At 43.1% G+C, this 57,671-nt stretch carries 36 protein-coding genes and 1 pseudogene (1 of these 37 running past the window's edge); 27 read left to right on the forward strand and 10 right to left on the reverse strand.

Annotated features, from left to right (window positions below; all coding sequences use genetic code 11):
* Positions 1-94: 94 nt before the first annotated feature.
* A pseudogene (locus V7K67_RS34425) lies at positions 95-187 on the forward strand (IS200/IS605 family transposase); the annotation flags it as partial.
* 285 nt (positions 188-472) lie between these two features.
* Positions 473-2,512, forward strand: coding sequence for a DNA sulfur modification protein DndD (gene dndD / locus V7K67_RS16280; protein ID WP_334731202.1), 2,040 nt, complete (start codon positions 473-475; stop codon positions 2,510-2,512).
* Positions 2,513-2,615: 103 nt separating this feature from the next.
* On the opposite strand, the gene V7K67_RS16285 is transcribed toward dndD, so the two are convergent.
* The gene (locus V7K67_RS16285) at positions 2,616-3,338 is read right to left on the reverse strand and encodes a Uma2 family endonuclease (protein ID WP_335167473.1); all 723 of its coding nucleotides are present in this window, start codon (positions 3,336-3,338) and stop codon (positions 2,616-2,618) included.
* A 134-nt stretch (positions 3,339-3,472) separates the two neighbouring features.
* On the opposite strand from V7K67_RS16285, the gene V7K67_RS16290 reads away from it, so the two are divergent.
* Complete coding sequence (locus V7K67_RS16290; protein ID WP_335167439.1) at positions 3,473-4,486, forward strand: DUF4351 domain-containing protein; 1,014 nt, start codon at positions 3,473-3,475, stop codon at positions 4,484-4,486.
* A gap of 300 nt (positions 4,487-4,786) precedes the next feature.
* Here V7K67_RS16290 and V7K67_RS16295 read toward each other — a convergent pair whose 3' ends face one another.
* Positions 4,787-6,364 carry an NAD(P)H-quinone oxidoreductase subunit 4 gene (locus V7K67_RS16295; protein ID WP_335167441.1) on the reverse strand — a complete coding sequence of 526 codons (1,578 nt, stop codon included), beginning with the start codon at positions 6,362-6,364 and terminating at the stop codon, positions 4,787-4,789.
* A gap of 354 nt (positions 6,365-6,718) precedes the next feature.
* On the opposite strand from V7K67_RS16295, the gene V7K67_RS16300 reads away from it, so the two are divergent.
* The 3 genes from V7K67_RS16300 to V7K67_RS16310 are packed head-to-tail and all read left to right on the forward strand — an operon-like array spanning position 6,719 to position 8,045.
* The gene (locus V7K67_RS16300) at positions 6,719-6,970 is read left to right on the forward strand and encodes a hypothetical protein (RefSeq protein WP_335167444.1); all 252 of its coding nucleotides are present in this window, start codon (positions 6,719-6,721) and stop codon (positions 6,968-6,970) included.
* 4 nt (positions 6,971-6,974) lie between these two features.
* A complete protein-coding gene (locus V7K67_RS16305; RefSeq protein ID WP_335167446.1) occupies positions 6,975-7,301 on the forward strand; it encodes a type II toxin-antitoxin system RelE/ParE family toxin in 327 nt (108 codons plus the stop codon).
* Between the two features lie 60 nt (positions 7,302-7,361).
* Complete coding sequence (locus V7K67_RS16310; RefSeq protein WP_334730062.1) at positions 7,362-8,045, forward strand: hypothetical protein; 684 nt, start codon at positions 7,362-7,364, stop codon at positions 8,043-8,045.
* Positions 8,046-8,121: 76 nt separating this feature from the next.
* Here V7K67_RS16310 and V7K67_RS16315 read toward each other — a convergent pair whose 3' ends face one another.
* The 3 genes from V7K67_RS16315 to V7K67_RS16325 form a co-directional block, all read right to left on the reverse strand.
* Positions 8,122-10,224 (reverse strand): NAD(P)H-quinone oxidoreductase subunit 5, encoded by a 2,103-nt coding sequence (locus V7K67_RS16315; RefSeq protein WP_334730061.1) that lies wholly within the window; start codon positions 10,222-10,224, stop codon positions 8,122-8,124.
* Between the two features lie 386 nt (positions 10,225-10,610).
* Positions 10,611-10,997 carry a thioredoxin family protein gene (locus V7K67_RS16320; RefSeq protein WP_334708022.1) on the reverse strand — a complete coding sequence of 129 codons (387 nt, stop codon included), beginning with the start codon at positions 10,995-10,997 and terminating at the stop codon, positions 10,611-10,613.
* Positions 10,998-11,606: 609 nt separating this feature from the next.
* Positions 11,607-12,323: an NnrU family protein gene (locus tag V7K67_RS16325; RefSeq protein WP_335167448.1), complete on the reverse strand. Its 717-nt coding sequence runs from the start codon at positions 12,321-12,323 to the stop codon at positions 11,607-11,609.
* A gap of 212 nt (positions 12,324-12,535) precedes the next feature.
* Here V7K67_RS16325 and V7K67_RS16330 point away from each other — a divergent pair, with 212 nt between their 5' ends.
* The 5 genes from V7K67_RS16330 (at position 12,536) to V7K67_RS16350 (ending at position 18,939) form a co-directional block, all read left to right on the forward strand.
* Entirely contained in the window at positions 12,536-13,549 is a 1,014-nt protein-coding gene (locus V7K67_RS16330) for a LysR family transcriptional regulator (protein WP_334708020.1), read from the forward strand.
* A gap of 358 nt (positions 13,550-13,907) precedes the next feature.
* Positions 13,908-15,302: a protein kinase domain-containing protein gene (locus V7K67_RS16335; RefSeq protein WP_335167450.1), complete on the forward strand. Its 1,395-nt coding sequence runs from the start codon at positions 13,908-13,910 to the stop codon at positions 15,300-15,302.
* A 27-nt stretch (positions 15,303-15,329) separates the two neighbouring features.
* Positions 15,330-16,376 carry a phosphate ABC transporter substrate-binding protein gene (locus tag V7K67_RS16340; RefSeq protein ID WP_334730057.1) on the forward strand — a complete coding sequence of 349 codons (1,047 nt, stop codon included), beginning with the start codon at positions 15,330-15,332 and terminating at the stop codon, positions 16,374-16,376.
* A gap of 99 nt (positions 16,377-16,475) precedes the next feature.
* Positions 16,476-17,876, forward strand: a complete 1,401-nt coding sequence (locus V7K67_RS16345) for an ABC transporter substrate-binding protein (protein ID WP_334730056.1) — start codon at positions 16,476-16,478, stop codon at positions 17,874-17,876.
* Between the two features lie 415 nt (positions 17,877-18,291).
* Entirely contained in the window at positions 18,292-18,939 is a 648-nt protein-coding gene (locus tag V7K67_RS16350; protein ID WP_334730055.1) for a PEP-CTERM sorting domain-containing protein, read from the forward strand.
* A 191-nt stretch (positions 18,940-19,130) separates the two neighbouring features.
* On the opposite strand, the gene V7K67_RS16355 is transcribed toward V7K67_RS16350, so the two are convergent.
* Positions 19,131-19,316, reverse strand: coding sequence for a hypothetical protein (locus V7K67_RS16355; protein ID WP_334730067.1), 186 nt, complete (start codon positions 19,314-19,316; stop codon positions 19,131-19,133).
* On the opposite strand from V7K67_RS16355, the gene V7K67_RS16360 reads away from it, so the two are divergent.
* The 3 genes from V7K67_RS16360 (at position 19,258) to V7K67_RS16370 (ending at position 23,501) form a co-directional block, all read left to right on the forward strand.
* Positions 19,258-21,165 (forward strand): phospholipase C, encoded by a 1,908-nt coding sequence (locus V7K67_RS16360; protein WP_335167475.1) that lies wholly within the window; start codon positions 19,258-19,260, stop codon positions 21,163-21,165. The genes V7K67_RS16355 and V7K67_RS16360 overlap by 59 nt on opposite strands.
* Before the next feature lie 191 nt (positions 21,166-21,356).
* Entirely contained in the window at positions 21,357-22,334 is a 978-nt protein-coding gene (locus V7K67_RS16365) for a hypothetical protein (protein ID WP_334730054.1), read from the forward strand.
* Positions 22,335-22,454: 120 nt separating this feature from the next.
* The gene (locus V7K67_RS16370; protein ID WP_334730053.1) at positions 22,455-23,501 is read left to right on the forward strand and encodes a PstS family phosphate ABC transporter substrate-binding protein; all 1,047 of its coding nucleotides are present in this window, start codon (positions 22,455-22,457) and stop codon (positions 23,499-23,501) included.
* Positions 23,502-23,580: 79 nt separating this feature from the next.
* Here the strand turns inward: V7K67_RS16370 and V7K67_RS16375 are convergent, their stop codons facing one another.
* Complete coding sequence (locus V7K67_RS16375) at positions 23,581-24,300, reverse strand: Crp/Fnr family transcriptional regulator (RefSeq protein ID WP_012412419.1); 720 nt, start codon at positions 24,298-24,300, stop codon at positions 23,581-23,583.
* Positions 24,301-24,786: 486 nt separating this feature from the next.
* Between V7K67_RS16375 and V7K67_RS16380 the strand changes: the two genes are divergently transcribed.
* Positions 24,787-25,551: a DALR anticodon-binding domain-containing protein gene (locus V7K67_RS16380; protein WP_335167454.1), complete on the forward strand. Its 765-nt coding sequence runs from the start codon at positions 24,787-24,789 to the stop codon at positions 25,549-25,551.
* 179 nt (positions 25,552-25,730) lie between these two features.
* Here V7K67_RS16380 and V7K67_RS16385 read toward each other — a convergent pair whose 3' ends face one another.
* Both V7K67_RS16385 and V7K67_RS16390 read right to left on the reverse strand, forming a co-directional pair.
* Positions 25,731-26,600, reverse strand: a complete 870-nt coding sequence (locus V7K67_RS16385) for a Cof-type HAD-IIB family hydrolase (RefSeq protein ID WP_334730051.1) — start codon at positions 26,598-26,600, stop codon at positions 25,731-25,733.
* A 262-nt stretch (positions 26,601-26,862) separates the two neighbouring features.
* Positions 26,863-27,567, reverse strand: a complete 705-nt coding sequence (locus tag V7K67_RS16390; protein ID WP_334708009.1) for a PEP-CTERM sorting domain-containing protein — start codon at positions 27,565-27,567, stop codon at positions 26,863-26,865.
* 554 nt (positions 27,568-28,121) lie between these two features.
* On the opposite strand from V7K67_RS16390, the gene polA reads away from it, so the two are divergent.
* The 6 genes from polA to V7K67_RS16420 all read left to right on the forward strand — a co-directional run bounded on the left by polA (position 28,122) and on the right by V7K67_RS16420 (position 42,282).
* Positions 28,122-31,067: a DNA polymerase I gene (gene polA, locus V7K67_RS16395; protein ID WP_335167456.1), complete on the forward strand. Its 2,946-nt coding sequence runs from the start codon at positions 28,122-28,124 to the stop codon at positions 31,065-31,067.
* A gap of 391 nt (positions 31,068-31,458) precedes the next feature.
* Positions 31,459-32,382 carry an ABC transporter substrate-binding protein gene (locus V7K67_RS16400; protein WP_334730049.1) on the forward strand — a complete coding sequence of 308 codons (924 nt, stop codon included), beginning with the start codon at positions 31,459-31,461 and terminating at the stop codon, positions 32,380-32,382.
* Between the two features lie 418 nt (positions 32,383-32,800).
* Complete coding sequence (locus V7K67_RS16405) at positions 32,801-37,051, forward strand: DEAD/DEAH box helicase (protein ID WP_335167476.1); 4,251 nt, start codon at positions 32,801-32,803, stop codon at positions 37,049-37,051.
* A gap of 302 nt (positions 37,052-37,353) precedes the next feature.
* Positions 37,354-38,472: a DNA-processing protein DprA gene (dprA, locus tag V7K67_RS16410; protein WP_334730047.1), complete on the forward strand. Its 1,119-nt coding sequence runs from the start codon at positions 37,354-37,356 to the stop codon at positions 38,470-38,472.
* A 253-nt stretch (positions 38,473-38,725) separates the two neighbouring features.
* Positions 38,726-39,985, forward strand: coding sequence for an FAD-dependent hydroxylase (locus V7K67_RS16415; protein ID WP_335167459.1), 1,260 nt, complete (start codon positions 38,726-38,728; stop codon positions 39,983-39,985).
* A 422-nt stretch (positions 39,986-40,407) separates the two neighbouring features.
* A complete protein-coding gene (locus V7K67_RS16420; RefSeq protein ID WP_335167461.1) occupies positions 40,408-42,282 on the forward strand; it encodes an iron uptake porin in 1,875 nt (624 codons plus the stop codon).
* Positions 42,283-42,336: 54 nt separating this feature from the next.
* Here the strand turns inward: V7K67_RS16420 and V7K67_RS16425 are convergent, their stop codons facing one another.
* A complete protein-coding gene (locus V7K67_RS16425) occupies positions 42,337-43,857 on the reverse strand; it encodes a site-2 protease family protein (RefSeq protein WP_334730044.1) in 1,521 nt (506 codons plus the stop codon).
* 129 nt (positions 43,858-43,986) lie between these two features.
* Between V7K67_RS16425 and V7K67_RS16430 the strand changes: the two genes are divergently transcribed.
* From V7K67_RS16430 to V7K67_RS16455, 6 genes are all read left to right on the forward strand, one after another.
* A complete protein-coding gene (locus V7K67_RS16430; RefSeq protein WP_335167463.1) occupies positions 43,987-44,121 on the forward strand; it encodes a hypothetical protein in 135 nt (44 codons plus the stop codon).
* Between the two features lie 146 nt (positions 44,122-44,267).
* On the forward strand, positions 44,268-45,002 hold the full coding sequence (locus V7K67_RS16435) for an MBL fold metallo-hydrolase (protein ID WP_334730042.1): 735 nt from the start codon (positions 44,268-44,270) through the stop codon (positions 45,000-45,002).
* 525 nt (positions 45,003-45,527) lie between these two features.
* Positions 45,528-45,902: a hypothetical protein gene (locus V7K67_RS16440; RefSeq protein WP_335167465.1), complete on the forward strand. Its 375-nt coding sequence runs from the start codon at positions 45,528-45,530 to the stop codon at positions 45,900-45,902.
* Entirely contained in the window at positions 45,903-51,446 is a 5,544-nt protein-coding gene (locus V7K67_RS16445) for a trifunctional serine/threonine-protein kinase/ATP-binding protein/sensor histidine kinase (protein WP_335167467.1), read from the forward strand.
* Positions 51,447-51,561: 115 nt separating this feature from the next.
* Positions 51,562-57,489 (forward strand): AAA family ATPase, encoded by a 5,928-nt coding sequence (locus V7K67_RS16450; RefSeq protein ID WP_335167469.1) that lies wholly within the window; start codon positions 51,562-51,564, stop codon positions 57,487-57,489.
* 74 nt (positions 57,490-57,563) lie between these two features.
* The coding region annotated (locus tag V7K67_RS16455; RefSeq protein ID WP_335167471.1) for a hypothetical protein crosses the window boundary (this coding region is incomplete at its 3' end): on the forward strand, positions 57,564-57,671 show 108 of its 239 nt. 131 nt of the annotated region lie beyond the right edge of the window.

Below are 57,671 nucleotides of genomic sequence, written 5' to 3' on the forward strand. Positions count from 1 at the left end.
ATGCTTTTTTTCTGCTGATAACTATAAACAAAATTAATTATTCGTTTGTTCGCGTAAGATAAACGCGAACAATTTATTTTTGTCCAAAGTCCAAGCCATTGATAATATAGCCAATTACATCAGAAATCAAGCTACCCACCATAGTCAAAAATCAATCATTCCCACCTGGGAGCTAACTCCCAAGTAAACCAACGATTATATACGAATTTAGTCCACGAAGGTGGACTTCGCCTGCCTAACCGCGAATTCCATTCGCCCGATATCTTATCAACTTTGCCTGCCTAACCGCGAATTTCATTCGCCCGGTATCTTATAAACTCTGCCTGCTTAACCACGAATGACCTTCGCTCGGTATCTTATAAACTCTGCCTGCCTAACCGCGAATTTCATTCGCCCGGTATCTTATAAACTCTGCCTGCTTAACCGCGAATGACCTTCGCCCAGTATCTTACATAAACCCACAATCAGATAAATGATATTTCTTGAACTCGTATTACAAAACTTTGGCCCCTACAGTGGCAAACAGGTAATCAATCTTAACCCAAAAATTGATGAAGAAAACTCACACCCAATTATTTTATTAGGTGGTATGAATGGCGGCGGAAAAACTACCCTTATGGATGCCATTCGTCTCGCCCTTTATGGCCCCCGCGCCCAATGTTCTACCCGTGGTAATTTAAGTTATAGCGATTTTCTCAATCAATGTGTTAATAACAAAGCGGAAAGTGCGGTCTTGGGGTCTCCCCAAGAGGAGCAACTTTCCAAGAGAATAGATCCAGTTGCAGACACCCGGATTGAATTACTTTTTGAACATATTGAAAACGATAAACCAATAAAATACCGTGTTGTTCGTAGTTGGACAAAAAATCCTAAAGATGGTAAAGATACATTAGGTATTTTAGGCGACAGTGATACCTGGCCTGCTGCTTTAGTTAATATCTGGGATGAATATATTGAAAATCTCCTGCCATTAGGAATTTCTAACTTATTTCTCTTTGATGGTGAACAAGTTAAAGAACTTGCAGAACAGGAAACACCACCACCAGTTGTAGTAGATGCGATTCGCGGACTTTTAGGGCTAGAGTTAGCAGACCGTTTAGCAGTTGATTTAGATATCTTAGTTAACCGCAAACTGAAAGAAGTTGGTAATAGTAAAGATTTAGCAAACCTAGAGGAAATTGAAACTAGGTTAACCCAACAGCAAGAAGATTATCAAATAACAGGAGAAAAATTAGAAACTCTCAAAAATCAGGTAGAAGAATTAGAAAAAAAGCAGCAAGAAGCCTTTGATAAATTTATTTTTGAAGGTGGGAAGATTGCAGCCGAACGCAATCAACTAGAACTACAACAGGATACAAAAACTGCGGAAATTGAACAAGTACGTCAGTCGATGTGTGAATTAGCGGCTGATGTTTTACCTCTAGCATTGATTCCCAATTTGCTTAATCAGGCGCAAGCACAGGGAGAAAAGGAATTTCGCCATCAACAGGTACAAATTTCTAAAGATTTGTTAATTGAGAGAGATCAGCGCTTACTCACTTGGCTAAATCAAGTTGAAATTTCTCCGATACAAGTTGAAAAAATCCAATCTTTTTTAATCCAAGATGTAGATAGTTTATATGCAAAGACTATCCAGGTAGAAGCACCTTGGCTATTAGCCGATGATGAAACTTTAAGTCAGCTAGATAATCTCATATATCACTTACAAAATTCTCAACTTTCTGCGAAAGAGAAATTAGCTATTCTCAAAAATAAGGAAGAAGAAATTCATACTCTAGAAAGACAAGTGCAAACAGCAGCAGCACCAGAAGATTATACAAAGCTGCGTCAAGCACTAGAAGCGGCACAAAATCAAGTTGTTGAAGCTAAAGCAAATTACGAAACAATCCGCCGTCGGTTAGCTGAATTAGAAACTATTATTGCCAAATCCAAAAAGGAATTAAGTGATTATACTGTAGAAAATATTAAACATAAAAATAGCGAACATATTATTACCTCTGCGGCTAAAGTTCAAAACACACTCAAGATTTTTCGGGAAAAATTAACTCTGCGAAAACTCAATAAATTAGAGGAGGAAGTTAAAAACTGCTTCCTTTATCTCTTGCATAAATCAGACTTAGTGCATCGCATCACCATTGATACCAAGACTTTTAGCCTTTTGCTTTACGATTTAAATGGTAAACCTGTGCCTAAACATCGCCTCTCTGCTGGCGAAAAACAACTACTTGCGATCGCTTTCCTCTGGGGTTTAGCTAAAGTCTCTGGCCACCGCCTACCAGTAGCAATCGATACGCCACTAGGTAGGCTAGACTCCTCTCACCGCAGTAACTTAGTTGAACGTTACTTTCCATCCGCCAGCCATCAAGTGATTTTGTTATCTACGGATACCGAGATTGGAAAGAAAGAAGTTGAAACACTGCGAGAAAATGAAGCGATCGCGCGCGAATATCTCCTCAAATACGACTCCTCCACCCGCCAAACAACAGTGGTAGAAAATCAATATTTTTGGTGATTCTTTTGGTGAATCTAGTATTTACTTTGTCTCCACATAAATTTCTCTACCAAACTGCCTGAATTCATCATTAAGTCCGCAAAAATTACAAAATCTGGTTAATCTATGACAAAGTTTCTGGATCAACGCCAAGTGCATTCAACCTTTCCGTTAAGATTTTCACCTGTTGTTCTACTTCCACCCGTCGCTGTTCTTCAAAAGCTGTGCGTTCTTCTGCCTCTCTGATGCGTTCTTCTGGTGTCAGCAATTTTTGCCCTTCTTCGTCATACCAGTACAACCACTCCCGCACTATACCTTGATAAATTCCCCGTTCTCGCCCAATTCCTAAACCAATTTCTGGTAGCCAAACGGGATTTCCTGACATTAAAATATATTCCCCATCAACTAAGCGATACACTTCCAAAGGTGTCTTTTTACGCCGAAGAGGACTATATACAACGTAGTACAAAATTCCTAATTCTTTTGCATAAAATTCTTTCTTGGTACTATATTCTTCCCGATATATTTGGGAAACAACTTCTAGCGCTAAAATTGGCAGCTTCTTTTCTTCCCACAGCACATAACTTAGGCGTAAGTCCTCATCAATAAAGCGTTTCACTCCTAAGCTGAGAAACCCATCAGGGACAACGGCTAGTTTTTCTGGGTCATAATAAATACCCATGTCAACACCAAAGAACCAATCCCAGCGATCGCACCAAACCAAAGCTAGTATCGTTTTTAGCAAGCCGGGAATTAAATTTTGTAGTTCATTATCCACAGCGGTATCATCTGAGTCAGGTAGTTCTTCGGAAGATGGCAAACAATGCAGCGGATTGTAGTTTAACATTAGCGGTTTTACCACATATGATTCTACCTTGATTGTAGAAAATTTATCGATAATTAAGTAGGTATACGAGGGACAATTGATTGTGGATTACAATATTCACATAAATGTGACGAAAATCAGCTTCTTGGATGAATATGACCAATATTAGCGATGTCTACGACAGGCTACGCCTACGCGCTGATTTTGATAGCCCTTGGAAAGAAATTATAGAAGCTTATTTTCCCCAAGCAATGTATTTCTTTTTTCCAGAAACTTATGCATTAATTGATTGGGAACGTCCCTACGAATTTCTAGATAAAGAATTTCAACAAATAACTCGTGAAGCTGAACAGGGTAAGCGATATGCCGATCAATTAGTCAAAGTTTGGCAAACCCAGGGGGAAGAACTTTGGTTATTAATCCATGTTGAAATTCAGGCACAAAAAGAAGATAACTTTGCCAAGCGGATGTTTACCTACAACTTTCGCATATTTGACCGCTTTGATCGACCAGCGATTAGCCTTGCAATTCTCTGTGATTCAAACCGCGAATGGCGACCAAACAATTACAGTTACAATTATCCCAATACGCACTTATTTTTTGAATTTGGTAGTGTTAAACTTTTAGATTACGAAAATCACTTTCACGAGTTAGAAAATAGCGATAATCCATTTGCAACTGTCGTCATGGCGCATTTGAAAACGCAGCAGACACGCTCATCACCCGAACAGCGCAAAATATGGAAATTTAGCTTAATTCGCAGACTATATGATTTGGGCTTAGAAGAGCAGGATATTCGTAATCTGTATCGATTTATCGATTGGGTTATGATATTACCAAAGGCATTGGAAAATCAGTTTTGGGAAGAGTTTAAACAATTTGAGCAGGAGCGGACTATGAGATACGTAACTACAGGTGAGCGCATCGGCTACGAGCGCGGTAAACAAGAAGGAAAACAAGAAGGTAAAAAAGAAGGTGAACAACGGCTGATTTTAAGGTTACTACAAAGACGAGTGGGAGAATTATCACCAGAATTGCAAGAGCGCATCAAATCTCTTTCTTTAAATCAATTAGAAAACCTTGGCGAAGCTTTGTTAGATTTTACTGCTATGGAAGATTTACTTAACTGGTTGCAAACAAATCAATCAGCTGAAAATCTATTTTTATAAAAATTAGAAAAAACACCTCTACTCGCTTACCCCATACAGTATTTTTTTAACTTACAGCAGATTTCAAGTAAATGAGGTACAAAATTTAATAAAAAAGCCATATACCAAGAGACTTTCAACTCTATTCCCTATTCCCTATTCCCTATTCCCTATTCCCTATTCCCTATTCCCTATTCCCTATTCCCTATTCCCTATTCCCTATTCCCTATTCCCTGCTGTAGTTCAGTGAGTAACAAAAAGGGCAGGTACAAAACCCGCCCTCAAAATAATCAGTATTTAAACTAAACTAGCGATCGCAACTTAATTACCAATTTCCGGCGCACTCAAAGAAACCTTTAGCGTTTCGTCTTTTTGTTGTGCTAATGTCGGCACGGAATCACGCAATCTTGCTGTCAATTGTACAGTTGTAGCGTCATACATCTGAGTCAGCAATTTCGGATAGAAACCAATACCAATAATTGGAATTAACAAACAGGCAATGATAAATACTTCACGGGGTTCGGCATCTATCAAAGCTTGGTGAGAAACTAATTCCTCGTTCTCTTTACCGTAGAAAATTTCTCGCAACATCGACAGCAGATAAATCGGAGTTAAAATCACTCCCACTGCCATCAAGAACACGACGATAACTTTGAAGGTAGAGCTATAAGCATCGCTAGTAGCAAAACCCACAAACACCATTAATTCTGCCACAAAACCGCTCATCCCTGGCAATGCCAAAGAAGCCATTGAACAGGTGGTGAACATGGCGAAAATCTTCGGCATTCTCTTCGCGACACCGCCCATTTCATCCAACATCAGGGTGTGGGTGCGATCGTAAGTTGCCCCTACCAGGAAGAACAAACTCGCCCCAATTAACCCGTGGGAAACCATTTGCAATACTGCCCCACTCAATCCCAAATCGGTGAAGGAGGCAATACCAATCATCACAAAGCCCATGTGAGAAATTGAGGAGTAGGCAATTTTTCGCTTCAGGTTGCGCTGGGCAAAGGATGTTAAGGCAGCGTAGATGATATTAACTACCCCCAAAACTACCAACACTGGCGCAAAATAAGCGTGGGCATCGGGCAGCATTTGGGCATTCATCCGAACTAAGGCGTAACCGCCCATTTTCAGGAGAATACCTGCTAATAACATGTGTACGGGGGCTGTAGCTTCACCGTGGGCATCAGGTAGCCAGGTGTGCAAGGGAATAATCGGCAACTTGACGGCGTAGGCAATTAGGAAGCCAGCATAGAGGGCAAGTTGGAAATTGAGGGCGAAATCTTTGAAGGCGATCGCTCGCATGTCGAACGTCACCGTATCGCCGTAAAATCCCATTGTCAGGGCAGACAGCAAAATAAACAGCGAACCGCCGGCGGTGTATAAAATAAATTTAGTCGCTGCATACTGCCGCCTTTTACCTCCCCAAATCGACAGCAGAAAGTATATCGGTACTAGTTCCAGTTCCCACACCAGGAAAAATAACAGCATATCCTGGACAGCGAACACGGCAATCTGACCGCCATACATCGCCAAAATCAAGAAGTAAAATAGCTTGGGCTTGAAGGTAACAGGCCAAGCTGCTAGAATCGCCAGCGTGGTAATGAATCCAGTCAAAATAATTAGGGGCATGGACAAGCCATCAGCCCCTACTGACCAATTCAAACCCAATTGTGGTACCCAGGGGTAACTCTCCACCAATTGCAAATCTGGATTGGAGAAATCATACCCAGTATAAAAAGCGTAAACAATTAGTGCAAAATCTATCAGCCCTACGACGAGGGAGTACCAGCGCACTGTTTTGCCTTCTTTGTCAGGGATGATGGGAAGAAGTAGCGACGCCGCTATCGGAAACAGAATAATCGTCGTCAGCCAGGGGAAATTAGCTATATTCATCACAATCAATCTGCTATCAAAATCATGTTTGGCAAAAAGTCACTAGTTATTAACTAACAGCTTTTTAGCAATTTTTCCTTCATTGTTAGGTTGATTTAATTAAATTGGCAATCCCCCATTTGGTATCCGAGGAGTCTATTTTTACTTGAGGGAATGCAGAATATCAGTTTAAATACTGGTAGTCAAGTCAAAAATTTACCCTAACAAAAGCCGCTAAACTAGAATTTAAGGAATGTGCGATGTCTACTACGCGTAGCCCAACCTATCGCTAAAAAGACACGATGCTGTTTGGTGGTTGTTGAAAAAAGCAATTTGGTGCAAAAATGCATCAAAGAAGAAATAACCATAATGATAATGGCACAAATTAAAAGTCAAATTCGTTATCTCACTAACGTAGATGGAGAAACAACAGATGTACTCGTCCCTATAGAACTTTGGCAACAGCTTATAAGTTCCATAAATTCTGATAACGTCAGTGGTTTAGCTTGGATTGATGAACAAGAGCCAAAAGCACAAATATTAGCCGATCTGCAAGAGTCAGTGCGACAAGCAGCAGTAGGACAAACTTTTCCAGTTTCAGAGCTTTGGGACGATATCGAAGCCTAGATTTATGGCAGAAGTTCGCTTTACACCTCCCTTCAAACGTCGTTTCAAAACTCTGACTAAACGTTATCGCCAAATTCAAATTGACATTCAACCCATTATCGATCAGCTAGAGGCTGGGAATTTTATCGGCGATCAAATTTCTGGGATAGACTTGACTGTTTTTAAAGTTCGAGCAAAAAACAGTGATATCCCGACCGGTAAAAGTGGTGGATATCGGGTGATTTATCAGGTTGTCTCACCTGAATGCGTCTTACTTCTACTCATCTATGCAAAATCGGATCAGGCAGATGTGAGCTTAGAAGAGATTGAAGATGCAATTAAAAAGACATAGCCATATTGCCGAGATTGCGATCGCGTAGCCGAACCTATCGCTAAAAATACAAAAGGTAATTTGTATCCAGCCTTATTTGGATCACCATCAAAAGATACAGAATCAATTGATGAATATAAGGAAGAACTTAGAAAATATTATGAGTATTCAACTATTAAACAGAGACTTAATTTTCTAAGACAAATTTATTCTCTGGAGCCTCAAACTTATACAGTTATTTTCAAGATAACAGGTGTTGAATTCAAAAACAAAATTAATATAGGTAAAGTTGAACTATATCGTCCTAAAATAGATGGAAAATACATTAAAAAAAATGAGATTCTCAGCATAACTGTTGAAGATAATTCGGATTACTGTGTTGCAGTGGATATCCGAGGTGTAGATAGTAAATTCATGAAAATTAAAGCCCAACAAATGGCTGAAAGAACTATAGCTGTTCTTTCAACACGAAATAGAAAAGACCAGGCTATTATTTTATCAATTGATTGGGTTATTTGTGATTCTCAAGGAGAAATTCGAGCTTTTAACTTTAAAGGTAGGGATAAGCCGCAAACTATCAGATATAACTCTATTGACTCACAAAATAATCAACAAAGGCTTGGTCAGTGGATATCTTCTGAAGATATATGTCATCCAACTGTAGTGAAATGGCTTGCTTCTATCGACTGGTATAGACGAGCAACTGAAGCTTCACAAAGTTCTGAAGAAATATTAAATTCATGGTTTGCTTCTTTTCAGACCTAACTCTCAATTCCACTTTGCGCCTCTGCGTGAGACAAGAAATAATGTAGGGGTGGACGATCGCCCACCCCGATTAAAATCAGGTAACACCAAAGACAATCACTAAGCCCAAAACCGCCCCAAACACAATCAAGGCATAGAATTGAGCGCGACCGTTTTCTAGGTACTTCAGACCTTCACCGCTAACAAGGGTGAAAAAGCCTGTGAGGTTAACAGCACCATCGACAACGCGGAAGTCAACTTCCATAACTTGTCTAGCTAGGCGACGCAAGCCGAGGACAAAAACCCGATGGTAAATGTCATCAAAGTACCACTTGTTGAGAGATAACTCGTAAAGTGGTTTGATTTTAGCAGCGATCGCAGCCGGGTCAATTTTCCCTTGCAAATACATCAGCGAAGCTAAGGTAATCGCAACTAAGGAAATTCCCACTGAGGCACCCGCCATAATGTAGAATTCCGTCGGATTGAACTCAGCAGCCTTTTCTATAACTTCGGAGAGGGTTTCGCTAGGAGGAAAGATAAACTCTTCAAAATAATTGGCGTAAGGAGTTCCCACCAAACCAATCAAAATCGAAGGCACAGCCAAAAGTGCCAACGGCAGGGTCATCGTCCACGGCGATTCGTGGGGAGAGTCGCTGTGATGCCCGTGGGAGTCATGGGAATCATGATGCTCACCAGTGGCAGCCAATTCTCCTTTCTTCATCGCCCCAGGCCCAAAATTCGGCGCTAGTTCTTCTGACTCTAATTCCAGGACAATTGTCGCCGCCGCCTTCTTCAGTTTTTGCTTGATTTTCTCGTCATTACCCCGGAATTTGCCTTCAAATGTCGAGAAATACATTCTAAACATATAAAAAGCAGTAATCCCGGCAGTTAGCCAGCCGATGAACCAGAGAAGTGGATTAGCCTCAAAAGCCTTCCCTAGAATTTCATCTTTTGACCAGAAACCAGCGAAGGGAGGGATACCAGAAATTGCCAAGCAACCAATCAAAAAGGTAATTGATGTGACGGGCATATACTTTCGCAATCCGCCCATCAAGCGCATATCTTGAGCTAAGGCGGGGTCGTGTCCAACCACACCTTCCATACCATGAATTACTGAACCTGAACCCAGGAACAGCATCGCCTTGAAATAGGCGTGGGTCATCAGGTGGAATAATCCGGCACTGTAGGAACCTATGCCCATTGCCATCACCATGTAACCGAGTTGGGAAATGGTGGAGTAAGCCAAGCCCTTTTTGATGTCATTTTGGGTAATGGCAATGGTTGCCCCCAAAAACGCCGTAAACGCCCCAGTAAAGGCAATGACATTCATTGCGGCTGGAACGTCTTCAAATACTGGGTACATCCGGGCAATGAGGAAAACACCCGCCGCCACCATTGTTGCCGCGTGAATCAAGGCAGAAATGGGGGTGGGGCCTTCCATTGCATCTGGTAGCCAGACATGGAGGGGGAATTGGGCTGATTTTGCAACTGGCCCTAAGAAAACTAAAATCGCAAACAGGACAGCGAGAAAATTGCTGATAGAACCTGATTCTACGAGTTGGGCGAGGCGATCGCCCATGATATTAAAATCAAAGCTTCCTGTTGCCCAAAATAGCCCCAGAATGCCAAGTAACAAACCAAAGTCGCCGACGCGGTTAGTCACAAAAGCTTTTTGCGCCGCATCGGCTGCTGACTTGCGATCATACCAAAAACCGACTAGCAAGTAAGAACACATCCCGACCAGTTCCCAGAATATATAAATCTGTACTAGGTTGGGGCTGACCACCAGACCTAACATTGAGGAGCCAAACAAACTGAGATAGGCGTAAAACCTCACGTAACCGGGATCGTGAGCCATGTAGCCATCGGTGTAAAGCATGACTAAGCAGGCTACCGTTGTGACAATCACCAGCATTAGGGCTGTCAGGTGGTCAATAGTGTAGCCCATGCTCAGGTGAAAATTGCCGGCTGCCGCCCACTCAAAGGTACGGAGATAAGGCGCGTGTCCTTGAATTTGACTCCATAACAAGGCAAACGACAGCCCCATAGCTGCTGCCATCATGGAGATAATCACCACAGCGTTAAGCTGCCGTAGGCGGTTTGTCACCTGATTCAACGAGATTAACCCTAGACCGACCAGCATTGCCCCAAAAAGCGGGAACACTGGAATCAGCCAGGCATACTGATAGATTACTTCCATCACTGACGCCTACTTTTAGAATTCTTGATTAGCGTGTCGAAACTGTTAATAATTGTGACACACACCCTTTAGCATAAAATAACCCACTCAAAGGTCTTTGAGTGGGGTGTTAAGTATGGTTTTAGATTTGGTCATTAGTCATTGGTCATTGGTCATTGGTCATTTGCCCCATACCCCATGCCCCATGCCCTTCAGGAGTGCTGAGTGCTGAGTAAAGAAGTGAGATTCCCCACTTAGCACTCGGAACGGGCTAAACCTTAGCTATCCGCTAACGGAAAAGAGGAACTGTTTTGCCCAATGCCCCATACCCTTCAGGAGTGCTGAGTGCTGAATAAAGAAGTGAGATTCCCCACTCAGCACTCAGCACTCGGAACTCAGCACTCTCTTCAGGCTGATCGACGTTCTAAATCCACTGCTTTGGAACTAGTGTAGATTTTCGGGCAATTGCTGTAGCTGGCTTTAATCTCTTCTAAAGCTAGACGTAAATCTTCTCTGCTGCGAAAGCATTCCAAGCGATGGCGAACAGTGCCATTTTCAATCAATAGTAAAGTGGGTAGTGATTTTAGCCTATAAGTAGTAGACAATTTAAAATTTTGATCGGCGTTAACCCCAACTAATTTAATTTCTTCCCCGCATTGGGCTTGAAATTGTAACAACAGTGGGTGGATAATCCGACACAAGCCACACCAAGGTGCTTCAAAGTTAACTAAAACAGGAATAGGAGATTCTAAAACTTCTTGAGTAAATGTCCGCTCACTAACCGACAACACCATGACGCCTCTTGGATTATAAGGTTTTTATATCAAACTAGCTATTAACACTGAATTTTAGTAGTGCTGAGTTCCGAGTTCTATTAGCGGATAGCTAGGGTTGAGCCAGTGCTGAGTAGAAATCCGTAACTAAAGTTAGGGAGATTGAATGAAGAACTCGTTTCTTTTGCTTTGAGAGTAAAGGGCGGGCTTGGGACTAATTGCCAAGTAGTGAATACTAAGTTGCTTGATTTTACTCAGGACTCAGCACAGCTTTAGTGAAAGATTGGCAAGTCAGTAACTACCGATAGATGCTTTCAGGACACCAAATAATTAGATAAAAATTGAGCGCGTTAATGTGTCTCTGACAAAAAAGCCACCGGATTAAGTTGCGTTGGCTTTTTTGGATGTTAAACTCCCGATCGCCGTCGCCTCCTGGGGATTTGACTGAATCTGCGACTTTCTCCCAAGGAAAGGCAACTGACCAACGACTACCAATATAAAATCTCAAACTGACTCAATGCACCCCCATTTATAGATGTTTGAATTTATCCTACATTGATTTGGGGCAATTGATAAGCTGAAATTTTCATCTATTTCGGATTTTTTGCTGACACTGGGGATCATCTAGATTTACCATCCTATCCTACTAGTTGCTTCCTGTAACAGAGGGTGAGACCACCAAAGCAAAGCGATAAAAATGGTAACTCCCAAATAGGCAGGGCGGAGAAATTCCTGCCATTTGAGAGATTGACGCCCGTCAATAATTGCTTTACAGGGAATAATTGAAGTCCGCTGTTTGGTAACTTCAAAAGCTTCGCCATAGCGATCACTCAAACGGCGATCCCCATGCCAAACCCCAAACAAGTGATGCAACACCAATCCAATGGAAGTCACAAGAGTAAAGGTAGTTCCCAGCCAGAGAGTATGGGCAACACACCAAATTATTTGTCCCACCATCTGGGGATGACGGGTAATCCGAATAATTCCTGTTTCATAGAGATGAACTTGGGGCTTTTGAATGGCAGCAATTTCTAGTAGATTGAAGGTAGCAGGATATAAAAACAAAAACGAGATTGCTGACAGCAGCCAAACAAATTCTCGCACTCCTGGCACTCCTTGTACCTGCCAAAGTTGCAAACCATCATAACGGTGCCCAAAAAAGTAAATAATTAATATCACAGCCAACGGTAGGCTGACTAATGCAAAGAGAATGCGATAAAGCCTTGGGCCAATGTATTTTTCGGCCCTTGGACGCATAGCAGCGCCTCCACTGTGAGCGATCGCAAAAACTATTTGTAACCCCAGTATGACAAAATGACTGGGTGTCAACCAAGAAATCAACGGCATATAAACGAGTGAAGTAATTTAAAGAAAATTGAATTCAGTACAACCAATACCACAAAGTATTCAAAAGGGGACTTTAGTCAAGATGTTGTGCCACTGTCTTTTTCGAGTCAAGCCTTCAAGTTTAATATGCAACAAATCATACCCAGCTGATTGCTGCTAAACCTGATTTGTTGTGTGCATCCGCTCCTTTCAAAGTTTGTGGGTTGAGCCTTATGTCTGACCTTCCTTTCACTTTAGATCAGTTACGTATTTTAAAAGCGATCGCCCAAGAAGGAAGCTTCAAGCGTGCCGCTGATAGTCTTTACGTCTCCCAGCCCGCCGTCAGTTTGCAAGTGCAAAATCTCGAACGGCAACTCGATGTCCCTTTATTCGATCGCGGAGGACGACGCGCCCAATTAACCGAAGCCGGGCATTTACTCTTAAGCTACGGTGAAAAAATCCTCAGTCTGTGTCAGGAAACCTGCCGCGCCATCGAGGATTTACAAAATCTCCAAGGTGGGACTTTAATTGTCGGTGCTTCTCAAACCACCGGCACTTATCTCTTGCCCAGAATGATCGGCATGTTCCGACAAAAATATCCCGATGTGGCAGTGCAATTACACGTCCACTCTACCCGCCGGACTGCTTGGAGTGTCGCGAATGGACAAGTTGATCTGGCGATTATCGGTGGGGAAATTCCTGGTGAGCTCTCAGAATCTTTAGAAGTTATTCCTTACGCTGAAGACGAACTAGCCCTGATTCTACCTGTCTTTCATCCCTTTACCAAACTTGAAAAAATCCAAAAAGAAGACCTATATAAATTACAATTCATTGCCCTAGATTCCCAATCGACTATCCGCAAAGTAATTGACCAAGTGCTAGGACGCTGTGAAATTGATACCAGACGTTTTAAAGTTGAAATGGAATTGAATTCCATTGAAGCGATTAAAAATGCTGTGCAATCTGGTTTAGGGGCTGCTTTTGTTTCAACTAGTGCGATCGCTAAAGAGCTACAAATGGGCGTTTTGCACCGTACTCCCATTGAAGGTGTAGTCGTCAAACGGACACTGTGGCTGATTTTTAATCCCAATCGCTATAGATCCAAGGCCGCAGAAGCCTTTAGTCAAGAAATTTTGCCCCAGTTCGCTAACCCAGGATGGAATCAAGATGTGTTAAAATTAGCACAAAAAAACATAGTGTTAACTACATTGGAGGTAGCAACACCCACCTTATCCGGCGAAGACTAAAATCAGGTTATCAATCATTTGTCCTTTGTTTTTTTGTAAATGACCAAATAATTCGTAATGATGCTCCTCTGTCGCTCTAAGCGTTGGCGCAGCCTCTCGTAGAGAAGCCATACCGTCGGCTTTACACTACGCTAACGTAATTCGTAATTATTAACCCATCGATGTTTGTACAGGATGCCGTAGACAAGCCAAGGGTTTGATATCAGGAAAAAAGTTTCCTGTTCTCCAATTAATAAATTTAGCTGCTCTGTAACCTGAACTAATTACGAATTACGTAGCTTGCTTCTCGCTATTGGCGTAACATCTCGTAGAGAAGGTGAGTATTATCAATTACGAATTATTTTGACTAATCACAAAAATGGAAGTTTACTGCACTCGTCCACGTTGTCCACGCCCACAAAACTATTTTGTCGATTTAGACGATATTACGACACTGAAAACAACCCAGCAGAAGTATTGCACTACCTGTGGTATGCCACTGATGCTAGATGGTCGATACGTGCCAACAAAGCTACTGGGAAGGGGCGGTTTTGGAGCAGCCTTTTTGGCACGCGATCGCCGAATACCAGGAATGCGTCAATGCGTGGTTAAGCAGTTTCAACCAGCGGGAAATTTAACCTCAACTCAATTGCAACAAGCGCAGTTAATGTTTGAGAGAGAAGCAGAAGTTTTAGCACAGCTTGGTAACGACCACGAGCAAATTCCTGATTTATTTGCCTTCTTTCCAGTAATAGTTAATAGCTTGCAATCAGGACAAGAAGACCAATTTTTTTACTTGGTACAAGAATACATTGATGGGCAAAACCTAGAGGAAGAATTAGTTCAACAGGGCAAATTCTCTGAACAGCAAGTGTTACAAGTATTGCAAGAAATTCTGAAAGTACTAGAGTTTGTCCATGACAGAGGCATTATCCACAGAGATATCAAACCTTCAAACATCATGCGTCGTCGTGATGGTAAACTTTTCTTACTAGATTTTGGTGCAGTCAAGCAAGTAACAAACGCTGCTTCTGCGGCTTATTCCACAGGAATTTATTCTATGGGATTTGCACCGCCTGAGCAGATGACTGGAGGTCAAGTATTTCCATCTACGGACTTATACGCTTTAGCTGTCACTCTGATTACCTTGTTAACACATCAGGAAGCAATTCAACTATTTGATGCCTATAGCAACCAGTGGAAATGGCGATCGCAAGTAAATATCAACCCCCGTCTTGCTGACATTTTCGATAAAATGCTGCTACCTGCTGCTAATCAGCGCTTCCAGTCAGCCCAGGAAGTTCTACGTGCCCTTAACTCACAGGCTTTAGCACCGACACAACTTAATTCACCCTCTGCAACACTCCCACCACAAGCTTCCATTGCTTCTGGTCTTTTTGCCTCCCGCCGTTCATCAGCTCAACCAGCGTTTTCTACATTGGAATTATTGGGTGGGGCGGCGTTTAGTGGATTTGAGGGTGCATTAATCGCGATCGCCCTCTTCAGTCTAGTAAAATCACCAATAATTGTTTTTAGTACTTCCGCCCTGATTTTAGGTATACTAATTTTTGCCCAAACTAGGCGGTGGATTGAAAAGTTCGATTTATTAATTATTCCCACAATTACTTTTGCGATTATTTTTTTTCTCCCATTTTTACAAGGGGGGTTTGGGATTCAGGGAGTCGTGATTTCAGCAGTTGCAGCAGGCTTAGTAGCTATTTCACTGACAGCCATATTTCGACTTATTTATAAATTATTATCTCTCTTACTTTAAAAAACTCCTGGTGCTAACAGCCACATAATGTCTCAGAAAAACGAAACACTTAGTCTTTTTTTAGCCGTTGTCACCACCATTGGTTTGATCTTTGGTGGTCTATGGTTTCTTATGGAACGGTGGGCGCAATTAAACGGAACTGTTCCGAAAGCTTCAGGGAGTAGCAACACAGGTAATCCCATAAACCAGTTTGTCAACAATAGATGTAATGTGCCAAATCTCCCAGAGGGAACATTCAACTATGGTGGTAGTACAACCTGGGCACCCATCCGTAAAGATGTAGACTCAGTACTAGAAAGCCTGTGCCCTCAGTTTACTTTACGCTATACTCAACCTCCTTCAGTCCCAGCCGGATCTGGAACTGGGATTCGGATGTTGATAGATAATCAACTAGCTTTTTCTCAATCTTCTCGCTCAGTTAAAGCTGAAGAAAATACCGAAGCTAAACAAAAAGAATTTAGTTTGAAAGAAATTCCGGTGGCCATTGATGGGATTGCGATCGCAGTTAACCAAAATCTCAATATCCCAGGTTTAACTGTCGCCCAACTCAAAGACATCTACACGGGCAAAATTACTAATTGGCAACAGGTGGGTGGGCCAAATTTACCAATTACAGTCTACTCTCGCAATCAAGAAGCTGGGGGTACAGTAGAGTTTTTTGTGGAAAATGTTTTAAATAAAGAGAATTTTGCTACCAACATTAGTTACATTGGCACGACCACAGAAGCCGTGCGAAAAGTAGCGATGAATACTGGCGCAATTTACTATGCTTCTGCCTCAGAGATTGTACCCCAGTGTACGATTAAGTCTCTACCATTAGGACGGATAAGCGGTCAATTTGTGCCTCCCTACCAAGAGCCATTTATACCTCAATCTGAATGTCCTAGTAAGCGTAATCAGTTGAATACCAAAGTATTTCGGAGTGGAGACTACGCGATTACCCGCAATTTATTTGTAATTGTTAAACAGAATGGTCAAACAGATCAGCAAGCTGGGGAAGCTTATGCAAATTGGCTTCTGACACCCCAAGGTCAAGAACTGATCGAAAAAGCTGGATTTGTCAGAATTAAATGATCAAAATTTATTCGGGGTCTTAAAACCCTTGATTCAGACGCGACACTTGAATACTCACTATCGCTGCACTATCTGCTTTTTCTTCATTCAAACTTGTTCATGTCACAAAAGAATGAAATCAAAATTTTAGCCTTGAGTTTGCTGCTGACAGTTGGCATAGTTGGCGGTGGTTTTTGGTGGTTTACTAACAACTCTGGGGTCAAAATTAGTAATACCGCCATTCCAAATCAAGAACCAGGTAACAATACATCCTTACAAGACCGTATTAGTTTTGGGGAAAAATCCTTGACTCCGGGTGATATCTCTCCAGTGAAAAAAGAAGGAGTACAGACAATCGCTACTAAAAGTTATGATAAAGCGATCGCCAATTTCACCGCTGCTCTAAAACTCAACCGTAACGATCCAGAAGCATTAATTTTTCTTAACAATGCCCGCATCGGTTCTTCCAAGAGCTATACCATTGTGGCTTCTGTACCATTTGGCACTGACCCCAATACTTCTTTAGAAATTTTACGTGGCATCGCCCAAGCCCAAAATGAAGTTAATACCTCTGGAGGAGTCAAGGGAGTATTTTTGAGAGTAGGAATAGCTAACGATGACGATAATCCAGAAATAGCCAAGCAAATCGCTTCCAACCTAGTCAGTAATTCCGAAGTATTAGGTGTAGTTGGGCCGAGTACTAGCGATTCCACCTTAGCCGCAGGTACTATCTATAATTCTGGACAACTTGTAGCAATTTCTCCTACCAGCACATCTGTCAAAATTTCTAACTTTAGCCGCTACGTTTTTCGCACAGTTCCCAGTGATTTTATGGCTGCGAGAAGTTTAGCCAACTACATGGTGAAAACTTTGCAGAAAAAAAATGCAGTGGTTTTCTTTAATTCTCAGAGTAACTATAGCCAGTCTTTAAAGTCAGAGTTTGTCTCATCTGTTTCTCTAGAGGGTGGACAAGTATCCAGCGAATTTGATTTATCCAAGGCGGATTTTAGTGCAGCTAAAAGCGTCGAACAAGCAACTAAGCAAGGTGCAGAAGTGTTGATGTTAGCTGCTAACACTGAAACTCTGGATAAAGCGCTGCAAGTAATTCAGATTAACCAGAAAAAATTAACTCTGCTGGCGGGAGATGATGTTTACACCGCTAAAACTTTAGAAATTGGCAGAGAGCAAGCTGCGGGGATGGTAGTGGCAGTTCCCTGGCATATTGATAGCGATCCTAAGTCAGATTTTCCTCAGAAATCGCGGCAACTATGGGGTGCTGATGTGAGTTGGCGAAGCGCCCTCAGCTATGATGCCACTGTTGCTCTAATTAGGGCATTAAAAAGTAATCCTACGCGATTAGGAGTCCAAGAAGCATTGGCATCCTCTGACTTTTCTGCCAGCGGTGCTTCTGGTACAATTCGATTTTTACCATCAGGCGATCGCAATGCGCCAGTCCAACTTGTAAAAATCGTTCCTGGTTCTCGCTCTGGCACTGGTTATGACTTTGAACCAGTACGATAAAAATTTAATAAAGACATTTTACCTACGGCACTCTATGCAAACAGATGGGGATTTAAACTCCGTCTGAAAATGATACTACGTGTATGTAGACTTAGGTGGCTTAAACCCTTCAATTTACGATAAATTTTGCTTTCTCTTAACTTGTCATTAATTTTCAGGTAACAAAATACAAAAGTAGAGATTTTTAGCAACTGGTGAGGTGGGAGTAACTACCGAAGCTAGAAGGCTAATGGATAAGTGGTTTAATAGCTTGTCCCTTGTGGGGAAAATCAAGAATAATTTGATGTGATAAAAATTGTATCAAATTATAGATGCAGTCATTTCTGGATTTTTCTTTATACCTTCAAGCCTAGCCATAGGAGTCTCTTCACTTTGGCATTATTTTCGGTGTGTAAAAAGCACACTTACTTAAACTATGGGCAAAAATATTAAGACCCAACTTCTGCTGAGTGCAACACCTCTAAGAAGGTTATCGCAAGCAACTGCCATCATAGCAGTTGGTTTTGCTATGCTTGCAGCCATTGGCACAAATCCTGCCCAAGCTGTCAATTTGAAAACATTTAATATTTCAGGAGATTTTGCTCCTGCGCCTCTTGATGGTTCAGTAGGGCTACCTGTGAATTTAGCAAATGCTTCTTTTAATGGAACTTACACAGTAGATGTAGATCAATTACCCGCTTCTAATTCTTTTGTCGATTTAGCAAGTTGGACAGTGAACCTAGTCAAAGACAATACTGTTTTGCGAACATTATCCAACAGTTTGGCTGGTAATACAGCTTACATTCAAGAGAACATACTTGCTTTTTCAGACGCAGGCTTATTGACAGGGCAAAACAATAACTTGTACAGTTTAGAACTGGATTTTGACGGCAATTTAACAGGTACAGGTAGTACTAATAATGGCAAATTTTTGGACAATAGTGACCTTGGAAGTGTCCAAAGTTCGGGAATTACTGCCGTTAGTTTCGCTAAAATTGAGCCTGTTTCTGAACCTCAAACCCTTGCCGGAACAGTAGTTATTGCTGCTATCGGTTTGTCGCTAAAAAGAAAGCAAAAAGCTTAAATAGCAGCATGATTTTGCCGATCTTCAATAGTGCTAAATTTTGTAACCGATAAAGCACGGCGTAACCCAAATACCTATTCTAAATCAATCAAATTCTTGCGGTATATGAATACGAATTCTGAAGTCCGCATAGCGATATTAGCTCGATAGAAATTGCTAAGGAGATGTGCTTTGAGACGATTTACGAAGTTCTATTTTGCTTTAACATTCTTGCTACTTCCATCCTTCATCGTCCCAGCGATCGCGGAGGATTCCTCTCCACGGGAAGTTTCGCAACCAAAATCAACCATTACGACCCAGCCAGATGCAACGCCAGACGTGGCGCGATACTTAAACGATCCAGGTAGGGAACCCCAGCTACCACCGAAGTTACTCACAAGGCTGCTTCAGGAGCGGATCAAGTACGTCTTCGTAATTTTTAACGAGAACCACTCCTTCGACAACGAGTATGGCACATTACCCGGTGTGAACGGACTCTACTCAGATGGACAAAAGCCTCGTAACCCAGAGAAAACGCCGGGCTTCACCCAGACCTACACGGATGCTAGTGGCGCAACCGTCACAGTTCAGCCATTCCGGATCGGAGCTGAACAGAACGCCAGCGCCGTTGACAGCGTTGACCACTCACACACCGGACTGGCAACCAAGATCCATGTTGTGGACGGCAAACCACAGATGGATCAGTTCGCCTACGACGAGTATACGCGCTTCCTGTCGAAGGGTGGAGCCGCCAACATTGCTGAAGGTAAGCAGTTAGCGCGTCTTGTCATGTCGCATATCGACTGCGACACCATTCCGTTCTTCTGGAAGTGGGCTAGTCGCTTCACGGTCTTTGACAACATCTTTGCAACTGAAGACACACCCTCAACTCCGAATGCAGTGGCGATGCTCGCAGGGCAGGCGGGTGAAACGCAATGGGTCAAGCACGGTGCAAGTGGCCAATCCTACACCGTAGGTAGCCACACTGGCACCACACAGGGAGTGCCCGTAGTCAACGACCCACAGCCCTTTTATGGCTCTCAGTTCGACACAACGACAGATAACAAGCAACCTGCTGGTACGGGAGAGAACTACGCTGATAACAACATCTCCTCGAACCTGACCTTCGCCAGTCTGCCCCTCACCTTCCAGGGGCGTAATATTCGGTCAGTCTTGGCTGGTAACAGGAATCCTTTATTCGATCTAGCCGACATCCAGCAGGATATTCCCTATATCCACAAACTCCAGACTGAGCCAGTGAATTGGCGCTGGTATCAAGAAGGCTACGATCTCGAACCGACCGATACCAACGGCATCGCTTCCCACAATGCCTATGTCACCCATCACAACGGCGCACAATATTTCGGCTATATTGCCAACACGCCGCAGGTGAGCAAAAATCTTCGGGGGCTGAATGACTTCTTTAGCGACATAGCCAACAATACCCTACCTAAAAGTGGCGTGTTCTACATTCGTGGTGGCTACACGAACCAGCAAGGTTTAAAGCCGCCGATCACCAACCCCAACACGCCTGCGGATGAGATCGCCGCCATTAATGCCGCGAAGTCAGGTGATGACGACCACCCAGCCTACAGCGATCGCCAACTCAGTGAGGGGATGGCGGCTAGGGCAATTAATGCGATCGCATCAAATCCGAAAATCTGGCAGCAGAGTGCCATCATCATTACCTACGACGAGTCTGATGGCTTCTACGATCATGTTCCACCAAGGATCTTGTCCTATGGCCCTGATGGATTGCCGCTTTCCCGTGGTGTCCGTGTGCCGCTGATCCTCATCTCACCCTATGCCCGGACGCACGCCGTCTCCCACGTCGAGGGCGACCACAACTCGGTGATCGAGACAATCAACACGATCTTTGGTTTGCCTGCCCTTGCCAGCTTGCCTGATGAGGCACAGGCACTCGCTGCTGGCAACTCCCCAGAGTTCAACAAATTCGGCCCACCAGGATTCCACCAGAAGTACCTCGGCCCACGGGACATCAATTCGCCAATTACCGACAGCTTACTGTCGGGCTTCGATCCCAAACGCTTACTGGGTGTATCACCACCGCTGCCAGCTTCATTTGCAAAGATTCCAGATAGTGTTGTGAATACACTACCGCACTACGGCGGTGAAGGCTGTCGCGCCATCGGAATCACGCCGGAGGACAAGCGCCAGGGAATCGTCAACAACATCCCCAAGGGTTTCAACACTCTACCAAGCACTTATCCAGCCGCTAACCCTTAAAGACAAAAATGGATGGGGCACACCCCATCCATCTTTCAACCCAAGACACCTTTTGATTGCACTAAGTAAAGAAATGAATAAGATTTGGTTGGGGTTTAATCCCCAGTCCCCATTACCCCTTATCCCCAGAGGGGGCCCCACCTTCCCCAGTCCCCAGTTCCCCGTTTTTCGACATTCCTTGAGGATAATTCATGCGTTTTCTGTTAATCTTCCTGACTCTGTTTGGTGTCTGCTGCTCGATTTCCGACGCTCAGGCGGGTTCCGTGATCAAACGTGTGAAGGAACGCAATGTGGTTCGCTGTGGCAGCGTTGAGCGGATGGGTCTGGCAACTAAAGCCGAGGCAGGTGGCTGGAGTGGCCTCAACGTTGATATCTGCCGTGCGATCGCTGCCGCCGTGCTGGGATCTCCTGACCGTATCGAATATCATGAGTATGAGACACCAAAGGACTTCGACGCGGTGCGTAACCAACAGGATGACGTATTCTTCCTTACAGGATCGGAGATTGAGGAGCAAAAACTAGCTGGTAAGTTACTGCCTGGCCCGACTATCTTCGTAGAATCCAATGCGGTGATGGTGGCATCCACTTCGGCTGCACACCACGTCAGCGATCTGGCTGGAGAAAGCATCTGCTTTATGATTGGCAGTCCGGTTGAGCGGAGCCTCACGGCTTACTTCGGTGCGCTCCACAAAAACTGGTTCCGTCGCCCGTTCTCTGAGGATGGGGAAATGATTGATACATACAACGTGCAAAATTGCCACGCCATTGTTGGTGAGATTACGACCCTTGCAAATATCCGCCTCGACCCTGGGGTAAACCGATTATCGAGCCGCATCCTTCCAGAGCCGCTGACGACCTTTCCGGTGATTGCCGCGACTGGAACCGAGGATGGCCAGTGGTCAGCGATCGTTGCCTGGACTGTGCATACATTAATTAACGCAGAGAGAACGGAAACACACTGGTATGCGGGCGGTACTGGGGCGATGCCGATCTCCGCACCAGATTTAGGTCTGGATAAGGAGTGGCAGCGCCGGGTTCTTGGATCTGTAGGCAACTACGGCGATATCTTTGATCGCCATCTAGGGAAAGGCTCTCTACTCAAGCTTGATCGCGGATTGAATGCGAACCATTTCCAGGGAGGACTTCTTCTGAGTCCGTTCCTTGAGTAATTTCAACCAAGTTATAGAGGTGTCAGAATTCCTAAATAAAACACCCGTCTTCCAAATACAATCTCAAGTAGCAAGAACCTATCAAGCACTTATATTGAATGGATATGGGGGTAATTTACTATGTCTCAAAAAAATGAAATACCTATTCTTGTATTATCAATACTAATCACCGTCGGGCTAGTAGCTGGCGGCTATTGGTGGTTCAGCAGAAAGTCTGGTCTGGAGCTAAATGCAGTTAATTCTGGTAGCACCAATACGCCCCAAGCCACATCAGGAAAACCTAGCAGCGGGACTTTCTCTTTAGTAAAAGATGTTCCTACAGGATTATTCAATTACGGAGGTAGTACATCTTGGGCACCGATTCGACTAGTAGTTGATCCAGCAATTCAAGCCGCGCGGCCAGAGTTACGGCTGCGCTATGTCGAACCCAGCAATGCATCTCCTGGTTCTGGTACTGGCATTCAGTCCCTAATAGATGGCCAACTAGCTTTTGCCCAGTCCTCCCGACCAGTTCTAGATCAGGAATTAAGCCGTGCCCAGCAGCGTGGATTCAGTTTAAAACAAATTCCTGTAGCAATTGATGGTTTAGCGATCGCAGTTAATCCTAACTTGAATATCCCAGGACTAACGATAGAACAGCTAAAGTCAATTTACACCGGCAAAATCAATAATTGGAGCCAGGTGGGCGGCCCCAATATCCCGATTAAGCCCTATTCTCGCCGCATTACTGATGGTGGTACAGTCGAACTTTTTGTCCAAGACATCTTGGGTGGTCAAGCTTTCAGCTCCAATGTGGAATTTATCTCCACAACCACCCAAGCCTTGCAAAAATTGGCTGGTAGTCCTGGTAGCATCTACTACGCTTCTGCCCCAGAGGTGATTCCTCAATGCTCAATTAAAGCCTTGCCGTTGGGGCGGACGCAAGGACAATATATTGCTCCATACCAAGAACCTTCTGTCCTCCCGTCTGAATGTCCTGGTAAACGGAACAAATTGAACATTGATGCTTTCCAATCAGGAAAATATCCGATTACCCGCAATCTGTTTGTGGTGGTCAAACAGAATAATCAGAGTGAGCAGCAAGCAGGTGTCGCTTACGCCAACTTACTGCTAACTGAGCAGGGACAGGAATTGATTAGCCAAGCTGGGTTTGTCAAAATTCGCTGACTCTTGCGATCGCTTCGGTTGGGGCATGGCCCATCGCACTCAAGACAGAGTGGCGGAAATCGCCGCTCTGAACTGTACTTTAACCAGCTCTATTAATCGACTCTGCTGGCAAGCATATTAGATTATCGCCTTGAGTCAGAATTAAGCCACGTTGACGCAGCTTACCCATCAAGCGGGTGACGGTAACACGAGTGGAACCAATCGCACTACCAATTTGGGCATGGGTGAGGGGGAAGGGCAGACAATAACCGCGAATCACATCAGGATCAGTGTCGCTCATTGCTGGTTCTCCATATTCCTCAATTAACAATGTGAGAAATCCTAAGAGTCGGTCAATTGTGCGGCGTTGTCCCAAGGCACTCAGCCACAGCAGCTTACGCTGATGCTGATACCTAAAGGCATCCATAACTTCGCGACGGAAGTGAGGCCAATTGTCTAAATCGTGCCAGTACATCCACAGCACCGCAGTTTGGTCAACATGGGCGTAAGCCTGGAGTGTGAATGGTGATTGAGCAACAATTTCAAATGGCTGTCCCGCTCCCACAAAACCCAAGAACGCTTCTTCTGGAGTTCTGTTGATTCGTCGAGATGTTAGCTGACTAGCAGTCGCACTAACTTGTGCGGTTCCTACCATGCGGATCGCACCCCTTTGCACCAAATACAGCAATCCAGGCCGGGCTGGAATGCGCTCATCTTTGCTAAAGGTGCGGCAGCGGTAGTGTTCTTGAGCCCAGTCAAGAATGCGTTGCCAAGTCAGAAAAGGCCGTGATGCCTCAGAAAAGGAGGATGGAGATTGCATAGGTAACAAAGAGCGTTCGGCTGAAGACAAAGACGTAAATAAAAGGGTGCAAGGAGTGTCTTTGTGTTGACGAGGCAGGCTTAACGCCTAACAGCGCCAGCCAATCCAAAGAATAGAAAGCAAATTACTCTCTACTCTTTTGTTATACTTCCTACTGTACAATGATGGTAGTAAAGTTTACTTACTATTCATCGATTATTCATTAAATTTTATCCTCTTCTCATTTTTCTTCATCTAAATTAAATTTATACCGCAAGACAGATGACAGAAATGTAACAAATATATCTTACATGACTATTTAAATAATATTACGTGCATCATACATTACCAGTTAGCAAATATACGTCAATAAAACAGCTATTGTACAGTTATTTAATCAAATCAATAAGCATTGATACTTACAAAACAGAAAATGACTGCATAAAAAATGAAAAAATTCCTCTACATAAAGGTAGAGATGCAAATAGAGTTTTATACACCTCAAATGTGTCCTTGAGACTATCAAAATCTCAGAATCGAAAAGCAATTGAGCTTGCTAGTGCGATCGCCTCAGATATATCGGGGATTTGTGGCGACGTTTTTAGCATCCAAATAGTTCCTCCTGGTTTGATACATTTTGAATTAACTCACTCAACCTTAGCGACTTGGCTACAAAGTCTCGTGGTTGGGAGTTTGGGGGGATTGGGGGCTGGGGGCTGGGGACTGGGGACTGGGGGAGATGGGGGTGATGAGGGGACAAGGGGACAAGGGGGACTACTAAAGCCAATCCCCAATCCCCCCAAACTCCCAATCCCCAATCCCCAATTCGCCGTTCAATATGCCCATGCACGCTGCTGTTCGCTAGTGCTTCTGGCTCATCGAGAAGGATTGATTAAACTTAGAGAACCGGTTCCAAATACTAGTCCAGATTTTTGGGATGTTATCTTTCCCAACCCTATACCTTGGCTTAATTGTGACGGGACATTGCGGCTAAATCACCCAGATGAGCGTCGTCTAATTGACGAATTAATACAAGTGGTAGACAACATAGAGTGCCCTGATGTTAGCGGTTCTGTGAAATGGGAAAAAGTAGCACTGAATTTGAGCCAAGCTTTTGAAAAGTTCTGGTCTAATTGCCGGATTTGGGGTGAGGTGAAAATTACGTCACCAGAGCTAGCTCAAGCCAGACTGGGATTGCTCATGGCTACTCAGTCAGTATTAAGATATGTTCTAGAGGAAAACCTGGGGGTTGTTGCGCCCTTGGAGTTATAAATCGGTAATGTTGCTTAGGTAAAAATAAAAACTTTAATATAGCTATTGACTCAATGCACCACCTCGGCTAAATTAGCAGGTGTGTGAGGAGCGAACCAGCTAGGGCACCGAGACGAAACACGGCCAGTCGTCGGTGTCCTTTCTGATTTATATGGGTTAGGTTAGAAAAAATACCTTCACTACAGCAAAAACTTTTCAATTGCTACTGCTGCCCCATCTTCCTCTACACTAGGAGCTACCCACTGTGCGATCGCTTGCACTCCTGCTGGTGCGTTACCCATAGCAACACCAAGTCCAACATATTCCAGCATTTCCACATCATTGAAGTTATCGCCAATGGCCATAACGTTTGCTAACTCTAATCCCAACAACTCTTCGGCTAGATAACGTACAGCAGTTCCCTTATTTACAGAAGCGTTAGTTGCTTCAAAAAAGGTAGCTACAGATGTTGTTAAGTAAAGTTCGGCGGGTGTGTACTGGCGGCGCAAATTTCCTAATAGCTTGTCGATTAAGTCAGTGTCATCAGACAAAGCAAGAATTTTTGTCGGTTCATTCGTCAAGGCTTGGCGTAAATCACCTACGGGAATTGGGATCACACCAGAACGTTCTGCATAAATTTCGGTTTCTTTGGTTAATTCACGGACGTATAGCTGATCGTTGATATAGAAGTGGACAGATAGGAGCGATCGCAACTCAGGCTGTTCAAAATAGTCGATTAGCTGGTGGGCGATTTCCCTGGAAACAGCCCAATGACGATGAATTTTTTGAGCGATGGGGTCTTGAATCCAGGCTCCCTGATAGGCCATTAATGGTAAGGTAGAGCCGATGTCTTGGTGAAAGCGTAAAGCTGAACGATACATTCGACCTGTAGCGATCGCCACTTGAATTCCTCGTGCTTGGGCCGCAAAGATTGCTTGCTTTACAGGTTCGCGGATGGTGTTAGAGTGTCCGGCGATCGTGCCATCTATATCCAAAACTAGTAGTTTAATCTCTTTTGCAGCAGCCTGATGATCGGTAGATGCCAAATGGGTGGCAGATGCTTTCTGCATAATTTCCTAGATTTTAAGTTCCAGTAAGAGGTTAACAGGGTCTAGTGACCAGTGGGGAGTAATAGCAAAAATTGGGTTCTCTAGTCAACCTAATTTTTATAACATGAGGATGCTGAATCACACGATTGTAGTTTTAAATATTGTTCAAAATTTCTCAAAATTCTGGATAATAATCATCACAAAAAACCCCGATTCTCGAAAAGATTGGGGTTTTTAATTTATAGGATCGAAAAAACCACTTATTCAAGAAAGTCTATGAATTTTACCCTTTGATCCAGCTTTTTTTGCGTTGTGACAACAGACAAAGCCCAGCAATTAAACCAACTCCAAGGGTGGTGGAAGGTTCAGGTATCGATTTAACATCATCATAGTCATAAGTTACTTTGATATTTGCTTTGGCAAGCGTTTGAACATAAGATGCTATGTTGCCCGAACCTGAAACTACTGAATTTGCTGTAGCTGAGAACAAAAAGTCTATGTTGCTATTACCAATGAAAGACTGCAAGAATTGGGTATTAGTGAAAGACTGAGTACCAGATTGTGTGGCAGTTAGTCCGGAAACAGTCTTTCCAGATGTACCACCAAAATCAATGCTGTTGTCAAATTGACCAACTTTGTAACTGAAGCTATTTTGTGGATTGAGTGTAAATAGAGACTGATTATTTAGTTCTAAGCTGAGTTCACTGGCAAGGTTTACTGTTATATTGGTCGAGCTTTTACCTGTGTTTTCAAAACCTGCATTTCCGAGGATGTCGCCAGTAAATCCTATTGTTACACCCTTGAGTGTGCCTAGAGATGAGTCAAATTGTTGGACGCTCAGAGGTGCATCAGTGATATCTGTCAAATCGTAATCAATGGAACTAGTGTAAGAGAGAGAAGCTGCATTAGCTGTTCCAGATGTTGCAATAATTCCTGCCAACGTTGTGGCAGCAGCTAGAGTGTTAATGTTAAATAGTTTTGTTGTCATGAATAGAAGATGCTTTTCTAAAACGAATCATTACGGGATTGCTAACTTCTTTTTAACTCTGAAATTTTGATTATAGGCTTGATAAATACACGTAACTTTATGTAAAGCTTTTATATTCAAGCCCTTCGGAAAGTATAGTTCATGATTGGTACATATAAAGTTTTATTAAAGAAGAGAGGCTTTGTCATAGTGGTAGTCTTATGTCGAAATACTAAGTTAGTGTTTGTGGTTCCTGAGAAGTAAGCTAGGTCTATCTAATTAAACATAAAACGCTCAGGAGTATAGATCCCCAATTTCTGCTGAGAAGTTGGGGATCTGGTCAATATCTGGTTACTATGTTGATACTCACGTACTTAATTAGGGTAGTATCCCTGGCAAAAGTTGGTTCTACTGGGCTTCCGTACTAAAACTGCAAATGCTTAGAAATTACTATGTCTAAAATCATACATAAAATGATTTGCACTGAATAAAGTGCGTTATTATCGCCAAAGCCAAGCTGAACTAGCATTGCAAATTGCTAACTATGTGACAAAGCTTCTGGCTAAAATAGGGCTATGTCTGAAACTTTCACTTCTGTAACTGCAACACGCCCTACGTTCATCCTTGTAGATGGACATTCACTGGCCTATCGTTCATACTTTGCTTTCGCCAAAGGGCGAGATGGAGGACTGCGTACCAAAACGGGGATTCCCACGAGTATATGTTTTGGTTTTGTGAAGTGCCTGCTGGAGGTAATGGCAACACAACAGCCTCAAGCAATGGCGATCGCTTTTGATTTGGCTGAGGCAACTTTTCGCCATGAAGCTGACGAGACTTATAAAGCCGATCGCCCGGAAACGCCAGAAGACTTTATTCCCGACTTAGAAAATCTCCATGAGTTGCTGAATGGCTTCAATCTACCCTTTTTCACTGCCCCTGGTTTTGAGGCTGATGATGTTTTGGGAACCTTAGCACAACGAGTAACTGCTGCTGGATATAAGGTGAAGATTCTCACTGGCGATCGCGATTTATTTCAACTGATCGATTCTGACAAAGAAATCACTGTTCTGAATTTTAGTCCAGATGCGCTAAAGCGCTCTACAAATAGCATCACGGAATTTGAGGCAGAACAAGTCAAAGAGAAGATGGGCGTTTTACCTTCACAAATTGTTGATTTCAAAGCTCTTTGTGGTGATAAATCAGATAATATTCCTGGTGTCAAGGGAATTGGGGAAAAAACAGCAGTACAACTGCTAAATACCTATGGTTCACTTGAAAATGTTTATGCTGCCTTAGATGAAATTAAAGGTGCAACTCAGAAAAGACTGGCAGCAGGTAGAGAAGATGCCGAGAAGTCTCGCTATTTGGCAACCATAGTTTTAGATGTTCCTATAGAATTTGATTTAGAAGATTGCAAATTAAAAGGCTTTGATACAAGCGTCTTATCACCAATTTTAGAAAAATTAGAATTCAAGTCTTTTTTAGGCAGAATAAACGACCTTCAGCAACGTTTTGGTGGCAAAGTTGAAGAAAAGCAAGAAGCAAAAATAGATGCAAATAATACTAACTCTGCTAACTCAGAATTCAGCACTGATGAAGATAATGATTTGTGGTTTTTCAGTGCTAGTGATACGGCAGCAGTCCCCCAACAATCTACTTCCCCAATTAAACCAGGCATTATTAACACTGAAGCCAAATTAACTGAGTTAGTGAAACTTTTGCAAAAATTCACTAATCCAGAAACACCCGTTGCTTGGGATACTGAAACTACCGCTTTAGAACCAAGAGATGCTGAGTTAGTAGGAATTGGTTGCTGTTGGGGAACGCAACCAGATGAAGTAGCCTATATTCCTGTGGGGCACAAAACTGGAGAAAATTTGCATAAAGATTTGGTGTTAGAAGCATTACGCCCAATTCTTGAAAGTGCCGATTATCCCAAAGCTTTACAAAATGCCAAATTTGACCGATTAGTTCTCAGGTGTCAAGGAATTAATTTGGCGGGTGTAGTGTTTGATCCGATGCTGGCAAGTTACATTCTAAATCCAGATTCTAAACATAATTTGATGGATTTGTCGCAGCGATATTTGGGATTGACGGCTAAAAGTTATTTAGATTTAGTTCCTAAAGGCAAAACTATCGCTGATATAGATATTCCCGCCGTCGCAAATTACTGTGGGATGGATGCTTATTCCACCTTTGGTTTAGTAGCGAAATTGCGTGAGGATCTGGAGCAATTTCCAGCTTTGTCTAAGCTATTTGTGGAAGTCGAACAGCCACTAGAAGCAGTTTTAGCCGAAATGGAATACACAGGTATTCGCATTAATTCAGCTTACTTACAAGAACTTTCGCAGCATTTAGAAACAGAGTTAGCCAGGTTAAAAGAGGAAGCAACTGAAATAGCTGGGGAAAATTTTAACTTGGGTTCTCCTAAACAATTAAGTCAAATTTTGTTTGAAAAATTGGGGTTAAGTACTAGACATTCTCGTAAAATTCAAACAGGATTCTCTACAGACGCAGCAACTCTGGAAAGACTTCAAGAAGATGATAACACTGGGTTTGTTGAGGCGATCATTGAGTATCGCACCCTATCTAAATTAAAGTCTACTTATGTTGATGCCTTACCTGCATTGGTGCGTCCAGATACCCAGCGGGTGCATACTGATTTTAATCAAGCAGCAACATCAACTGGTAGGTTATCTTCTTCTAATCCGAATTTGCAAAATATCCCCATTCGTACAGCTTTTAGTCGCCAGATTCGGAAGGCGTTTTTGCCTGAAGCTGGTTGGTTAATGGTGGCTGCTGATTACTCACAAATTGAATTGCGGATTTTGGCCCATTTGAGTCAAGAGCCGATATTAGTGCAAGCATATCAGCAAAATGAAGATGTTCACACTGTTACGGCGCGATTAGTGTTTGAAAAAGAAAATATCACATCAGAAGAACGAGGGATGGCAAAAACTATCAATTTTGGCGTGATTTATGGAATGGGTTCTCTCAGATTTTCGCGCTCAACTGGGATAGATAAGACCATTGCCAACGAGTTCATTAAGCGGTTTAATGAACGATATCCCAAAGTTTTTGCATATTTGGAGCGAGTTAAAAAAGAAGCGATCGCTCTTGGTTATGTAGAAACTATTTTCGGTCGCCGTCGTTATTTTGACTTTACTAATAACAGTTTACGCAAATTAAAAGATAGTAACCCTGAAGATATAGATTTGAGTAAGTTGAAGAATTTGGGTGCTTACGATGCAGGTTTATTACGCTCTGCGGCTAATGCACCAATTCAAGGTTCTAATGCTGATATTATCAAAATTGCAATGGTGAGATTGTATGAGGTTTTAAAGAAATATCAGGCGCGTTTGTTATTGCAAGTTCACGATGAATTAGTGTTTGAAATTCCCCCTGATGAGTGGGGAGAATTACAACTGCAAATTAAGTCGGTGATGGAAAATGCAGTACAGTTGAGTGTGCCATTACTGGTAGAGGCGCGTGTCGGTGAAAATTGGATGGAGACAAAGTAAGTTTAACTGGGGATTGGGGATTGGAACAATTACATTCGGATGAGCGTACATCTGTTTTAGCAGTTACAACAGACCTAATCGATATCAATCTTATACCATTCCAGGACTTACGCAAAATCATGAAAAAACGAACCGCAAAGGACGCAAAGGACGCAAATAAACAAGAATTTCAGAGAGCTTTTGCGGGGAGCATCCCAATTTTTCAAAAATTCACGGGACTGAGGCACAAACCCTTTATAACTGTCTTCCCTTTGCGCTCTTTGCGTTCTTTGCGGTTCGTTTCTCCATTTTCTTGTTCCTATCCTAATCCAGCGCAATAGGAAATTTAAAAATCTGGGATGCTCCCGTTTTTGCGTAAGTCCTACATTCTTACCTCAGAAGGAATTTTAATATGCATCGTCGTTGGCTCTTATCTGCTTTAGCAATTTTGTTGAGTATAGTTTTAGTTGCTTGCACCACTGCAAATACTCAGCAACCACAAACCAAAGTGGAAAATAGCACTGAGGCGACTAACACGAACTCTCAACAATTTCCAAAAGAATCAGCAAAAAGAGTTGTTGCCCTTTCTTCTCTTTCTGCTGATATTATCTCTCGACTCGATCAAACAAAAGTTGTTGGAATCACTGGTAGTAAATTATTTAAGAATGATTCAAGATTCCAAGATATTCCCCGCGTTAGTGAAGGTCAAAGTCCGCCAAATTTAGAGAAAGTTGTAGCACTCAAACCAGATTTAGTTATTGGTGCTGAAGGTTTTTCTAACACTCCAATTCAAAAACTTCAGCAGCTAGGAATTGCTACTTTGCTCACTAAGGTGAATAGCTGGAAATCTCTAGAAGAACTTACTAAAAAACTGGCTGGGTTAATTAATGCCGATCCTCAGCCTTTGTTAAACCGTTATAAAACTTTTCTGCCAGATAAACCAACTCAGAGTCCTTCTACTCTAGCCCTGGTTAGTCGTCAACCAATTTTAGCGCCAAATAAAAATAGTTGGGCAGGGGATTTGCTGGCGAAGTTTCAGGCGAAAAATATAGCCGCAGATTTACAAGGAAAAAGCCCAGTTGGCGGCTATGTGACACTTTCGGCTGAGAAAGTTTTAGAAGCAAATCCAGAGGTGATAATTTTAGTTAATCCTCCACAAGGAGATTCGGAAGCAGCACTTTTAGATTCTTTGAGAAAGGAAGCTTTTTGGCAGCAATTGCAAGCAACTAAAAATAACCGAGTTTATGTGTTTGATTATTTTGGTTTGGTGAATCCAGGTAGTATAGATGCAATTGAAAAGGCTTGTCAGCAGCTTAAGCAAGCTTTGTTTGCATAACACGTTCGTCCGCCTCAACTTTTGGAGCAGGCGCTCCCGTGCTGTAGAAGTTGCAACAGAAGTCGCAGTTCCCTTTCTTCCAATCGTTGAGTAGCGATCGCCGAAGGCGGGGCTTCGCCCAATACGGTTCGGATAAGGTTTTTTGATGACAAGCCTGATTATTAGACATCTCCAGAAATTAAATATGCTTTACCCATAACCCTTGTAGAGACGTAGCAGTGCTACGTCTCTACATTGTTTTTCGGAGATGTCTATTGTAGAGACGGCGATTTATCGCGTCTCTTGCCTTAACCGAACCGTATTGAAAGTGTGGTGATGCGGATATCGTTTTGCGATCGCCTAAGAACAACTGGTACGTTATGGATGTAAAATACCCTAACGGTACAAAAATTTATCATGAGTGAATGTAACGCGCCCGATGATTACCATGAACGATTCTGAGGCTGATCACCAAAAACTACAAACGCAACTCACTCAAACGTACCGTCAGCTACCACCACTAGAAGAAAAGATTGTTCAATTGTTCTCGGTCATTTACGAACCGATCAACAGAACTTCGTTCTTAGACTGTTTGAATTACATCGGTGCGCGCGATCGCAATTACAAGCCTTTCGTTAACGCTACATTAAAGCCCTATATTGATGGATTGCTAGCAGCAGACTTGCTGGTTCAAGAACAAGGACAAGGACCTCAGTGCCATCCGTTACTGGTAGAGATTGCTACTCGCTCGGCAGTGAAAGCCGGCTGTTTTGAAGTCATGGCAAAAACCGTGCATGACAAGTTAGGAGCAAAAGCTCGTTGGCAAGATGGGCCACTGTATTTCCAAAAGGAAAGCCAATTTATCCGAGAAGTCCGCATTGGTCTTTACAGCCAGAACCTCAGTTTCATTAACAAACAGATTGAAGATTACAACAGATACAATAACAGCAAAGACAAGATATCCATAGAAAATATCTTCGAGCAAGTATGCACTAACCCATTCGATGCAGATTGGTTTCGCACCCTGCCACAAGAATTGTATGACAGCTGCATATCTATCATCCTCATCAATGCAGCGCTGAAATGTTCTCCCGCAGATGTTGCCTTTGCCCTACTTCAAGAAGAATGCGCTATAGGAGGTGGACATTCCTCAGATTACTTGCACCTAATTTTGACAGAACAACTGCTGCTACGGGGTTGTATACAAGAAGCACAAGAGAGTTTGGAGTGCATATCCGAAGATTATCGAGATAACGCCTTTGTATATAAAGGTTGGTTGAATTTTTTACGTGGCGATAATCAGCAAGCCGTAACTGATTACACTGCTGGGATCAAATTCCTCTCTTCGAGACGCTGCGCGAACAAGAAAGCCACAGGCAAGCGCCAAGTATATTTTAGCACTATGGGCGGCTTGTTTTTTATTTTGGCACTGTTAAAAGATGGTTCGCGCGACAGTCTCCAAGAAGCACTTGATTACACCAGTCTGCTTGCACGTCAATCAGACCATTGGCTGAGGTCGATTTATGCACAGTTGAAAATCCTGCTGCAAGTCCAATTAGGCGATATCGCGCAAAAAGAATTCATCATCAGCAACCGCATCCTGTTCCCTGAAGAACACAACAGCCTAGAAACCCTGTTTTTCGCCCTCTGCCATTACTGGGTAGATACCGACAGAGCCAAAAAGCACCTGCCTAGATTATTGTTAGAGGAATTTTACCAACAAGCTGTAGCATCTGGTTATCACTGGCTGGCGATGGAGAGTGCAGAACTATTGTCCCGACTCAAACCGAACAGCAGCTATGAAACCCAGGCAGAAATACTGGGCGAAGATATCGGTATAGACAGCATTATTGACGTGATACAACCACAAGAACCTTGGGAGATGTGCTTAAACGCACTCTCCAATCTCCAGAAGGAACCCCAAGCAGCTGTAAAAGCTGAAGCAGAACTGCGCTTGGCATGGTTTATTACTTTCTACCCCAGCAAATGTATCTTGCAACCCCGCGAACAAAAGGTTAATGCCAAAGGCGAGTGGAGTAAAGGTCGCCCGATAGCCATCAAGCGTTTAAGCGGAAATCTGGGTGAGCTTGATTATCTCACATCCCAGGATCTCCGGGTATGTGGCTGCATTGAAACATTTACGAACTATGATTATGGATATCGTGGCAAAACCGAGTATACATTCAACGCCAAGGTAATCTCTGCGTTGATTGGACACCCCTTGGTATTTTGGGAAGATGCACCAACCACCCGTGTGGAAATTGTCAAGGGAGAACCGGAACTAATTGTCAAAAAAGGGAAACGCGATCGCTTAACTTTAGAATTTTCTCCCAAACTAGATGCATCACACAATATCCTCGCTGTCAAGGAAACCCCAACCCGCATCAAAGTGATTGAAATTAGTGCCGAACACCGACGCATTGCCGAGATTATCGGTAAAGAAAATCGGCTCAACGTACCCGCTACTGCCAAAAAGCAAGTCTTAGCCGCCATCAATGCTGTCTCTGGAATCGTCACCGTACATTCTGATATCGGTGGTGGAATGGCCGGATCTGAAGAAGTACCAGCCCAGACTATACCCCATATTCACCTGTTGCCTGCCAATGCCGGATTGAAAGTATCCTTGCTATCTCGTCCCTTTGCCCAAGGTGGCCCCTACTACCGTCCTGGTGCGGGGGGTGAAACTGTGATAGCCGAAATTGACTGCAAGCGCCTGCAAACCAGACGAAATCTGCATGAAGAAAAGCAACTTGCCAATGCCGCAATCATTGCTTGTCCCACCTTGACTCGTGCTGAAGAACAAGATGGTGAATGGCTCATAGAAGATCCAGAAGACTGTTTGGAACTGCTGCTAGAACTCCAAGCATTAGGGGATACTGTAGTACTGGAATGGCCGGAAGGAGAAAAACTGCGTGTCAAGCACCAAGCGGATCTCAAAGATTTTCAGATGACTATCCAACGCCAGCAAGATTGGTTTGCTGCTACTGGCGAGTTGAAACTGGATAAAGACCTCGTGCTGGATATGCAGCAACTACTAGAACTATTGGATAAAACCCCAAGTCGTTTTATCCCCCTTGGTGACGGTCAATTCCTGGCTTTAACCCAAGCATTTCGTAAACGCCTGGATGAATTGCGGGCGTTTTCAGAAAAACACAGTAAAGGTATACGCTTTCACCCACTGGCGACATTAGGCTTAGAGGATTTGGTTGAGGAGGTGGGCAAGGTAAAAGCAGACAAACACTGGAAGGCACACATAGAGCGTCTCAAGGAAGTGCAAAGCCTCCAAGCGGAACTCCCCTCTACGTTCCAAGCAGAACTGCGTGATTACCAGATGGAGGGGTTCAGTTGGCTGGCGCGTCTGGCACACTGGGGTGTGGGAGCCTGCTTAGCAGACCAAATGGGACTCGGTAAGACCGTGCAGGCATTGGCTGTTATCTTGATGCGCGCCCATCAGGGGCCAACCCTAATTATTGCCCCCACTTCGGTGTGCATGAATTGGGTGAGTGAAGCGCAGAGGTTCGCTCCTACTCTTAATATTATTCAATTTGGTGGGAGCGATCGCCAAAAATTACTCTCTGGGTTACAACCGTTTGATATGCTGGTGTGCAGCTACGGTCTCTTGCAGCAGGAAGAAGTATCACAAATGCTCTCCCAGGTGCAGTGGCAAACGATTGTGCTGGATGAAGCCCAGGCAATCAAAAATATGACCACCAAACGTTCCCAGGCGGCGATGAACCTCAAAGGTAGTTTCAAACTGATTACCACCGGGACTCCGATTGAGAACCACCTCAGCGAACTGTGGACTTTGTTCCGCTTTATCAATCCTGGGTTTCTGGGTTCATTTGAAAGCTTCAATCAACGCTTTGCTATCCCCATTGAGAAATTTCAGGATAAACTTGCACGCAACAAACTGAAAAAACTCATTCAACCATTTTTGTTGCGTCGCCTGAAAAATCAGGTACTGGAAGAATTGCCTTCTCGTACCGAAATCCTCCTGCATGTGGAGTTGAGTCGGGAGGAAATGGCTTTCTATGAAGCGTTGCGCCGTGAGGCAATATCTAAACTGACCGAAAGTGAGGCAACTGCTGGCCACAAACATCTGCAAGTGCTGGCAGAAATTATGAGACTGCGCCGCGCTTGTTGTAATCCTAGTCTGGTGATGCCTGACACTGAACTATCCAGCTCGAAATTACAACTTTTTGCTGAGGTGCTGGGAGATTTACTGGAGAATCGCCATAAGGCTCTAGTATTTAGTCAGTTCGTTGACCATTTGCACATCATCCGCGATTATCTGGATAAGCAAGGTATTAATTATCAATATCTAGATGGCAGTACCCCCGCTCCAGAGCGTAAAAAACGAGTGGATGCTTTCCAGGCTGGGTCAGGAGATGTGTTTTTGATTAGCCTGAAGGCGGGCGGCACTGGTCTCAATCTTACTGCCGCCGATTACGTCATTCACATGGACCCCTGGTGGAATCCCGCCGTAGAAGACCAAGCCTCAGACCGTGCCCATCGCATCGGTCAACAACGCCCGGTGACTATCTATCGCCTAGTAGCAAAAGATACTATTGAAGATAAGATTGTGGACTTGCATCAGCACAAGCGAGATTTGGCAGACAGTCTGCTGGAAGGTACTGATATCAGTGGCAAGATATCGACAGAGGCGTTACTAGAGTTGATTGGGGTATAACTGAGAGTTGGTTGTAGGAGAAGACAACAGAGTATTGGATCAAGTGCGATGGGCTACGCCCATCGCGCCCACATTCTCTTAGCATCACTCTCCTAATTGTTCAACTTTTTTATTTGAGTTTGGTGTCTCTGTGTTGAAAAAGTGGTAGAGTGATACTTTTTCCATATCCGCTTCACGCTGTCCTGAAGAAGGGGTGGACAAATTGTTCAACCGAAGCGTGAAAGCTATGTACGTTCATCCTCCACATCAACAGCCAACCCCAATTTGGGAATACTCACTCTAGTAGGCGTGAGGATGGAGCGGTGGTAGAAGAAGGCGCATATTGGCTAGCTTGGGCGCAAATTTCAGGAATTGGGCCGATATTACTGCGACGGATGCAACAACATTTTGGTACGCTGGCAACAGCTTGGAACGCTACCAAAGTACAGTTAGGAGAAGTGGAAGGTTTGGGTTTTCAAACACTAGAAAAAGTAGTACAACAGCGATCGCGTTTGCACCCAGAACAACTATTCACTAAGCACCAGCAAGAAAACTCCCATTTCTGGACACCAGCAGATGCAGAGTATCCCCGCTTACTGTTAGAAACTCCGAGTCCGCCGCCGATTTTGTACTATCGCGGTGAAGTTGAACTCCAAGAAAATCTCGGACAAAAACCGCTAGTGGGAATTGTCGGAACCCGCCACCCCTCAGAATATGGTATCCGTTGGACTCGGCAAATTAGTACAGCTTTGGCTAAAAATGGCTTTACGGTTGTCTCTGGGATGGCAGAGGGAATTGACACAGAAAGCCACATTGCCGCTATGAAAGCAGGTGGACGGACGATCGCAGTTTTGGGAACTGGTGTAGATGTCATCTATCCACATAAAAATCGGGATTTGTATAAGCAAATTTTGACGGCTGGTTTAGTCCTCAGTGAGTACCCTACCAAAACCCCACCCGATCGCACTCACTTTCCCCGTCGCAACCGAATTATTGCAGGTTTAAGCCGCGCCATTCTGGTAATGGAAGCGCCGATCAAATCTGGTGCCCTAATTACTGCTACCTACGCAAATGAATTTGGTAGGGATGTCTATGCCTTACCTGGAAGATTGGACGATTATCCATCCCAAGGGTGCTTAAAGTTATTGAGTCAGGGAGCAACTTTCATTCTTAAGGAACTAGACGAACTGCTAACAATGCTAGGAGCAATACCACAAATTGATGGAATTGAGGCTTCTACAGCACCAGAGCAGTTAAACTTACCAACTTTATCACCAGAATTGCAAACGGTAATGGATGCGATGGCAAGTGATGCTTTACCCTTCGATTTTATTGTCCAACAAACTGGTATGGCTGCTGGCTCAGTTTCCGGCGCTTTATTACAGTTAGAACTTATGGGCTTCGTTTCGCAATTACCAGGGATGCGGTATCAAAAAAGTTAAGAGTTAAAAGACAACAACTTTAGCCTAAGTAGAACGACGGGGAAAAACCAAACTATGTTAATAAATCTTAAGAAAAATGTGACTAATGGATAGCAAAAATGGGAGAGGGGAGCAAATTCTCTAGTTCCCCTTCTCCCATGTTGGGAGAAGGGGTTAGGGGATGAGGGCTGTCTTTAATTTTGAATTGTTAACTTGCTGAAGAAGGCGCGATCGCGTCAAAATAAGAGTTAAGACGCTGTAACCTAACTTAACAATGGCCATAACGCAGCTTGAGCAAACTCTTTCCCCTCAACCAACACCGCCAAATGAGCGGGGATATGAATATGATTTGGTAATTGTGGGCGGTGGGATTATTGGGTTAACTCTAGCCTCTGCTTTAAAAGATTCTGGCTTGAGTGTTTTACTAATTGAAGCGAAAGTGGCATCAGCGGCGGTAGCGAAGGGACAAGCTTATGCAGTTCACAAGCTTTCGTCGCTAATTTATGAAGGCATTGGCGTTTGGGACAAAATGTTGCCTCAAATCGCCAAGTATTGCCGAGTTCGTCTTTCTGATGCCGATTATCCCGATGTGGTGGAATTTACCACAGATGATATAAATACAGCAGAGTTGGGTTATGTGGCGGAACACCAAGCGCTGTTGCAGCCATTGCAAGATTTTGTCCAAGATTGCCCAAATGTGACTTATCTCTGTCCGGCGGAAGTGGTAAATACGCAATACCAGCAGAATATAGTCGCCATCGATATAAAAGTTGCCGATCAGCTAAGGACAGTTCGCAGCAAATTAGTTGTTGCAGCAGATGGATCGCGATCGCCAATTCGCCAAGCTGCTGGCATCAAAACCTCTGGCTGGAAATATTGGCAGTCTTGCATTGTCGCCTTTGTCAAACCAGAAAAACCCCACAATAACACCGCTTACGAAAGATTTTGGTCTAGCGGGCCCTTTGCGATTTTACCTTTACCGGGGAACCGTTGCCGCATTGTCTGGACAGCCCCCCATGAAGAAGCAAAAGCTTTGTGTGCTTTAAACGATGAGCAATTTTTGGCAGAACTAAGCCGTCGCTATGGCGATCAGATGGGAAAATTGGAATTACTAGGCGATCGCTTTGTTTTTCAGGTACAACTCATGCAAAGCGATCGCTACGTTCTCCCGCGACTAGCATTAATTGGTGATGCGGCGCACAATTGCCATCCCGTCGGCGGACAAGGTTTAAATTTAGGTATTCGGGATGCAGCTGCTTTGGCGCAAGTAATTCAAGCAGCGCACAAAGCGGGTAAAGATATTGGCGATATTCAGATTCTCAAAGGTTATGAACGCTGGCGCAAGTTAGAAAATCTGACAATTTTAGGTTTCACCGACTTGTTAGATCGGATGTTTTCTAATAATTTCTTCCCTGTGGTGATGATTCGTCGCTTGGGTTTATGGTTTTTACAGCGAGTACCTGTATTAAAAGTATTTATGCTGAAATTGATGATTGGCTTGAAGGGGCGAACTCCAGAATTAGCAAAACGATAAACTCCTTTGGGGAATTCAAATTTGCTTTCGTTTAAATCAAAAGACTTAGATACCCGACTTCTCTAAGAAGTTGGGTATCTGCTTATTCACCACTGATTTAAGATTGCTATATTTCATAACCGTTTATCTTATATCCAATACCATAAAAGTACACCAATCTAATTATTATTTTGTCAATAGTAATTATTAGAATTATCAATAGCACTAGTTGTTAATTCTTTGCAGAAATAGTATTTACTATAATTTAATACTTGCGATATAGACTGATGCTTTGATAAGTCAAATTAGAAAGAAATTTTCTGATATGCAAATTTTAAAGTTAGCAAGACTATCTTGCTAAAATACTTTAAATTTACTTATCAATACCATTTAAATATCGCAATCAAGTTTGTCACTATTTCATATATAGATTGGGAGTTATCATGGCAAAATATCTACTAGCTTCTGCTGGGGGAGTGGGCTTTTTATGGTTAATTGCTGGCTTATCACCAGTACAAGCCCTGCCTAATTTAGAGATTGAAAATAAAAATATAGCATTTTATCAAAATGTTGACAGCCATGAAAAAGTTTATTTTCATAAAGGCAATTTAGCCAATGGTATTTCTGATGAATTACCGATAGCCAATGAAAGCCAAAAAAATTTAGAGGTGGATTCTGCTAATAATTATTTACAGGCAATCACACCACAATTTGCAAATTCATCTCCAGCATCAGACAAACTTGCACAAGTAACATCCGTATCCCAATTGTCTGATGTACAGCCGACAGATTGGGCTTTTCAAGCACTACAATCTTTAGTTGAGCGCTATGGTTGTATCGCAGGTTATCCCAATGAAACCTATCGCGGTAATCGAGCGATGACTCGCTATGAATTTGCGGCTGGCTTAAATGCTTGTTTATCTCGAATCAATGAACTAATTACGACATCAACTGCTGATTTGGTCAAAAAAGAGGATTTAGCCAAGTTGCAGAAACTACAAGAACAATTTGCTGCGGAATTGGTAACATTACGGGGTCGAGTAGATGCTGTAGAAGAACGCACAGCAAAACTAGAAGCAAATCAGTTTTCTACTACTACCAAACTTAATGGTGAGGCAATTATTGCTGGGATTGGTGCTACTGGCGGCGCTCCCAATAAGAGCGATCCGAATTTCATGTTAGTCAATAGAGTGCGGTTAAATCTCACCACTAGCTTTACTGGTAAAGATTTATTAATTACTGGATTACAAGCTTATAACTTTTTGGGTGGAGCCAATGGACAGGGTAGCCTGCAAGAAAGTTTAGGGTTAGCTGCGCCGCTTTTAAGTGCGAGTAGCGCACGTACCAGTTTTGAGCCGCAATTTCCGGGGTTAAATGTCAATACCTTGTCGAGTGTTGGTGCAAACAGTGTTCAGCTTTACAAATTACTGTATATCTTTCCCGTAGCTGAGAAATTAACCTTATTTGCGGGAACTGCGGCGGAAACATCAGATGCTTTCCCAGCCATTACACCTTTTTATGGTGAAGGACAAGAATCAATTTCTCGTTTTGGCGGCTTGAATCCTGTGCTACGGGTTTCTGGTGGAACTTCGGGTACTGGTTTAGCATCGGCGGCGGGATTTATTTTTAACATTTCGCCAAATTTTGACTTCAGAGCTTTATACGGCAGTGTAAATGCCAATTTACCCCAAAAATCTGCAAGTGAGGCACTACCAGGAGTTTCTACTACACCTTTGGGTGGAGGTTTGTTTAGTGGTAGTAGTGTTATAGCCGCACAGTTAACCTTGAAGCCAAGTCGCAATCTTGATATTGGTCTCAACTATGCTCACAGCTATCACGAAATTAATATTTTGGGTACAGGATTAATTAGTGATGATATCGGTGCTTTACCAGGGGTTGCGGCTGGGACACCAGTGGCGCTCAACTCTGTTGGGAGTACGATAACATGGCGATTGTCTCCAAAAATAGCATTGTCTGGTTATGGTGCAGCCTTGTTTGTCGATGCTTCTTCTAGTAGCGTCAATGCTTCCACCACCTTTACAAGTTGGATGGTAGGAATTCACTTTCAAGATTTACTCAAGTCAGGGAACAATGCAGGGATTATTTTTGGTCAACCGCTTTACCGTACTGATGCTAGTGGTTCGGCTCAACTTGGTGAAAATCGAGCTACTCCTTACCATTTAGAAGGGTATTATCGCGTGAAAGTCAGCGATAATATCAGCATCACCCCTGGTGCTTTTATTCTATTTAACCCAGAAGGTGACAGCAGAAACGAAACAACAACTGTAGGTGTACTTCGTACTACTTTTACGTTTTAACATGAGCAGCAAAGTAGTACAAACTTACCTTTTTTGGCTGTATTCTAATACTTTTTAAATTTGTAAAAAGTTAGCGATCGCCTGTGGTAATGGCAGAATGATTACAATCAACAAAGCCATTGCCAGTAATCCCCAAACGTCACGTTGGTTATCCAATTCAGTGACATCATTCAGCGCCGGTTCATCAATCAACGGCATAAATAATAAGATAATCGCCCATACCAAAAATTCTTCTCGTACTAAAGCCAGTAATAGCAACAACATCCGAGCAATTTGACCAATGACCAGAGCAGTTCTCTGCCCAAACATCGCATGGACAATATGACCTCCATCTAATTGTCCTACAGGCATTAAATTTAACGCTGTCACAATTAATCCCAGAAAACCTGCTACTGCAACTGGATGCAGGTCAAGGGCTGATTTTGCTGTTAACTGACTTCCTAAAGCTAACTTCGAGAGTAGCGCCAATAAAATTGAATACTTGGGATTGAGGGCATCAGGATTCAAAAGTGGGGTTTTTTCAGTCAGGGAAACTATATCAGAATGAGCCAAGCCCCATATTAGTAATGGCAAGGTAACAGCAAAACCTGCAAATGGCCCAGCGATACTAATATCAAATAAAGCTTTACGGTTGGGAATGGGACTACGCATCTGAATAAATGCACCAAAAGTTCCCAAGAAGAAAGGCACGGGAATAAAGTAAGGCAACGTCGAGCGAATCTTGTAAAATCTCGCTGTTAAATAATGCCCAAGCTCATGAATGCCCAAAATAGTCATCAATCCTAGAGCATAGGGCAATCCCTTAAATAGGACATCTGGGTTAGATAGAACTTTGAACAGAGAGCCAATATTCCATATAGGCGGCAGAGTAACACCATCAATTTCCACGCCTACCAAGGTAGTAGTTAGCAAAGTAGCTAGTAGTAGTAGTAGTGCTAATCCTGGTCGAGTTAAGCGTTCTTGGTCGCGTTGTGGTGTATTTCTCTCTTTAGCAGCTTGAACGTTGGGAACCAGCACAAAGAAAGGTTTGTCATTTAGACCTTCTTGAAAAATCAGCAAGAAGCGATCGCCAAATTGTGCTTCAATATTAGTCTTAATCTGCTGGTAAGCATTGCTGGCTTTAGTTCGCAACTGACCACGGCAAATTACAGATTGAGGCCGATACTCAATATTTTGAACGTAGTATACAGACCAAGGAAAACAATTTCGTAGTAGGGTTTCTTCTGTTGGTTCAATGGGACGCACTATTGGTTCTGGGGTAGGCTGGATAGTTGACTGCGATTCTGAGGCTTGGGCTTGGGCTCCGGTCTGTGTATCTCTTGGTACTTGACGCCCCCATTGAAACAACATCCAGTACAACACTGTGCAAACAAATATTGACCAGATGATCAGCCCTGGCGGCGGCGGTTGTTTCGCGCCGTAGAACAGTGTCCATCCACTCAACAGAAATGCTGGTGTCATTAAAACCAGCCACAACAACCATACTGGTGTTCGGGTGATGTGAGCGACGCTGTGCTGCACCATTAGATAAGTAGCTAGCCCCAGCAGGAGGATAAACAAAAACCAAAATGCCATGTTATCTTCAGTAATTTTGACAAAACGCCCCACCAGTAGCTTCAGCACCATAGCATTAACTACAAGGCAGACCTCAAATCCCAATTTTTTCAACAGGTTAACAGGGGACTGGGTATTGGGGACTGGGTATTGGGGACTGGGTATTGGGGACTGGGTATTGGGGACTGGGTATTGGGGACTGGGGAAGAAATTCTTTTAAGATTTGGTTGGCGTACCAATAATCTCCATTCAAATCTTCCCCAGTCCCTAGTCCCCAATCCCTAGTCCCCAATCCCTAGTCCCCAATCCCCAATCCCCAATCCCTAGTCCCCAATCCCTAGTCCCCAATCCCTAGTCCCCAATCCCTAGTCCCCAATCCCCAGTTCAATCTTGAGAATTGCCACACTGTAACCAGATTGTCTACTTTGATTATGTGCCCTTTACCTCAACAACCGAGTTATACAACTAAGCCACCACGGTCTGTGTTCCCTGACGAAGTTCCTAGCGGAATTTCTCTGCAATCGGACTTCGCACAAGAGAGCATTTTTGCTTTTCCACCCAATCGGGACACTTTAGGAGGAACCTCTTATTTTATTGTAAGAAATGAAGGCAATATCCTCATAGATTGCCCTGCCCTAGAGCAAACAAATCAAGATTTTTTGCGATCGCATGGAGGCGTGCGTTGGTTATTTCTCACCCATCGAGGCGCAATTGGCAAGACTGCTGAATTTCAGCAAACCTTTGGCTGCGAGGTGCTGATTCAAGAACAAGAAGCATATTTATTACCAGGCTTAACCGTAACTACCTTTAGGCAAGAATTTACTCTTGATGCAGCAACACAAGTGATTTGGACACCAGGCCATTCTCCCGGCTCATCTTGTCTCTACTATAGTAAACTTGGAGGTATATTGTTTTCTGGTCGCCATTTAGTCCCCAATCAGCAGGGTAAACCAGTATTATTACGGTCAGCTAAAACCTTTCACTGGCCAAGGCAAATTCAGAGTCTTCGATTATTATTAGAACGTTTTACACCAGAAACTCTCCAGTACATTTGTCCTGGAGCTAATACAGGTTTTCTCAGAGGCAAGCGTCTCATCGAGCAAGCTTATCAACACCTCTCCTGTGTGGATTTACCAGCTTTGCTGCGGATAGAGCCTCTATTTTAGAGGTAGGGTGGTTTCATCCGAAAAAATAAAAGTATGGAAGTCTTTATTTCTCATGTAGAACCAGAGATTTTGACCCCTCTCCAAACCTCTCCCCGTTGGCGTCAGCCTGCCGTTAGGCAAGCGGGGAGAGGCTTTGAAAGCTAGTTGCAGTTTTTCTCTATTTGTATAAAACCGTCTTAGAGGATGTCTGAGAAGTATAAAATATTTGCTGATCCCCCCTAGCCCCCTGAAAAAGCGGGTAATAAAAGTCTCAAAGTCCCCCTTTTTAAGGGGAGCCACTGCGGTCTTGGGGTCTCCCCAAGTAGAGCAAGTGGCGTGGATTTAGGGGGATCTCCAAGGATTAAGTGTATATAAAAAAACTTTTCAGACATCCTCTTAGAGGAGCAAGGGAGGCAGGGAGAGAATAACTATTGATTATTTTATTGCCCAATGCCCAATGCCCAATGTCATTTTTCTAACGTTTGTTAACCAAGATATTGTCCTGGGAATTATAACGCTAGTATACAGAAATTTTCGTAGGAATTTATGAGCGCAAAAATTGATGGAGCTTTAAGGATCGCTGGATATCGAACCATAGAACAACTTTATTCAGGTTCTCGTACCCAAGTGTATCGGGCAATTCGAGAATGCGATCGCCTACCAGTTGTCATCAAGCTCTTAAAACGAGAATACCCAACTTTTAGCGAATTAGTACAGTTTTGCAACCAATATGCGATCGCCAACAACCTAGATATTCCCGGTATCATTAAACCCCACAGCTTAGAACCGGATCGCAACGGTTATGCCTTAGTCATGGAAGACTTTGGTGGCATTTCCTTACGGCAATTTACTCAAGGAAAAACACTAACTTTAGAGCAATTTCTACCCATTGCTCTGCAACTGTTAGACACTTTACACTAGTTGCATCAACAGCGTGTCATTCACAAAGACATTAAGCCAGCCAACATCTTAATTCACCCTGACACCAAAGAAATCAAGCTGATTGACTTCAGTATTGCTTCACTCTTACCACGAGAAACCCAAGAAATCCAAAGTCCCAACGGACTGGAGGGAACGTTAGCGTATCTGTCGCCGGAGCAAACCGGACGGATGAACAGGGGCATTGACTACCGCAGCGACTTTTATTCATTAGGTGTGACTTTCTTTGAACTACTGAGTGGACAACTGCCCTTTGAATCCCATGATCCAATGGAGTTGCTACATTGTCACATTGCGAAACTTCCACCCTTGGTCTGCGATTTCAACCCCGATTTGCCCTTGATGTTGGGTGAGATGATCCGTAAGCTAATGGCGAAGAACGCCGAAGACCGCTATCAGAGTGCTATGGGACTGAAACATGACCTTGTTACCTGCTTAGAACAGTGGCAAGCAACAGGCAAGCACACCTGGTTTGAATTAGGACAGCGAGATATTAGCGATCGCTTTCTCATCAGAGAAAAACTCTACGGACGGGAATCACAAGTGCAGACGTTACTGGAGGCATTTGGTGATGTTGCCAATGGTGGCTGCCAATTGATGCTGGTGGCAGGTTTCTCTGGCATTGGCAAAACCGCAGTTGTCAATGAAGTGCATAAGCCAATTGTGCGCTGGAACGGCTACTTTATCAAGGGCAAGTATGACCAGTTCAACCGCAACATTCCTCTGTCTGCTTTTGTGCAAGCTTTTCGTGATTTGATGGGACAGTTGCTTAGTGAAAGTGATACCCAATTACAGCAATGGCAGAGTCAGATTTTAGGGGCAGTTGGAGAGAACGGGCAACTCCTGATCGAGGTGATTCCTGAACTAGAGCAGCTGATCGGCAAACAGCCTGCCATCGCTGAACTATCAGGTAATGCGGCACAGAACCGTTTCAATCTGCTGTTTCAAAAGTTCGTTCAGGTGTTCACGACAAAAGAGCATCCGTTGGTGATATTTCTCGATGATTTGCAGTGGGCAGATTCGGCATCGCTCAATTTGCTGAAGCTGTTGATGGCCGAGAGCAATCGCGGTTATCTATTGATTATTGGGGCATACCGCGATAACGAGGTGTTTGCGGCTCATCCCCTGATGTTAACGCTAGATGAAATTGAAAAGGCATCCTCCCGCGTCAACACCCTGACCCTAACTCCCTTGAGTCAAGCAGATGTGAATCATTTGATCGCCGACTCGCTGTGTTGTGCAACAGGACAAGCGTTGCCGTTGACAGAGTTGGTTGAGCAAAAAGCTAAAGGCAATCCTTTTTTCACAACTCAGTTTCTGAAGGCGCTGTATGAGGATGGGTTGATTACCTTTGATTGGGAGGCAGGTTTTTGGCAGTGTGATGTGTCGCAAGTGCGATCGCTCGCTCTCACCGATGATGTGGTGGAATTTATGGCCCAACAGCTTCAGAAATTGCCCGACATCACTCAAGATATTTTAAAACTGGCAGCTTGTATTGGTAATCAGTTTGATTTGGCGACGTTGGCGATCGTTTCTGAAAAGTCCCAGACGGAAACTGCCTCAGACTTGTGGAAAGCACTGCAAGAAGGATTTATCATTCCCATCAATGAAATTTACAAGTTTTATCAGGATTCCTCATTGGTGATTGGTCATTTACAAATGACAAATGACCAAGGACAAATGACGGTTTACAAATTCTTGCACGATCGCATCCAACAAGCTGCCTATTCCCTCATCCCAGAGGAGCAAAAACAGGCAACTCACCTGAAAATTGGGCAACTGCTGCTGAACAATGCGCCAGTCACAGAACAGAACGAAAATCTATTTGAAATTGTCAATCAACTCAATATCGGCAAATCCCTGATTATTGAACCATCGCAGCAAATAGAACTCGCTCAACTTAATTTGAACGCCGGACAAAAAGCCAGAGCTGCCACAGCTTATGCAGCTGCATTCGAGTATTCCACCACGGGCATCGCCTTGCTGAACCAAAACTTGGAGGAGTCTTGCTGGGAAACCCACTACGACCTCACCTTACCACTATATGAACTAGCAACAGAAACCGCATACCTCAACGGCGATTTTCAAGAGATGGAGCAATGGGCAAATATTGTTATGCAACAGGCAAAAACTGCTGTTGACAAAATGAAAGTCTATGCTATCAAAATCCAAGCTTATATGGCGCAAGTCAAAAAGCTAGAAGCAGTCCAAATTGGCTTAGAAGCTCTGGAATTGCTGGGAGTCAGCTTACCTAAATCACCCGAACCCTCAGACATTCAGCAAGCACTGACTGAAACTATCAGCAATCTGCAAGGGAAGAAGATAGAAGACTTCATTAACCTACCTGTAATGACAGATGTCGAGAAGTTAGCAGTTGCCAGAATGTTAGCAAGTATGGGGCCTCCTACTTATCAAGCGACACCTGTACTGTTTCCCTTGGTGATGTGTGAACTGGTAAATTTATCAATTCAATATGGAAATTCACCTTTCTCCAGCTATGGTTATGCTTGTTACGGTATCCTCTTAAATGCAATGTTTCAGGATGCTGATTCTGCTTATAAATTTGGTAAGTTAGCATCAACCCTAGCGGAAATATTCAATTTTTCAGAAATCAAAGCATCTGTATTTCTTGTAGTAGGAACATGCACAATTCATGGCAAAGTAGATGTTAGAGAAACATTACCAATTCTCTCTGATGGATATCAAAACGGATTGGAAAGTGGTAACTTTGAATTTGCTGCCTACTGTGCCGTACACAAATGCCAACACTTGTATTTGATTGGACAAGAACTGACTGTGCTTGAACGAGAAATGGCTAGTATCAGTGATGCTCTGGTTGGACTCAAGCAAGAAAATGCTTTAGCTTGGAATCGCGTCTTTCAACAATCAGCAGTGAATTTATTAAATCCCTCAGAGAATTCTTGGGAATTACAGGGTGAAATATATAACGAAAAAATATCTTTGCCACTGCTTCAGGATGCTAATCATAGAAGTGAACTTCACTATATTTATCTCAACAAACTGATTCTTTGCTATCTGTTTGGAGAATACAAACAAGCACAGGAAAATGCACTGCTAGCCGAACAGTATTTAGATGCAGTGCAAGGACTTTTTGTCGTACAGGGATTCTATTTCTATGATTCTTTGGCTCACTTAGCAATCTATCCATCTGGATCGCATTCGCAACAAGAATACATCCTAAATCGAGTTACGAATAATCAGGAAAAGATGAAGCAATGGGCAACCGATGCACCAATGAATTTCCAGCATAAACTTGATTTGGTTGTCGCCGAACAGAACCGGATTCTAGGTAACAAAGCTGAGGCGATGGATTTGTACGATCGCGCCATAACTCTAGCCAAAGAAAATGGCTACATCCAAGAAGAAGCGCTGGCCAATGAACTAGCCGCTAAATTTTACCTCGATTGGGGCAAAGAGCGGGTTGCTCAAGAATACATAACGAACGCCTACTATGGCTATGCTCGTTGGGGCGCTAAAGCCAAAGTCGCCGACTTGGAACAACGCTATCCCCAACTCCTCGCCCCCATCTTAGAGCAAACCCGTTCTTCCCTCTCCACTCACGAAACTATCTTCACATTGGGGAGTGTCACCTCCACCAGTTCCAGCAGTAGCAGCGTCTCTCTTGCTTTAGATTTAGCTACCATTCTCAAAGCTTCTCAAACTATCTCAGGCGAAATCGAACTCGAAAAACTACTTTCAGCTTTGCTACATTTGGTCATTGAAAATGCTGGAGCAGATAAGTCTGTGTTGATGCTCGTAGAAGAAAGTCGTTTACTGATTCGGGGGATAGCACAACTTTCTAGTAGCGTCACATCATTACAGCACAAGGAAGTCGATTTTTACCCAATGTTGCTCAAACCGGAGCCTGTTGAAGACTCTGTTGATGTGCCAGTTAGCTTAATTAATACTGTCAAACGCAGCTTACAACCAGCAGTAATTATTGATGCCAGAGTGCATCAAAAATTAATCAATGATCCGTATATTCAGCAACAGCAACCCAAGAGCATCTTATGCAGCCCGATTTTGCATCAGGGTAAGTTACTTGGCATTTTGTATCTGGAAAATAACCTAGCAACCGGAGCATTTACCAGCGATCGCGTCGAACTGCTCAACTTACTTTGCGCTCAAGTGGCGATTTCCCTAGAAAATGCCCGACTTTATGAGCGAGAACAGGAAAAATCTCAACACTTACAAGCATCACTAGAACAATTAAAACAGACCGAAGCATCTCTAGCCGAAGAACGAGAGTTTTTGAATGCCATCATTCACAATATTACAGATGGGATTGTTGTCTGTGATGCTAGTGGCAAATTGACCTTATTCAACAAAGCAACTCGTGACTTTCATGGCTTACCAGTAGAATTATTACTGCCAGAACAATGGGCAGGACACTTCTTACTCTATCAACCTGATGGGCAAACACTCCTATCAACAACAGAAATTCCTTTGTTTCGCGCCTTGCAAGGGGAAATAGTCGAAAATGCCGAATTGGTCATTGCGCCAAAGCATGGTTTAGCGAGAAATTTGTTAGCAAGCGGACAAGCGATTGTCGATTCTTCGGGTAACAAACTCGGTGCGGTAGTTGTGATGCGAGATATTAGCGATCGCAAACTAGCAGAAGTTGCCTTACAACAAAAATCACTCTTATTACAACAAGCATTAAACGATTTACAAAACGCCCAATTACAAATTGTCCAAAGTGAAAAAATGTCAGCACTGGGCAACTTAGTTGCTGGTGTGGCTCACGAAATGAATAATCCCCTCGGTTTTATAGCTGCTAGTCTCAAACAAGCTAAACCCACTATTGCAGATATTGTTGAACATTTAAAGCTTTATCAAGAAAGTTTACCCAACAAAAATGATCAAATCAAAGACCATGCTGAATCAATCGACTTGGATTATAGCTTATCAGACTTGCCCAAGATGATTGATTCTATGTCTATGGCGTGCGACAGGTTAAAAAATATCAGCACCAGTCTCCGCACTTTCTCCCGTGCCGATCGAGATTATAAAGTACCATTTAATATTCACCAAGGCATCGACAGCACGATTTTAATTTTAAAACATCGTCTCAAGGCTAATGAACAACGTCCAGCAATTGAAGTGATAACTGAGTATGGAGATTTGCCTCAAATTGAGTGTTTTCCTGGACAATTAAATCAGGTATTTATGAATTTGCTCGCCAATGCCATTGATGCCTTAGATGAGTCTAGTATGGGGCGAGGCTTTACAGAAAATCAAGCAACCTCTCACCGAATTAAAATTGGGACTTCGAGAGAAAAAAATCTAGTTAAAATTGCTATTGCCGATAATGGCAAGGGGATGGATGAGCAAATAAAATTAAAAATATTTGACCATTTATTTACGACAAAATCTGTTGGTAAAGGAACAGGATTAGGATTAGCGATCGCTCGTCAAATTGTTGAAGAAACTCACGGCGGAAAATTGAGTTTTAACTCTGTTTTGGGTGAAGGAACAGAATTTATCATTGAAATTCCGGTATAGTTTTTGGTGATTTTGATTTGTTCTCCAGCGAGGGGTTCAGATCCCCGACTTCGCATAAGTTGTCGGGGATCTTTTTTGGGAATACTAAGTCTGGAAATCTTAAGGATTTAGCAATATGGTTAGCACTCTAGTCAGTATTCCCGGATACAAGGTTAGCGAAGAACTCTACAATGGTTCCAGAACCGTAGTTTATCGAGGGTATCAAGAGACTGACTCATTACCTGTAGTGATTAAACTGCTGAAAAATCCGTATCCAAGTTTCAGTGAACTCTTGTCGTTTCGCAATCAGTACACCATAGCCAAAAATCTCAACTCACCTCTGATTGTCCAAACTTATAGCCTAGAATCATACCAAAATGGCTATGCGTTGGTAATGGAAGACTTTGGGGGAATTTCTCTCAAAGATTATTTCACCTCTCACCAGACGCGATATATCGCGTCTTTAGAAGAACTTTTGCAGATTGCGATCGCTCTCTGCAATACCTTAGACACACTCTACCGAGAGCGGATTATACACAAAGATATCAAACCCGCTAATATTCTTATTAATCCCGAAACCAAACAAGTTAAATTAATTGACTTTAGTATTGCATCTTTACTACCACGGGAAACGCAGACACTAATCAATCCCAATGTCTTAGAAGGGACACTCAGTTATATTTCCCCAGAACAAACAGGCAGAATGAATCGGGGGATTGATTACCGGACTGATTTTTATTCTCTGGGTATGACATTCTACGAGTTACTTACAGGAGAGTTACCATTTAAATCAAACGATCCAATGGAGTTGGTACATTCTCATATTGCTAAACTTCCACCATCCCTTCGGGAAGTCAAAAGTCAAAAGTCAAAAGTCAAAAGTGAAGAGATTCCGCAAATCTTGTCAGATATCGTCATGAAATTGATGGCAAAAAATGCCGAAGATAGATATCAGAGTGCTTTGGGATTGAAGTTTGATTTAGAAAATTGTTTACATCAGCTACAAGTTGATGGTGTAATTAAGGGTTTTGAAATTGCACAGAGGGATGTGTGCGATCGCTTCATCATCCCTGATAAACTCTATGGAAGAGAAACTGAAGTAGAAAGCCTACTTCAAGCCTTTGAAAGAGTCAGCCTTGGTGCAACAGAAATGATGCTGGTAGCTGGCTTTTCAGGGATTGGGAAAACTGCGGTTGTCAACGAAGTTCATAAACCGATTGTGCGCCAACGCGGTTATTTTATCAAAGGGAAATATGACCAATTTCAACGAAATATTCCCTTCAGTGCCTTTGTGCAAGCATTCCGGGATTTAATTGGACAATTATTAACTGAAAGTGATGTCCAAATCCAGCAATGGAGAAACCAAATATTAGAGGCAGTTGGGGAAAATGGACAAGTAATTATTGAAGTTATCCCCGAATTATCAAGAATTATTGGTGAACAACCAGCCGCTATAGAATTATCAGGAACGGCGGCAGAAAATAGATTTAATTTATTGTTTCAAAAATTTATCCAAGTTTTTACCAGTGCTGAACATCCCTTAGTGATGTTTTTAGATGATTTGCAATGGGCAGATTCAGCATCACTGAAGTTAATGCAGCTATTGATGGCTGATACAAAGCATCTTTTGTTAATTGGTGCGTACCGTGATAACGAAGTCAACTCAGCACATCCATTGATGTTGACTTTGAGTGAAATTCAAAAAAACCAAGCAACGATTAATACGATTACTTTAGCACCACTGAATCAAGTCATAGTGAATCAATTAGTTGCTGATACACTGAAATGTCAGGAAAGTTTGGCATGGAGTCTTTCTCAATTAGTCTATCAAAAAACTCAAGGTAATCCGTTTTTTGCAACCCAGTTTCTCAAAGCATTGCATCAAGATAGGCTAATTGAATTTACCCCCCCAACCCCCCCTTACCAAGCAGGGGGGTGGCAATGTGACATTGTACAAGTAAATCAGCAAGCGGTTACAGATGATGTTGTCGCCTTTATGGGTTTTCAATTGCGAAAACTGCCACAATCAACTCAACAGGTGTTACAGTTAGCTGCTTGTATTGGCAACCAGTTTGATTTAGAAACTTTAGCAATTGTTTGTGAACAATCCCAAATCGAAACGGCTTCAGATTTGTGGAAAGCGTTGCAAGAAGGGTTGATTTTACCGATTAGTGATGTTTATAAATTTTATCAACATGAAACTGCTAATAGCTATTTGCCCATTGCTAATAGAAATCAACAAATAGCTATTAGCAATGAGCAATTAGCAAGTTACAAATTTTTACATGACCGAGTACAGCAAGCTGCCTATTCCCTGATTCCCGATGAGCAAAAAACAGCAACTCATCTCAAAATTGGACAATTACTACTGCACAGTTCCTCGGAAGTAGAACTGGAAGAAAAACTATTTGATATTGTCAGACATTTAAACCAAGGAATTGAGCTAATCACCCAACCGCAAGAACGGGAAGCCTTAGCCCAACTTAACTTCAAAGCTGGAGTGAAGGCGAGAAATTCTACAGCTTATACTGCGGCAAGAGTTTATTTGCAAACAGGGATTGACATACTGACAGCCAACTGCTGGCAAGATCAATATGAATTGACTCTGAATCTCCATGTTGCTGCTACCGAAGCCGCTTATTTGAATGCTGATTTTGATGGCATGGAAAAAATAGCAGCAGTGGTGTTAGAAGAAGCTGAGACGATTTTAGACAAAATCAAAATTTACGAAATTCAAATCGTCGCCCAGACAGCCCAGGGCAAGATATTAGAAGCGATTGCAGTGGGAAGAGATGCACTCTTGCAATTGGGGGTTGAACTCCCCATTGCACCTGACGAAGCCAAAATTGCTAAAGCGCTGCAAACCGTAGCCAGTCTTCAAGGTGACAGAGGGATTGAGGAATTAGTCGATCTACCTGTAATGAGCGATGGCCACACTCAGGCAGCTATGCAACTCTTAGGAATATTATTTTCACCGATTCTACAGGCAATGCCCGGATTACTGCCCATACTGAGCGCAACGATGGTGAGTTTATCACTCCAGTTTGGGAATGCACCAGGATCAACGGTGGGGTATATGATTCACAGTATGGTGTTGTGTGCTTTTTTGGGAGAAGTGAAATCTGGGTATAGCTTTGGGCGATTAGCAATCAACTTGCTCGATCGATTTAATGTCAAGGAATTCAAGTGTAAAGTTCTACTTCTGTTTGCAGCCTGGGTTCAACATCACCAGGAATCTCTCAGGGCAACGATGCTGACGAAGAAAGATGGCTATGCAACTGGTATGGAAACTGGTGATTTTCTCAACGCTGGCTACAACGCGCTCAATTACCTCGTTGCCAAACTTTTTGCTGGGATGGAACTGGACATTTGGGAACCCGAAATCGCAGGTTACAGGGCTGTCTTAGTGCAGATAAAACAACATTCTGCCCTGACTTATTTGGATCTTATGCAGCAAACTGTGCAGAACTTGAGGGCAGCCCGTATTCTGTCGGATTGCTTAATTGGCAGTACCTACGATGAAACGGTGATGATTCCTAAGTACCATCAGGACAAGGATCTCACAGCGATCGCTACTGCTTACACTTACAAACTGATGCTTGCCTACTTTTGTGGTAACTACACGGCTGCCCTAGACTATAACGCCCAAGCCAAACAGTATTTAATGGCAGTATCAGGGATGATTTTTATTCTCATTTTTCATTTCTACACAGCCCTGACGTATTTGGCACTCTTGTCCACACAGGCAGAGTCGGAGCAAGGCGAATTTCTCGTCTTGGCGCAAACCCATCAAACTATTTTGCAACAGTGGGCGCAAAATGCCCCGATGAATCATCTGCATAAATGGTATTTAGTTGAGGCAGAAAAACAACGAGTGTTGGGCAATAAAGCCGAAGCAATTGAACATTACGATCGCGCCATCATTGGAGCCAAAGAAAATGATTATATTCAGGAAGAAGCGCTAGCTAATGAACTAGCCGCAAAATTTTACCTCGACTGGGGTAAACAGGAGATTGCCCAGGTATACATGACGAAGGCTTACTATGGCTATGCTCGTTGGGGTGCAAAAGCCAAAGTCGCTGACTTGGAAAGACGCTATCCCCAACTCCTGACTCCTATTCTCCAACAAACTCGCACTCCTTTCTCAGTTAACGAAACCGTCTTCGCATTAGGAACAGTCACCTCCACTAGTTCTTCTAGTTCTTCCTCCAGCGTCTCCAATTCTCTCGATTTAGCCGCTATTCTCAAGGCTTCCCAAAGTATCTCAGGTGAAATCGAACTAGAAAAATTGCTCTCATCGTTGCTTGCGATCGTCATCGAAAATGCGGGGGCTGATAAATGCGTGCTAATGCTGTTGCGAGACGATCACCTGCTGATCAAAGGGTCAATTATTGAGGGTTCGGAGCCGGTAGTGTTGCAGCGCCTTCCCGTTGAGGAGAGTCAAGATATTCCCCTAAAGCTAATTTATAAAGTGAAGAACAACAGACAGACCGTTGTGCTGCTTGATGCAACGGCCGATCCGATTTTAGCCAATGACCCTTATATCATGCGTCAGCAGCCTCAGAGTATCTTGTGCAGCCCGATTTTACATCAAGGGAAGTTGCTGGGTCTTTTGTACTTAGAAAACAAGTTAACAACGGGGGCGTTCACGAGCGATCGCGTCGAACTACTGAATTTACTCTGCGCTCAAGCCGCGATTTCTTTGGAAAATGCCCGACTTTATGAGCGATCGCTAGAAAATGCCCAACAGCTAGAGCGATCGCTGAATGAGTTGAGTGTGGTTCAGTCTCGCTTTCACAATCTAGTAGACAATGTGCCTGGGGTAGTTTATCAATATCGCATAACTGCCGATGGGGTTATATCGTTGAGCTACATTAGTGCCGACTGTTACAGCTTGCTCGAAATTACCCCAGAGCAAGCTATGTCCAATTGGCAGTTTTTCGACAATATAGTGCATCCAGATGATACCGAGAGTTATGAGCAGTCCAACATTCAAGCCATTCAAAACCTATGTCCCTGGCAATGGTCAGGACGAATTGTTACATCCTCTGGAATTATCAAGTGGATTCATGGGGAATCTCGAATCAAAAAATTTGCCGATGGATCTATGGTTTGGGATGGATTATTTTTGGATATTAGCGAACAGCAAGCTGCGCTACACGAACGTAAACTTGCTGAACTTACCTTACAGCAAAAATCACTCTTACTAGAACAAGCGCTAACTGATCTGCAAAACGCCCAATTAAAAATGGTGCAAAGTGAAAAAATGTCTGCGTTGGGTAATTTAGTTGCTGGTGTAGCTCACGAAATGAATAATCCTTTAGGCTTTATTTCTGCCAGTCTAAAACTTGCTAAACCTACTATCGCTGATATTGTTGAACACTTAAAACTCTATCAAGAAAATTTACCCAACAAAGCTGATGAAATTCTTGACCATGCTGAATCAATCGACTTGGATTATAGTTTAGAAGACTTGCCCAAGATGATTGATTCTATGTCTATGGCGTGCGACAGGCTCAAAAACATCAGCACTAGTTTAAGAACTTTTTCCCGTGCCGATCAAGACTACAAAGTGCCTTTCAATATCCACCAAGGCATTGATAGCACCATTCTCATTCTCAAACATCGTCTCAAGCCGAATGAACAACGTCCTGCTATTGAAGTTGTCACCAACTACGGGAATTTACCTCAAGTTGAATGTTTCCCTGGTCAATTAAATCAGGTATTTATGAATCTGATAGCAAATGCTATTGATGCCTTGGATGAATCAAATCAGGGACGCAGCTTTGAAGAAATTCAAGCCAATCCTAACTGCATTAAAATTACAACCTCAGTAGCTGACAATCTAGTTAAAATTGCCATTGCTGATAATGGCAAGGGGATGAATGAACAAGTCAAATCCAAAATATTTGACCATTTATTTACGACGAAAGCTGTTGGTAAAGGGACGGGGTTAGGATTAGCGATCGCTCGTCAAATTGTCGAAGAAACCCACGGCGGAAAATTGAGTTTTAACTCTGTTCTGGGTCTAGGTACAGAATTTATCATTGAAATTCTGGTATAATTTTTGGCGGTTTTTGGTAAACAACTTCAAATATCTGGGAATACTAAATCTGGAAATCTTCAGGATTTAGCAGCATGGTTAGCACTTTAGTAAGTATTCCCGGATATCGTATCAGTGAAGAACTCTACAATGGTTCCAGAACTCTGGTTTATCGAGGGTATCGAGAAACTGACTCGTTAAGA

This window comes from Nostoc sp. (assembly GCF_036917155.1).
Lineage (GTDB): Bacteria > Cyanobacteriota > Cyanobacteriia > Cyanobacteriales > Nostocaceae > Nostoc.

Bases quoted from the DNA above. Each gene is read 5' to 3' on its own strand.
- V7K67_RS16345 (WP_334730056.1), top strand. From the start codon at position 16,476: ATGTCACAAAAGAATGAAATCAAAATTTTAGCCTTGAGTTTGCTGCTG.
- V7K67_RS16320 (WP_334708022.1), bottom strand. From the start codon at position 10,997: ATGGTGTTGTCGGTTAGTGAGCGGACATTTACTCAAGAAGTTTTAGAA.
- V7K67_RS16400 (WP_334730049.1), top strand. From the start codon at position 31,459: ATGCATCGTCGTTGGCTCTTATCTGCTTTAGCAATTTTGTTGAGTATA.
- V7K67_RS16405 (WP_335167476.1), top strand. From the start codon at position 32,801: ATGATTACCATGAACGATTCTGAGGCTGATCACCAAAAACTACAAACG.
- V7K67_RS16440 (WP_335167465.1), top strand. From the start codon at position 45,528: ATGAGCGCAAAAATTGATGGAGCTTTAAGGATCGCTGGATATCGAACC.
- V7K67_RS16420 (WP_335167461.1), top strand. From the start codon at position 40,408: ATGGCAAAATATCTACTAGCTTCTGCTGGGGGAGTGGGCTTTTTATGG.
- V7K67_RS16325 (WP_335167448.1), bottom strand. From the start codon at position 12,323: ATGCCGTTGATTTCTTGGTTGACACCCAGTCATTTTGTCATACTGGGG.
- V7K67_RS16340 (WP_334730057.1), top strand. From the start codon at position 15,330: ATGTCTCAGAAAAACGAAACACTTAGTCTTTTTTTAGCCGTTGTCACC.
- V7K67_RS16285 (WP_335167473.1), bottom strand. From the start codon at position 3,338: ATGTTAAACTACAATCCGCTGCATTGTTTGCCATCTTCCGAAGAACTA.
- V7K67_RS16450 (WP_335167469.1), top strand. From the start codon at position 51,562: ATGGTTAGCACTCTAGTCAGTATTCCCGGATACAAGGTTAGCGAAGAA.
- V7K67_RS16370 (WP_334730053.1), top strand. From the start codon at position 22,455: ATGTCTCAAAAAAATGAAATACCTATTCTTGTATTATCAATACTAATC.
- V7K67_RS16365 (WP_334730054.1), top strand. From the start codon at position 21,357: ATGCGTTTTCTGTTAATCTTCCTGACTCTGTTTGGTGTCTGCTGCTCG.
- V7K67_RS16295 (WP_335167441.1), bottom strand. From the start codon at position 6,364: ATGAATATAGCTAATTTCCCCTGGCTGACGACGATTATTCTGTTTCCG.
- V7K67_RS16330 (WP_334708020.1), top strand. From the start codon at position 12,536: ATGTCTGACCTTCCTTTCACTTTAGATCAGTTACGTATTTTAAAAGCG.
- V7K67_RS16350 (WP_334730055.1), top strand. From the start codon at position 18,292: ATGGGCAAAAATATTAAGACCCAACTTCTGCTGAGTGCAACACCTCTA.
- V7K67_RS16415 (WP_335167459.1), top strand. From the start codon at position 38,726: ATGGCCATAACGCAGCTTGAGCAAACTCTTTCCCCTCAACCAACACCG.
- polA (WP_335167456.1), top strand. From the start codon at position 28,122: ATGTCTGAAACTTTCACTTCTGTAACTGCAACACGCCCTACGTTCATC.
- V7K67_RS16305 (WP_335167446.1), top strand. From the start codon at position 6,975: ATGGCAGAAGTTCGCTTTACACCTCCCTTCAAACGTCGTTTCAAAACT.
- V7K67_RS16425 (WP_334730044.1), bottom strand. From the start codon at position 43,857: ATGGCATTTTGGTTTTTGTTTATCCTCCTGCTGGGGCTAGCTACTTAT.
- dndD (WP_334731202.1), top strand. From the start codon at position 473: ATGATATTTCTTGAACTCGTATTACAAAACTTTGGCCCCTACAGTGGC.
- V7K67_RS16385 (WP_334730051.1), bottom strand. From the start codon at position 26,600: ATGCAGAAAGCATCTGCCACCCATTTGGCATCTACCGATCATCAGGCT.
- V7K67_RS16375 (WP_012412419.1), bottom strand. From the start codon at position 24,300: ATGCAATCTCCATCCTCCTTTTCTGAGGCATCACGGCCTTTTCTGACT.
- V7K67_RS16300 (WP_335167444.1), top strand. From the start codon at position 6,719: ATGGCACAAATTAAAAGTCAAATTCGTTATCTCACTAACGTAGATGGA.
- V7K67_RS16315 (WP_334730061.1), bottom strand. From the start codon at position 10,224: ATGGAAGTAATCTATCAGTATGCCTGGCTGATTCCAGTGTTCCCGCTT.
- V7K67_RS16335 (WP_335167450.1), top strand. From the start codon at position 13,908: ATGGAAGTTTACTGCACTCGTCCACGTTGTCCACGCCCACAAAACTAT.
- V7K67_RS16390 (WP_334708009.1), bottom strand. From the start codon at position 27,567: ATGACAACAAAACTATTTAACATTAACACTCTAGCTGCTGCCACAACG.
- V7K67_RS16435 (WP_334730042.1), top strand. From the start codon at position 44,268: ATGTGCCCTTTACCTCAACAACCGAGTTATACAACTAAGCCACCACGG.
- V7K67_RS16290 (WP_335167439.1), top strand. From the start codon at position 3,473: ATGACCAATATTAGCGATGTCTACGACAGGCTACGCCTACGCGCTGAT.